The sequence below is a fragment of the Streptomyces sp. NPDC059166 genome (assembly GCF_042755185.1).
Lineage (GTDB): Bacteria > Actinomycetota > Actinomycetes > Streptomycetales > Streptomycetaceae > Streptomyces.
In genome coordinates, this window is sequence record NZ_JBHZCI010000009.1 from 1 (window position 1) to 57,671 (window position 57,671).

Sequence of the window (57,671 nt, forward strand, 5' to 3'; positions counted from 1 at the left end):
ACCATGAAGAGGCTGGCGCCGGAGTGGCGGGCGAGTTCGGCCAGGGCTGTGTGGGTGGGTGCGTCGAGGTTCCAGGTGGTGCGTCCGCCGCGGTGTGTGGCGACGGGGGGCCTGGGCCGGTCGGTGGGGAGTTCCAGGACTTCGGGCAGGTTTTTGAGGGTTTCCTGCCAGTGGGTGAGTTGTCGTGTGATGAGGCTGGTGGGGTCGTCCTCGGATCCGAGGGTTTCGCGCTGCCAGAGGGCGTAGTCGGCGTACTGCACGGGCAGGGGTGGCAGTTCGCGTCCGGTGTAGGCGGCTTCGAGGTCGCGCATCAGCGGGGCCAGCGACCATCCGTCACCCGCGATGTGATGCACCACCAGCAACAGCACGTGGATGTCGTCCGAGAGTGTGAACAGAACCGCGCGCAGCGGAAGTCCGCAGGACAGGTCGAAGGCGCGGCCTGCCTCTTCGGCGAGCAGGGGGCCCAGGGCGTCCGGCGTGGTCTCGCGGACCTGGAAGTCGATCTTCGCGGACGGCAGGACGACCTGCCGGGGCTCGCCGTCCACGGCCGGGAAGACGGTGCGCAGCGACTCGTGCCGGGCCACCACCGAATCCAGCGCCGCATGCAGCCGGACCGCGTCCAGCGCGCCCTCCAGACGCACCGCGAGCGGGATGTTGTAGGTGCCGCCGCCCGTGTCGAGACGGTCCAGGAACCACAGCCGCTGCTGGGCGAACGACAGCGGGAGCACCTGGGGACGTTCTCGCCCGGTGAGCGCCGGGATGGCCGCGGCGGACGGGGTGGCTGAGGCCCCGAGCCGGGTCAGGAGACGGGCCGCGGTGGGGGCCTCGAAGATGTCGCGGACCGAGACCTCGGCCCCGAGGGCCGCGCGGGCGCGTCCGGCGAGACGGGTGGCGAGCAGGGAGTGGCCGCCGAGCTCGAAGAAGTCGTCGTCGAGGGCGACCTGCTCCAGACCGAGCACCTCGGCGAAGAGGGAGCACAGGGTCTGCTCGGGCAGGGTGCGCGGGGCGCGGCCCTCACCGGCAGTCGACCCGGGAGCGGGAAGCGCCTTGCGGTCCAGCTTGCCGTTGGGCGTGAGCGGTAGGGCGTCGAGGGGCACGAAGGCGGCCGGCACCATGTACTCGGGAAGCCGGGACGCGGCATGTTCCCTCAGCTCATGGGCGGTCAGCTCCCAGGTGTCCGCGTCAGGCGTCCCGTCCGAGTCGCCCGGGGAGTTTGCGGCGACGACGTACGCGACGATCTGCTGCCGGCCCGGGCTGTCCTCACGTACCGTCACGACAGCCTGTGCCACCCGCCGGTGGGTGGTGAGCGCGGACTCGATCTCGCCGAGCTCGATCCGGTAGCCGCGGATCTTGACCTGGTGGTCCCTGCGCTCCAGGAAGACGAGGAGGCCCTCGCTGTCGTGCCGGACGTAGTCGCCCGTGCGGTACATGCGCGCCCCCGGTTCGCCGGAGAACGGGTCGGCGACGAACGCTGCCGCCGTGCGCGCGGGGTCGGCGAGGTAGCCGCGGCCGACACCGGTGCCGGCCGCGTACAGCTCGCCGGGGGTGCCCGCGGGCACCGGGTGCAGCCGGTCGTCCAGCACGTAGAGGCGGGTGTTGCGGACGGGCCGGCCGATCGGGACGGGCGCGGCCTCGTCGATGGACGCCAGGGCGGTGGTGTCTATGACCGCGTGGGTGACGTCGTCGGAGCACTCGGTCGGACCGAACGCGTTGACCAGAGGGATCGCCGGGTACGACCGGAGCCAGTGCGCGGCCGTGTCGCGGGGCAGCGCCTCGCCGGTGACCATCAGCAGCCGCAGGTCGGGCAGGGCCGGCGGTTCGGTGCCGGCGGCGGACCAGCCGTCGAGGGCGGCGCGCAGCAGGGAGGGGACGACCTCCAGGACGGGGATCCGCTCGGCGGCGGTGAGGGCGAACAGCTTCCACGGGTCGACGGCGGTCTCCCGGTCGACGAACCGCACGGTGCCGCCCACGGTGAGTGGGGCGAGCATCTGCCAGACGGAGATGTCGAAGGTGAGGGGCGCGTTCTCGACGACGGTGTCGTCGGCGGTCAGCGAGCAGTCCGTCACCTTGGCCAGGAGGTGGTTGTTCATGCCGCGGTGGTGGACCATCGCGCCCTTCGGCTCACCGGTGGAGCCGGAGGTGAAGATGACGTACGCCAGGTCGTCGCCACTGCCGACCGGGGCCTCCCAGGGACAGCCCTCGCCGCGCTCCGCCACCACGCGCACGTCCGTCCCGGCGGTCAGTTCGTCCGCGAGGTCCGTGAGGTGGACGGGGGCGATGAGCGCGGTGGCGGCGCAGCGCTCCAGGAGGGAGGCGTTGCGCGCCGCGGGGGCGTCCGGGTCGAGGGGGACGTACGCGGCGCCCGCGCCCATCACGCCGAGGACGGACGCGACGAATCCCACGCCCGGCACGCCCGGTACGCCCACCACGTCGCCCCGCCCGGTGCCCGCCGCCACCAGGTCACGGGTGAGCGCGGCGGCCCGGGCCGCGAGCGCCGTGTAGGTGACGGGGGTTCCGTCCGTGTCGACCACCGCGACCGCGCCGGGGCGGGCCTGTGCGTGTGCCTGGACGCGGGCGACGATGTGGTGGAGGCCGGTGTCGTCCGGGGCCGCGGTGTCGTTCCAGTCGTCCAGCAGCAGCGTCCGCTCGGCGTCGTCGAGCACGTCGATACGGCCGAGAGGCAGATCGGGACGGGCGAGGACGCCGGTGAGGAAGCGGAGCAGGCGGGCGTGGTGGGTGGCGATCTCCGCTTCCGTGTAGAGGTCGCCGTTGCCGTCGAAGTTGAGCAGGACCTCGCGGCCGTCGTTGCGGTCGTAGGCGCTGATCTCGATGTCGTCGATGACCCCGTTCGACATGTTGTGGGCGGTGACCGGGTGGCCCCCGTAGGTGATGTCGTAGTCGAAGGGCATGACGTTGACGACGACGCCGGCCGTCCGGTTGCCGCCGCCCGCCGCCTGGAGGTCGCGGGCGATGTCCTCCTGCCGGTACCGCTGGTGCCGGACGACGGAGCGCGCCTCGATCGCGCACTGGCGCACCAGGTCGGCGAAGGTCGTCGAGGGGGTGATGTCGAGGACCAGCGGAAGCACGTTCGCGGTCAGGCCGGGGGTCGCCCTGAGCACCGGGGTGGTGCGGGCCTGGAGGGGGAAGCCCAGGGGCAGGGTGCGCACACCGGTCACGGTGTGCAGGTAACCGCCCACGGCCGCCAGCAGACCGATGGCCCAGGGAGCGCGGCTGTCCCGCGAGACCCGCTTGAGGTCCTCCATGATCTGCGGGGGGATGTGAGCGGAACTGCGCCGGAAGGCGACCGTGGCGGGGGCGGTGCGGGCGGTGAGGGAGACCGCCTCGGGGCGACGCGCCATCCGCGAACGCCAGAACTCCTGGTCTCCGAGGAACTTCTCGGAGGTGCGGTAGCCGGTGTCCTGGGCGATGAACTCGTCCAGGGTGGCGAAGGTCCGCGGACTGTACTCGGTGCCGGAGACGAGGGCCGTGTAGATCTCGGCGAGGCGCTGGGAGTACATCCGGCCGCCCATGCCGTCACCGATGATGTGGTGGTTGCGCTGGTAGTAGAAGAAGCAGTCGTCGGCGATCCGGAAGAGGATGTCGAGGAAGTGCGGTCCGACCGTGATGTCGAAGGGCTCGGTGAGCCGGCCCTTCATGATGCGCACGGCTTCCTCGCGGGCGTCCGGGCGGTCGCCCAGGTCGATGTACTCCAGACGGATCTCGGTCGAGTCGGGGCACTGCCACAGGCCGTCCTCGTCCTCGACGAACCTGACGCGCGCGGTGTCGAGCTCGACGAGGGCGAGACTGAGGGCCCGGTCGAAGAGCGCCACGTCGATCGGCCCGTGGATCTCCAGGTACTCGCTCACCAGGAACGCGTTGTCCGGGTTCAGCTGCTGCGCGTACCAGACTCCCTGCTGGGCGGCAGTGAGCGGCCTGCGCGCATCCACGGGCGCGGTGGGTACCGGTTCCATGGGCGTGGACGCGGACGTCGTCATGTCGAATCTCCCCGAGGACTGCATGCGTGCGTGAGATCTGTCGGTGGTGCGGCGCGTCGGGCGCCGTACCGGGGCTGTGCGGCCGCCGCTCCCGGGCCGGGACGGCAGAACGGTCCCGGCCCGGGACAGTGCGCCGGGCCGGGACCGATGGGGTCAGGCGGCCCAGCGGCGGAGCACGACGACCGCGTTGTGGCCGCCGAAGCCGAAGGAGTTGCTCATCACCACGTCGACGTCGTGCGCCTGCGCGGTGTGTGCGACGAAGTTGACCTTCTCGTCGATGGGACGGTGGCAGTTGATGGTGGGTGGCACCCTGCCTTCGTTGATGACCAGGCAGCCGACGATGGCTTCGACGGCGCCCGCGGCGCCGATCATGTGCCCGGTCATGGACTTGGTGGAGCTGACCGGGATCTGCTCGATGCGTTCCCCGAACACGGCTCTCAGGGAGGTGAGTTCGGACTGGTCGTTCAGCTGGGTGCCGGTGCCGTGGGCGTTGACGTAGTCGACGTCCGCAGGTGCGAGGTCCGCGTCCCGCAGTGCCTCCCGCATGGCCCGGCGTGCCGCGACCCCCTCGGGGTGCGGGGCCGTCCAGTGGTAGGCGTCGGAGGTCGCCCCGTACCCGGCGACCTCGGCCAGGATGTGCGCGCCCCGCGCCAAAGCGTGCTCGGCGGACTCCATGACGACCACACCGGCACCGGCGGCCATCACGAAGCCGCCGCGGTCCTCGTCGAACGGGCGGGAGGCCTCGGCCGGGTCGCCCTGACGGGTCGACAGGGCACGGGCATTGCCGCTGCCCGCGATGTCGACCCGGGTGATGATGTCGTCCGCACCGCCCGCTACGACCACGTCGCACGCCCCGCTGCGGATCCAGCGGGCCGCCTCGCCGAGGGCGTCCGTGCCGGACGCGCAGGCGCTGCTGAGTGCGCGGGACGGGCCACGAGCCCCGGTGGCCATGGTGATCTCGCCGGGGGCGTTGTCGATGGCGCCGGTGACGGCCGACATCGGTGAGACGGAGCGGGGACCCTTGGCGTCCAGGTTGCGGGTGTGGTCGGCGACGGACTTCATGGGGCCGTAGCCGCTGCCGATGAGGACTCCCACCCGGTCCGCCTCGGATTCGTCGACCGTCAGCTTGGCGTGCCGCAGGGCCTCCAGGGCGGCGACGAGCGCGTAACGGGCGTAGGGGTCGGTACGGCGGACGACCTTGTACGACAGGAGCTGGGTGGCGTCGAAGCCCTTGACCTCGCCGGCGATCTGGACGGGCAGGTCGTGGGCCTCGATCTGGGTGATGGGCCCGATGCCGCTCCGCCCGGCGAGCAGTGCGTCCCAGGTGGCGGCGGTGTCCAGGCCGAGAGGGGTGACCATGCCCCAACCGGTGATGACGACCCTGGTACGGGCGGTACTTGCGCGTGTCGTGTCCGTCGCCATCACAGGCTCCCCTCGGTCGGGACGTTCATCTCGGGTGGTGCGGAGGCGCCCGGTGCGGGCGGCGCTTCCGCGGCGCCGGGTGCGGCGGTCCGGCCGGCTGCCGCGGGTTCCTGCCCGCCGTCCGCCCGCCCGCCGGCGTCGTCCGGGGCCGGCAGGAGCGGGAAGTCGCCGCCGCCCGCCACCGCCCCGAACAGGGAGTCGGCCATGGTGACCGGTACGCGCAGGACCACCGGGCGGCCCGATCGGCAGAACTTCCACGCCTGCTCGACCTCGGCCCGCAGCGCGGCCTTGTCGGTGACCAGGCGACGTTCCACGCCCCGCACCTCCCGCCCGTGGACGGAAGGCGAGTCCTGGTCGGCGAACCGGTATCGGGGGAGTGGTCGTTCACGCTGGTCGAGCTGGCTCTGGAGCCAGCCGTAGCCACCGTTGTCCAGGACGACGTACAGCACCCCGAGCTGCTGTTCGGCGACCGTGACCAGGTCGGACTCGAAGAGCCCGAAGGCCCCGTCCCCGACGAAGGCGACCACGGGCCGCCCGGGTGCCGCCGCCTTCACACCGGCGGCGGCAGCCGCGCCGAAGCCCAGACTCGTCTGCTCGGAGGGGACGACGGAGCCGCCGGCCCGGGCGACACTGTGCACCGGGTAGCGGTAGGACCACATGTCCTGGAGGCCGTTCTCCTGCACCAGGACGAGGTCGTCGGGCAGAACCTCGCGGAGCGTGGCCAGCACCTCCGCGATGTGCAGCTCCGGCTTCTCCGCGAGGCCGGTGAGGTGGTCGCGGTGCGCGGCGTGCAGGCCCGCGTGGACCGCGGCGGCGCGGCGGGTCCAGCCGGCGTCCGGCTCACAGACCGACTCCCGGGCCAGTTGGCCCGCGACCAGGGCGGCGGCGTCGGCGAGCACCTTCGGCCCTGCGTAGTCGGTGTGGAACTCGGCGGCGTCCACGTTGACCTGGACCACCGGCACCTCGGTGCCGATGCGGCCTGGCCAGCCGAAGGTCGCAGTCTCCTCCAGTCGGCTGCCCAGGCTGATCACGCAGTCCGTCTCCTGCCACAGCTCCGCCGCCGCCTCCGGCAGGTAGAGCCCGGCGAGGCCGCAGAACCGTGGGTGGCTCTCGTCGAACGCGCCCCTCCCGCTGGCCGTGCAGAACACGGCCGCGCCCATGTGGTCGGCGAGCCGCTCCAGCTTCCGTGCCCCGTTGTTGTGCCGCATCCCGCCGCCGATCAGCAGGACCGGCAGCCGGGCGGACTTCAGCAGCCCGATGGCATCCGAGTCCTCGGAGAGCTGCACCGTCCGGGGCCGCACCGCTTCGTAGGCGGCGGGGCCGGCACCGGTGGCGGGGGCGTCACACGGGATCTCGGCGGTCAGCAGGTGATCGGGCAGCTCCAGGTAGACCGGCCCGGGGACGCCCTCGCGTGCGACCAGAAGGGCCCGTCGCAGCATCGGCACCAGGCGTGCCGGGTCGTCGACCCGCGCCGCCCACTTCACCAGCGGCGCGACCAGGGAGAGCTGGTCGAGCTCCTGGAAGGCGCCGGCGCCGCGCCTGTCCGCGGAGGTGCCCGCGGACAGCAGGACCACCGGTGCCGCCGAGGACCTGGCCTCCAGGAGCCCGGTGAGGGCGTTGGTGACGGCCGGGCCCTTACCGGTGAAGGCGATACCGGTACGCCCTGACTGGAGCGCGTACCCGGTCGCCATGAACAGGGCGTTGCGCTGGTCGCGGCAGAGCACCAGCCGGATTCCCGACGGGTCCAGTGCGGCGAGGAGATCGAGGTCGTCGGCGGGCAGCCCGAACGCGTCACCGACGCCGGCCCGCGCGAGGACCCCGGCGACAGCCTGCCAGCAGCCCGTGACGGTGTTCCGTACCACCGTGTCCGCGGCCTGCCCGTCCTGAGCGGAGGACTGCGCCTCGGCGGCGGTCACCGCTGGCCACCTGCTGGTATCGCGTGGTCCGCCGCCGCCTTGGAGATCAGCAACGGCTCGCTGTAGCGCTCGCCGCCGATGGCCGCGTAGTTGGCGCGCACGCCGGTACCGCCGAAGGGGGCGTTGCCGTTCTCGACGTCGACGAGCGTCTGGTTGACGCTCACGGTGTGGCGGCGGCCGAGAACCTCCACCAGTTCCGGGTCGTCGCCGTAGACGGTGGCGGCCATCGCCCGCTCCTCGAAGTACTGGTGGGTGAGGATCGACCGCAGCCACTCACGGCTGGTGTACGGCACCACGTTGAAGATCGGGGCGAACAGCTCCGGCGGCCGGACCGACGACTCGACGGGACGCACCAGCATCGTCGGACTGAGATGCCCCTCGCTCAGATCCGCCTGCCCGCCCGCCGCGATGAACGCGCGGTTGTCGACGAGGTGACTGAGAGCGGTCTCGAAGGCGTCCAGGTAGTACATCGATCCGTAGTCGGCGCCAGGATCCTCGTTACGCCCGTGCCTGAGGGAACTGACCCTGCGGGAGAGCAGGTTGCAGAACTGCGAGCTGATCGACGTGTGCACGAAGTAGACGTCAGGACCGAAGCAGTCCTGGCCGGAGTTCATCATGCGCGCGTGCAGCGCTCCGTCGACGGCGCTCCTGAGGTCGGAGTCCGGACCGACCACGAACGGGTTGACGCCCTGCCCGAAGTACAGGAAGAGCTGGTCCTTGCGGAGCCGCCCGCGGATCTTCTCCGCGTTCTCGAACGTGCCGGTGAAGACCAGCACCTCGGACCGGGAGGCCTCGGTGTCGAGGAATTCGCGCTGTCCCGTCAGGCACTGCTCGATGGGCAGGTCGTGCACGCTGCCGAGCAGTTTGTGGATCTTCTCGGTCTGGCCGCTGATACGCCCCGAGGGGCGGAACGCCACCCGCTCGCTGTAAAGGCTGGGGATGAGCAGGTAGAGGATGTAGCTGTAGAGCGGGATGTTCGACGGCATCAGCACGCCGATCTGCCCCAGTCGCGGCGGCCGGAACCGGGTCACCTCGTCACAGGCACCCTCCAGCGTCTCGAGGGCGACGTCGATCTCACCGCACGCGGTGCGGTAGTTGCACGTCTCGAAGAGCAACTGGAGGACTTCCTCGCGACGGGTGCGGAGCAGTTCCGCCACGTCGCGCAGGGCCGTGAGCCGTTCCCCGAAGGGAATGTCGTACGCCTCCGGGGGCTCGGTCTCTTCCCGGGCCAGCACCTGAATCATTGCAGTACGCCTCTCATGGATTCACGCGGCATCGTTTCTCCCGGTACCGTCTTTTCCCGCGGTGTCGTCTCTCGCAGCGGCACTTCGTCCGGAACGCTTTCCCGCATCGTTTCGTCCGGCGACCGGGTTGGCTGCTGCGGGATCTTCGGCTGCACGGATTCCCGCTCTTCCTGTGCCTTTCGGTACTCCCGCACACCCCGCTGTTCGCCCGGATCGTGCGGTCCTTTCCGCTCTCGCTGCGCGATTTCGCTCCGCGCGCATTTCAGCAGTGCCTGGCGGTCGACCTTTCCGGTGCTGTTCAGTGGGAATTCCGGTAGGACCACCACTCGGTTGGGGAGTTCGTGTTCCGCCACGCACCCCGCGAGGCTCCGGCGCCATTCGGGGGCCGGCCGGTCCGACGGGTCGGCGACGAAGAAGACCAGGTGGACCCGGGAGTCCCGGTCACCCTGCACCGGCACGACCTGTACGGGAGCGCCGCAGGCGGCGGCCCGGTCGGCGATCGAGTCGGGATAGAGGGTGTGCCCGTTGCGGTGCACGGCGTTCTTGCGGCCGAGGACCGTGAGGTTGCCCTCCGCGTCCAGGCGGCCGATGTCGTCCGTGTGGTACGCCTCCCGCCCGACCGGCAGCACCGAGCCGCCGGGCCCGAGCAGGCCGGTCATGAAGTCCGGGGTGCGAACGACCACCTCGCCGGTCCCGCCCGCGGGGAGAGGACGTCCGGCCTCGTCCAGGACGACCACCTCGATGCCGTCCAGGGGGCGTCCGCAGCCCCGCGGGTCGGGGTGCACGGCGAGCGCGATGTTTCCGGCCTCACTGCTGCCGTATCCGTCGAGCAGGGGGCTGCCGACCGTCCGGGCGAACCGTTCCCCCAGCTCACGGCCCAGCGGTTCCCCGCCCACGCACCACATCCGCACCGAGCCGAGCGCGTCGACGCGGGTCCGGGCGCCGTCCACCAGGTTGAGCAGGGTGAGGTAGGTGGCGGGGACCGCGTCGACGACGGTGACGCCGTGCGCGGCGATCGCCTCCACCGCCCGGTCCACGCGCCGGCTGCTGGTCTGGAGGACCAGGGTCGAGCCGGTCCGCCGCCACAGCAGCAGCATGGACAGCCCGTACTGGTGCGTGAAGGGCAGCAGCGGCAGCAGGACATCGTGCGCGCTGTACGCCATGCGGTCCGCGGACCGCGCGATGTTGGCGCGCACGGAGGCCCCGGAACGGACGATGCCCTTGGGGGTGCCCGTGCTGCCGGAACTCCACACGATCAGCGCGTCGTCACGGGCGAACCAGCGCCCGAAGTCGAGTGGCGCGGTCCCCGCCCGCGCACCGTACCCGGCATCCCCGACCGCGCCGCTCCCCGCGTCCTCGCACGCCTCGGCGCCGTTGGCCGTCCGGGCCTCCGCGGCGGCATGGGATCCGGATCGGGCCGCGGCGACCAGTTCCGCCAGGATCTCCTGACGTGTTCCGGCCGGCAGGACGGCGGCGGGCAGGGCGTTGTCGGTGAGGACGCGGTCCACGCCGGCGCCGGCGGCCAGCGCCGCCTGCTGGGCGGCGGGAGTGTTCCGGTCGACCAGGGCGACGGAGACGCCGCATTCCATCAGGGCGAACAGGGTGAGAATCAGTTCCTGAGTATTCTCCCCGGTCAGCAGAACCCTGCTGTGCTCGTTTATCCCCCGTTTCCTCAATTCGTGTGCGACGGCACGGCTTACGTCGTCCACACCGGCCGACGACAACCGTCCGCCTCCTGTATCGATGAGCATCCGCCCAGCACACCCCCCGGCCCGAACTTCGATTACTTCGAACGTGATAGTACGAACCGGGCTACAGGTGATCTATATTTGCCACGAGCCGCCGAAGAGTGGTCATTCTTGGTCTACCGTCGAGGGGATCCGCACCGTCGAGGGGGAGACCATGACACCCACCAGGACCGCAGACGAGGCCCCGGCGGCCCAGTCCCGAACGCCCGATCCGAAGCGGGAGCTTGTGCTGCTGCACGAGCTGGAGCCGGTCGTCGCCCAGAACATCGACCGCCACCTCAAGGTCGTACGGGACTGGAACCCGCACGACTACGTGCCTTGGAGCCGGGGCCGCGACTACGCCTTCCTCGGTGGCGAGGACTGGTCACCGGGGGACACCACGCTGGACCCGGCCGTGCGGGCCTCGCTCGTCGTCAACCTGCTGACCGAGGACAACCTGCCCGGCTATCACGGCGACTTCGCCGGCACGTTGGGCCGGGACGCGGCCTGGGGGGAGTGGACCAACCGCTGGACCGCCGAGGAGGCGCGGCACGGCATCGCGCTGCGTGACTACCTGGTGGTGACCCGGGCTGTCGATCCCGTCGACCTGGAGCGCCGCCGCCTCCAGCACATGTCGGCGGGCAGCGGTGGAGCGCCGGGCGGCATCCTGGAGACCCTGGCCTACGTCGCCTTCCAGGAGCTGGCCACCCGCGTGTCGCACCGCAACACCGGGGTCGCCACCGGCTGTCCCGTCGCCGAGCAGCTCCTCGCCCGGATCGCGGCGGACGAGAACCTGCACATGCTCTTCTACCGGAACCTGCTCGAAGCCGCTCTGGAACTGGCGCCCGACGATGTGATGCTCGCCATCCGCGGCGTGCTGCTGGACTTCCGGATGCCGGGCGAGAACCAGCCCGACTTCGCTCGCTTCTCCATGATGATCGCGATGGCCGGCATCTACGACCTCCAACTCCACCACGACAAGGTGGTGATGCCGATCCTGCGCCATCTGAGCATCTTCGAACGCGCGGACTTCGGACCGGTCGGCGAGCAGGCCCGGGAAGAACTGGCCGCGTTCCTGGGCGCCCTGGAGCGGCGTGCCTCCCGCTTCACCGCGCGCCGGGAGGAGCGCCTGGCCCGGGAGGCCGGGCGGGCGGCGGTCTGAACGATCCATGTCCGGTGGTCTCAGCAGGCGGCAGGGCTGCAAGGCGGCTGGGCTGCAAGGCAACGAGGCGGCAACGCGACAAGGCGGCAACGTGGCTGGGCCGTCACCGCCCATGCCTGTGCGGGCGGGCGAAATCGCCCGCATAGGGACGGTATAGGTGCCCAGGTGAGACTGCCCGTGACCTCACCTCACCTCATCGACAGCGAAGGCACTTCCATGTCCCTGACGCGGACTTCAGAGGGGGCCACCGCGGCCCCCGCCGCCGAGCATCCCGCCGCCGTGGTGCTCACCGAATCCGAGCACGCGCAGGTAGGCGCGCTCGCCGACCGGCTCGTGGGCGCCGCGCCCGCCGCCACCGACGACCTCCAGTGGATACGGGAGGTCCGCGACGCCTCGGCCGGGCTGCCGCTCCGCCTCCTCGCCGAGCTGCGGGCCTTCCGTCACGACGCGGGCCCCGACGGTGTGCTCCTGGTGCGCAACCTGCCCGTCGTCGCGGCCGACCGCACCTTGCCGCCGACGCCCATGCTCGCAGGCTCCGTCGAGCGCACCGCGACGGTGGCGGCGGCGGTCGTCACCGCGGCGATGCTCCAGCTCGGTGAGGTGATCGCTTTCCGCAACGAGAAGACCGGCGCCCTGGTGCAGAACGTGGTGCCTGTGCCCGGTCAGGAGAGTCAGCAGTCGAACGCCGGTTCCGAAGTGCTGGAGATGCACGTCGAGAACGCCTTCCACGACAACCGGCCCGACTACATCGGCCTGATGTGCGTCAGGGAGGATCCCTCGGGCGAGGCCCGGCTGCGCACCGCGTCCGTGCGGCGCGCCCTGCCGTTGCTGTCCGAGCAGACCCGTGGCGTTCTCGCGGAGGCCCGGTTCCTCACCGAGGCGCCGCCGTCCTTCGACGGCCGCGAGGGGGCGGCGCCCGCGCACCCGATCCTTCCGGGCGCGCCGGAGGACCCGGACATCCTGGTGGACTTCCACGCCACCCACCCGCTCGACGGGGAGGCCCGAGAGGCCATGGCCGAGCTGCGGGAGGTGTTCCTGAGGGTGAACACCGCCGTGGCACTTCTTCCGGGTGACCTCGCGGTGGTCGACAACCGCCTGGCCGTACACGGCCGTTCGCCGTTCGTGCCGCGCTACGACGGAACGGATCGCTGGCTGCACCGGGTGTACGCCTCGCTGGACAGCCGCCGTAACCGGCCGCAGCGCCACGCGGCCGGTGCCGTGCTCGACTGAACGTGAGCCGGGCCGGTCCGCGCGCGGTCGACAGATGCGCCGCTCGGGTGACCGGAGGGACGGACGACGAAGGGGCTCCGGGAGTACGACTCCCGGAGCCCCTTCGTGCGCCTGGCGCTCCAGGCAGACGCCGCACGAGACGTCGGCCACCCGTCTCCGGGCCGATCGGGCGAGTGCCGGACCGAGCACCCCGGGCCCGGGTCAGGACGGAGCCGCCTCTCCCCGCTCCGTCCACCCCGATTCGGGGAAGTCGGTGTGACCGGGGGAGCAAGGTGAGCCGGCCTGGTGCTTCCAGAGGTGGGACACCTCGCCGAACTGGCGGCGCACCCAGGCGTCGTCGTAGATGGTGTCCAGGTAGCGGTCGCCGCCGTCCGGGAGAACCAGGACACAGGTCGAGTTCGCCGGTATCTCCGGGGCCATCAGCTCCAGTGCGGAGACCACCGCCCCGGACGACCCGCCCGCCAGCACCGCCTCACGCTCCATCAGCCGGCGGCAGCCCACCACACACTCCAGGTCGCCGACGTGCACGACCTGGTGGGCGTCCTGCCTGTTCAACACGGCCGGCCGTACGGACGCCCCGTGACCGGGGACCATCCGGCGGCAGCTGGTGGGGGAGTCGAACAGAGCGCTTCCGACGGCGTCCACCGCGACGATCCTCGTCTTCAGCCCGTGGTCACGGATGTACTCGGCGCAGCCGCCGAGCGTGCCCGAGGTGCCGACGGACAGCACCAGGTAGTCGATGTCGCCGTCGAGGGCCTCGTCGATCTCGGCCATGGTGGCCAGGTGGGCCTTCGGGTTGAGAGGGTTGGAGTACTGGTCGGGGCAGTACGCGTCGGGAATCTCCTCCAGCAGCTCGGCGACCAGCTTCAGCCGCTGGGGCAGCAGCTCCCCGGTCACCGGGTCGGGCTCGGTGACGGTGCGCACGTCCGCCCCGTATGCGCGCAGGATCGCGACGTTCTGGGCGGTCGTGCGGGTGTCCACGACGCAGACGAAGCGCAGCCGGTAGTACCGGCAGATCTGCGCGAGCCCGATGGCGAGGTTGCCGGAACTCGACTCGACCACCGTGGAGCGGCCGGGTACCAGGCGGCCCGACCTGAGCGGCCCGAGCAGCATACTCAGCGCGGAGCGGTCCTTGATGCTTCCGCCCGGGTTGAAGCGTTCCGCCTTGGCGTACACACGGGAGGAGAAGCCGGGGACCAGCCGCTCCAGTTCGATGAGCGGGGTACCGCCCACCGCCGAGAGAATGCCTTTGAGCCCTGCGGACACGGCTCTCCCTTCGTAGACGGCGATGCTGGGAGTGCCGAGCGTGCGCGGGCGCGCTATGGGCGATCTATAAGGCCGCGGAACACCGTCCGGGGTGGCCCATAGGGTGGGACGCTCTGCTGTTCGTTCAGCAAATCCGCATCCCCACACGCGAATTGGAATCATCATGCCTCTCGACTCCGCGTTCGCCGGACGCGTCTACCCCCCCACCGAGCCGTATGAGGTCGGCCGCGAGAAGATACGGGAGTTCGCGAGGGCTGTCGGGGCGGACCACCCGGCCCACCACGATCCCGGGGCGGCCCGTGAACTGGGCCACCGGGACGTGCTGGCACCGCCGACCTTCCTCGCCGTCCTGATGCAGCGGGCCACCGACCCCGTGGTGTACGACCCGGAACTGGGTCTGGACTACTACCGGGTGGTCCACCGCGACCAGCGGTTCTCCTTCACCCGGCCCGTGTACGCCGGGGATGTGCTGCGGCTGGTGGTGCACATCGACTCCGTGAGGTCCCTCGCCGGCAACGACGTGATCGAACTGCGGGCGGAGGCCCAGGACGCGGAGGACCTTCCGGTGGCAACGATCCGGATGGCGCTCGTCTCGCGTGCCTGACCACCTTCCCCCGGTGGCCCTCCGCCCGCTCACCGGTACGGGCGCGCCCGTACCGGTGAGCGGGGGACGCCCTCATTCCGCGTGGATCGGCCCGCGTGTGCCGTGCAGGCGGGCCAGGTAGGCGCTCGCCGTCGGCAGTGTCTCACCGAGGATGCGCTGCTGCCGCGCGATCCTCGCGAAGTGCTCGTCCGCCTCCCGCCGTTCCGCGCGCAGATGCGCGAGCGCGGGCGGTACGGCCGGGAGCGCGCTGTCCAGGGCGGCGAGCAGGGCGTACTGCCGCACCTCCCGAGCGCCGCACAGCGGGTGACCCTCCCGGTGGGCCGCCATCCTGTCCTCCACCGCGGCGGACACCGGCAGGGATGACTGGGCGCGCAGGAACGGCGAGTCCCGGCGGGGGCCGGCCGCGTGGTGAAGCTGGACGAAGTCCCGTTCGGCCTCGTGGCGCAGCTCGGCTTCCCGGTTGAAGCGGGCGGCCGGGGCCTCACGGGCGTCCGCGGACGGGAAGTGCCGTACGAGACCCCGCAGCGCCGCGAGTACACCGCGTACCTCCGCGGCGCTGTCGAGCGGCTCCACGGTGTGCGCCGAACCGCCCACCGCGAGGACGTTCTTCACCCAGGTACGGCGGCTGCGGCCCTGCGGCAGAGGGTGGACGGACACGTCGGCCGTGGACGGATCGAGCCCGCACAGCTCGGCCAGCTCCCGTGCGGCGGACTCCGGGCGGGTGAAGGCGCTCGCGTACACCCGCCCGACCCCGGTACGGCCCGGCAGCGGCATCCGCCACAGCCAGCCGTCGGGCGTGGCCAGCAGACTCGTGTAGGGGGCGATGCCCGCCCGGCCGGCGGGGGCGGTGAGCGTGACCACCTCGTCGCAGAGCGACCGGTCGCCGTCTCCGGCCCGGGGTTCGCCGAGTGCGCCGGCGAGCAGCGTGGCCCGTGCCCCCGTGCAGTCGAGGAAGAAGTCACCCGTGATCCGGAGCCCGCCGGTCGTGACGAGCGCGAAGACGTGGCCCTGCGCGTCGCGTTCCACGCCCTGCGGGGTTCCCCTCACCGTCCGCACCCCGGCGCCCCGGAGCGACAGACGGCGCAGGTACGCCACGAACAGCCGGCCGTCGACGTGCCAGCCGTAGGGCAGGGCCGCCCGGCCGTCCAGCCAGCGGGGAGCCTTGCGTGCGTCCAGCAGCGGTGGTTCGCGGAAACAGGCCCGGTCCAGCGGCTCCAGGGTCCGCGCCGAGCTCCGCCGCCGGGCCCAGAAGTACGGAAGCGGGAAGCCCGAGATCCTGGTCCGGCTGTCCCCGACCGGGTCGTAGAAGCGATCGAGCCCGCCGGAGGGCAGCTGCCTGTCGGCCCACCGCGTGGGGCCCTGGGTGCGCCAGTGGGAATAGCGTGTCGCGACCCGGAAGGACGCGTCGCAGGCCCGCATCCAATCGGACTCCGGAATTCCGATCCGGTCGAACAGCATGGACTGCGTCTCGGGGGGCAGTGCCTGCACGCCTCCGTGTGCCGCCGCGTCCTGCCCGGTCTCCAGGACGGTGACCTCCACGGTCCTTCCCAGGACGGCTGCGAGGTAGGCGGCGCTGAGCCAGCCGGCCGTGGTGTCTCCCACGACGACGACGCTTCTTATGAGGCTTCCCATATGCCGATGCGATCCCCGAGGTCTGCAGAAAACCTCTACAACTTCTCTTTCCTCACAGGTCGGGAGAGAGAAACTGTTTCGAAAGAATCAAGAAAGCGGCTCTGACTAGTGTTCCGGACATACCGCGGGACGATCCGGCGGGGACACGCACACACCCACATACTCAGGGGGAAACCATGCAGAGCTCCTCTCTCCACCCGCAGCGGGTCGCTCCGGTCGCGGGTCTTCTGTCCGGCGCGGCTCTGCTCCTGGCGGCGGCCGGAGCCCTCGGCGGTCTCCCGGCGGCCTACGCCGACGACTCGTCCACGGGCGTGCGGGCGGCAGCCGCGAACGTCGCCCGGGCCCACGCGGGGACCGGTCACACGCCCACCGGCGACGACCCCTGGATCGCCCCCGAGATGGCGTGACGCCCCCGTCACAACCCCGGCCCGCGCCCGGCCGGACCCGCCCCTGGCCGGGCCGCGCACCTCTGCAACCACCGCGACGTGGGCAGCGTCCCCCCGGGCACCTGCTGCGCCGGATCGGGCACCGCCGGTGCCCGTCAGAGTTTGGGCCTCTTCCAGTCGGAGACCGGCGGAAGCCTCGTCAGGGCCAGCAGCTCGTCCGTCGCCAGCCGCGTCACGGTCGCGGCGCCGTCCGCGTCCCGCTCACCCTGGTCCACGACATCCAGCAGACGCTGCGCACGTTCACGCCAACGGCGCCCCGCCCCCGCCTCGGTGAAGAGCCGCGCCGCGTCCCGGACCCGCTCCACGGCGCCCGCCCGGTCACCGCGCAACACCAGCAGACAGCCCAGCACGGCTGCCGCCTGCCCCTCGAGGAACCGGTCCGGCACCTCCCGGGCCACCACAAGTCCCTCCCGCAGGGCCGCCTCCGCGTCCGCCGTGCGATCCTGCCGCCACAGCGCCTCACCGAGCGCCCGCAGCGCGTGCGCCTCACCGCGCAGATCGCCGGTCTGCCGTACGAGGTCCAGGGCCCGGCGGCACGCCTTCTCCGCGCGGCGCCCCTCGCCCAGCCAGGTCAGGGCCTCCGCGTACCGCACCGAACTCTGCGCCTCACCGCGCGCGGTGCCCAGCGCACGGCAGCGGGCGACGGCCTCCGCCGCGAGTTCCAGGCTGGCCGTCGCCGCACCGCGTTCCAGCGCGATCTTGGCGAGCAGACCCAGTACGTACGCCTCCCCGTACTGGTCGCCGACCGCCCGGAACGCCTCCAGCGATTCCTGGCCGTGCTCCGCCGCCAGACGCAGGGCACCCCAGTGGCGTTCGCAGAGCGCCATGTTGCGCAGGGTGAGCGCCCGGCCCCGCTGCTCGTCCAGTTCCTCGAAGCGCCGCAGTGCCAGGCCGAGCCGCTGGTGGGCGCTTTCGTACTCCCAGCGGACGATCTCCAGGGTGCCGAGGGAGTGCAGCATCGTCGCCTCACCCAGCGGGTCGCCCACCCGCCTGGCCACCGCGAGCGACACCTCGGCACAGCGCCGCCAGTCCTCGAGGAAGTTGCGGCTCTGGAAGAGTCCTACGCTCGCCGTCGTCAGCCCCCACGCGTACGACGCGTTGTCGCGGTGTCCTTCCCCGGTCGTCACCGCATGCGCGATCTGCTCGACCAGACCGGTGATCGCCGCGCGCTCCGCCTCGAACCAGTCCATCGGACCGTCGAGCAGGGCGTTCACCAGATGCCTGGGCAGTGGATGCCCGGGCGCCTTCGCCCGGACCACGGTGAAGTCGCCCCCGTAGAGCCGGCGGTGGGCCTCCTCGGCCAGCCCCAGCCACGCCGCGTAGGCGCGCCGCGCCGCCTCCCCGCGGTCCTCCTCGCCCTCCTCCGCGTACGCGCACTCGCGGGCGAACAGCCGCACCAGCTCCTGGAAGCGGTAGCGCACCTGTCCGTCCGCGCCCGGCCGGCGAGGCTCCAGGAGCTGCGCGTCGACGAGCTCCTCGATCAGGTCCTCGGCGTCCACCGGGTCGATGTCCAGCAGGGCGGCGCCCGCCCAGGCGGCGAAGTCCGGGACTGCCAGCAGGCCGAGCCTCCGGAACATCCGGGCGGCGCCCGGGGCCAGATCCCGGTGGCTGAGCCGTAGTCCCGCGCGCACACCGCGCTCGTCCGGGCTCAGTTCGTCGAGTCTTCGGCGCTGGTCCTCCAGGCGCGTCACCAGGGTCCGTACCGACCAGTGCGGCTTGGCGGCGAGCCGGGCCGCCGCTATCCGCAGGGCGAGCGGCAGCCGGTCGCACAGCTCGACCAGCCGTGCCGTGCCTACCGGGTCGGTGGCGAGCCAGTCGTCGCCCGCGACCTTCACCAGCAGGTCGACCGCTTCGCCGTCGTCGAGCGGGCCGAGGTTCAGCGACCGCAGGGAGTAGTCCCCGGCGAGCGCCGCGTCCATCGCGTCGCGCCCGGTGACGAGGACGCAGCACTGACCTGTGCCGGGAAGCAGGGGCCGGATCTGTGCGGAGGAGCGGGCGTTGTCCAGGACGATCAGGACCCTCCGGCCGTCCAGCACACTGCGGAACAGGTCGGCGCGCTCGTCCCGGCCCTCCGGTATCTGGGACACCGGCACCCCGAGGGCGCGCAGGAAGCCGTCCAGCACGGTGTCGGGGCGGCGCGGGGCCTCCTCGCCGTCGTACCCGCGGAGGTCGGCGAAGAGCTGGCCGTCCGGGAACCGGGCCGCGACCTGATGCGCCCAGTGCACGGCCAGCGCGGTCTTGCCCACGCCCCCGGTCCCGGTGACCGTACCCACCGTCAGAGCGCCGCTCCCGACCCGCTCCAGCAGGCGGTCAAGGGACCTGAGTTCGGCATCCCGGCCGGTGAAAGATGCTATGTCCGAGGGGAGTTGTGCGGGGACCGGGGCCTGAGGCGCCACGGTGACGGTCGCCCGGGGGGCGCCGAGGTCGGGCGCGTCGGCGAGGATCGAGTCGTGGAGTTCCTGGAGGGCCGGCCCGGGATCGATCCCCAGCTCGTCCGCGAGCCGGCGGTGCCCCCTGCGGTACGCCTCCAGCGCGTCCGCCCGCCGGCCTGACCGGTACTGGGCCAGCATCAGATGGGCGAGTGCCTGCTCGCGCAGCGGGTGCTCACGGGTGAAGGCGGTCAGCTCGCCCAGCAGTTCGCGGTGGCGGCCGAGCCTGATGCGTAACCCGGTGTACTCCTCGTACACGTCGAGCCTCAACGACTCAAGCCGCGCGCTCTCCGTCTCGACGCGCTCCGCGCCGATCCCGTCCAGAGCCGGCCCCCGCCACATCGCGAGAGCCTCTTCGAAATGGGTGCACGCCTCCTGGATCCGGCCGCTTCGGCAGGCCTCTCGGCCGAGCGCCGCGGCGCGGTCGAACTCGACCGCGTCGATGCGGTGTTCACCCGACAGGAGCATGTAGCCGGGGTGGCTGGTGGCGAGGATGTCATCGATGCCGGCCGCCGTCTTGAAGGTCTTGCGGACGGCGGACACACAGATGGCGATCTGGTTGCGGGCGGTGGCCGGCGGCTTCCCGTGCCACACCGCCTCGGCCAGGGAGTCGACGGAGACGACACGGTCCGGGGAGAGCAGCAGCATCGCCATCAGGCTGCGCTGCCTCGCTCCCTGCAGTGGCACGGTGCGGCCACCCGCGTGGATCTCCAGCGGTCCCAGAATCCGGAAGACCACCTGAAGCACCGTTGCCCCCACTTCCTTGCGGCAGCGACGTCGTTGTCGCGCCTTCTCCACCAATGGCCGATCTTCACCTGGTATCCATGGCCCGTCACCGTACCCGATCAAGATGTTGCCACTGCGATCACAACGTGAATCACTTGGTGCAAGTTCCGTTATAGAAGCGGCAATTAGCGTGAGCCGCCGACTCACGCGACCTGATTCCCGGGCACGACACACGGACCTTCTTCCTGATCGGACGAGGGGCGGGATCGGGAAACGAACGAAGGAGCCCCCCACCATGTTCGGATGGACCGGACGTCTCGCCGTCCGCCGCCCCTGGATCACGGTCGTGGTCTGGCTGCTGGCCGCGGTGGCACTGGCCACACTGGCACCCCAGTTGAAGGCCACCAGCGATCAGGCTGAATTTCTCCCCTCCCACTACGAGTCCGTCCAGGTCGCCGATCTGGAGAAGCGGGCGTTCCCGCAGCACGAACAGCCGGCCGCCATCGCCGTGTTCCAGCGCGCGGACGGCACGGAACTCACCGAGAAGGACCTCGCGGACGTGGCGAAGGTGGCCGCCGGGCTGACCGACCGGGAACTGCCACGCGTCAAGGCCGTACAGACCGGTCCGCAGTCCGTCTCCCCCAACGGGAAGATAGCCCTCGCGTCCGTCATCGCCACCGTCGAGGACCCGGCCGATCTCGAGCTGATCGATTCCATGCGCGAACTGCGCGCCGAGACAAAGACGCTGCTCTCCGGAACCGACCTGCGGGCCGGCCTCACCGGATCCGCCGCGGTCGCACTGGACTCGATGGAGTCCGCCGGTGACACCGACGCGATGATCATGCTGGCCACGCTCGCACTCATCGTCGTCCTGCTGCTCGCCATCTTCCGCAGCCCCCTCATCGCCGTCCTGCCGGTCCTGCTGATCGCCGTGGCCTACGTGGTGGCCACCGGACTGATCTCCTTCGCGGCGGACCTCGGCGGCCTCCAGGCCGACGCGTCGATCTCCACGATCCTGATCGTCGTCCTCTTCGGCGTCGGCACCGACTACATCCTCTTCCTGCTCTTCCGCTTCCGCGAGCAGCTCCGCGAGGGCACCGCCCCCAAGGAAGCCATGCTGAGGTCCGTGTCCGTGGTCGGCGAGACCATCGCCTCGGCGGCGGGAGCGGTGATCGTGGCCTTCCTGGCGCTGCTGATGTCCAGCATGGGCATGCTCCGCGCGATGGGACCGGCCCTCGCCATCGCCGTCGCCGTGACACTCGCGGCCGGCCTCACCCTGGTGCCGGCCGTCTTCTCGATGCTGGGCGCCAAGGCGTTCTGGCCGTCCAAGTCGTGGCAGAGGCCCGCGAGGAACAGGCTGTCCACCAGGGCGGGCACGCTCGTCGCGAAGCGCCCGGCACTGCTCGCCGCCCTCTCGGCCGGACTGCTGGCGGTACTCGCGGTGGGCACCCTCGGCTTCAAGGCCGAGTTCGACGGGGCGGCGTCGATGCCGCAGGACCTGGAGTCGGTGACCGCCGCCAAGGACCTCGAGAAGGGCTTCTCGGCCGGCCAGACCGACCCCACCGTGGTTCTCGTCCGTTCCGGGAACGGCAGCAGGCTCGACGAGAACGCCCTCACCGGGTTCCGTGCCGCCTTCGAGGGCGCCGAGGGTGTCGGCACCATGTCCCCGGAGGCGACCCTCTCGGCTGACGGCTCGGTCGCCCAGTACGCCGTGGTCCTCACCCACGGGCCCTCCGAGGAGCGGGCGATCAGCCTGGTCGACGGCCCACTGCGCGACCTGGCCCACCGCTCCGCGCCCGAGGGCACGACCGTGCTCGTCGGCGGTACGACAGCCCTCCTGGCGGACGTGCGCACGGCGGTCAACCACGACTACCGCCTCGTCTTCCCGGTGGCCGGCGCGGCCATCATGCTCATCCTGGGCCTGCTGCTGCGCAGCGCCGTCGCCCCGCTGTATCTGATGCTCTCGGTCGGCCTCGGCTTCGGCGCCACCCTCGGCGCGACGGTCTGGCTGTTCCAGGGCCTCAAGGGCGAGAACGGCCTGCTCTTCACCCTGCCGGTGATCGTCTACCTCTTCGTGGTGGCGATCGGGACGGACTACAACATCCTCATGGTGGCCCGGCTGCGCGAGGAGATCCGCGCGGGCGGCACTCCCAGGGAGGCCGTCGTCCGCGCCGTCACGCACTCCGCCCCGACCATCGGCGCGGCCGCGGTGATCCTCGCGGGCACCTTCGGCGTGCTGGTCCTCGCCCCCAACTCCATGCTCCAGCAGATGGGATTCGCGGTGGCCTTCGGGATCCTGCTGACCGCGTTCGTGATGGCGATCATGCTGGTCCCGACGCTCACTGCCCTCCTCGGCCGCCTCGCCTGGTGGCCCGGGCACCGGCCGGCCCCCGAGCCCGGCGGCGCCCCCACCACCGCCGGCCCGCCGGCCGCCGCGCACGACCGGGACGGAACGCGCGTCTGAACCCGGCGGGCCCGGACCCCACCGGGCCCGCCGTCCGGCCTCCCGAGCGGCCGTGAGCTGGGTGGGCCGGGTGGGCCGGGACCGGAGCCACGTGCGGGAGTGGTCCGTGCCGGCCGTAAGGGGGAGGTGCTGGGCATGGAGCCGTTGCGGGACGACTCGACGAGGCCCAGGACCTCGGCGCCGCCCACCGGAAGATGCTGCGCGCCATGGCACCGTCGGGCCCCGACGACATGTTCCTCGTCGGGGACACAGACCAGCGGATCTACGACAACCAGGTCACCCTCGGAAGTCTCGGCATCCACATAAGGGGCCGTTCCTCCAGACTCACCCTCAGCTACCGCACGACCAGGGAGATCCTCCACGACGCGATCCGGGTCCTGGACGGCGCGGCTTACGACGACCTCGACGGCGGCGCCGACACCCTCGCCGGATACCACTCGGTGCTGCACGGCCCGAGCCCCACCCTGCGTGGCGCTCGGAACTGGGACGAGGAGATGGACCTCGTGGTGGAGCAGCTGCTTGCCTGGCCCGACGTACCGCGGGAGACCACGGCCGTCTGCGTCCCCACGAACGACCTCGCCACCCAGCTCGCGGACCGGCTCGCGAGGCGCGGTATCACCGCGACCGAGATCACGGCGGACGGGCCCCGCGGCGAACAGGGAGTACCTATCGGCACCATGTACCGGTTCAAGCGCCTGGAGCACCGCTGCCTCGTCATCGCCGGAGTGACCGAGGGACTCGTCCCCCGTACGTCCGTCGACGCGTGGGAACGGACGGACCCGGCACGGCACCGGCGCGAGCTGGACCGGGCCCGCTCACTGCTCTTCGTCGCGGCCATCCGGGCCAGGGACGCCCTCGCACTCACCTTCCACGGTGAGCCGAGCAGCTTCCTCCGGCCGCTGCTGCCGAACCGGCGGAAATCGTCCGCCGGGTACCGGGGTGTGGGCACTTCGGGACGGTTGCCCCACCTGGATACGGGCCTGCGGGTGTCCTGTTGTGCCGGGGGCTGAGCCAAGGGCTCTCGCCCGCGTCCGGCTGGACCCACAAGCGAGAGGACCCCGGTTCCAGCGACTTCGCTGGAACCGGGGTCCTCTTCGGCACTTCTTGAGAAGTGCCCCCGGCAGGATTCGAACCTGCGCACCCGGCTCCGGAGGCCGATGCTCTATCCCCTGAGCTACGGGGGCGTTGCCGCTGCGCTCGGCGGCGACGAGTGAAACCCTACCAGCTCCGAAAGGGTGCCCTGGTACCGGTTTTACGCGTCGCCCGAGTCGGTGCCACCGTTCGGCCCGGGCGAGCCCCGGTGACCCCGGCGGGGACGGAAGTGGGCAAAAGCCGGACGCGACGCCTCCGCCCGCCCTACGCTCGGAGGGTGTCAGGGGCGTCCGGCCGCGTGCTCGTTGTCGACGACAACAAGGTCATCCGGCAGTTGATCAGGGTCAACCTCGAGCTGGAGGGCTTCGAGGTCGTGACCGCGGCCGACGGCGTCGAGTGCCTGGACCTGGTGCACGAGGTCCGCCCGGACGTGATCACCCTCGACGTGGTGATGCCCCGCCTCGACGGCATGCAGACGGCCGCCAGGCTGCGCGCGGACCCCCGTACCGGCCACCTTCCCGTCGCCGTGATCAGTGCCTGCACACCCCCGGACACCGAGTCGGGGACGGCCGCGGCCATCGACGCCTTTCTCGCGAAGCCCTTCGAGCCGAGCGAGCTGGTGCGCATGGTGCGCAGGCTCGCCCGCGGGGAGGGGGACCAGGAGGCCGAGGGCGGCTGCGAGTTCGAGGACCGGTGGGGGGCAGGCGCCACCGAACGGAGCACGGCAGGCTGACCACCACCGGCCATCCGGCCGCTCCGGTAGGTCCGTCGCCCGTGCCCCCGGCCCCGGCTTCCCGTACCTCCGCGGCCGGGGCATCCTCTGCTGCCTGCTGCCTGCTGCCTGCTGCCTGCTGCCTGCTGCCTGCTGCCTGCTGCCTGCTGCCTCCGGCAGGCGCCCCGACCCCGCCCTCGTACGTCCGCCGGCCCGCTTGCCTTCGGCCGGAGGCCGTCCGTGCGGCCTCTCCGTACCTCCGCTGCGGCCTCCCCGCAGGGCGATCGCCGCCCGGATCGCGAAGCCGGTTGGCGGGACGCACCCCCTCCTCCCATACGCTTGTCCCGTGACCCCCGCAGATCTCTCCCGAACCGTGCTGCACGCTGTGCGCCGCGCGGTCGACGAGGACGCACTGCGCGCGGCCGTACCCGCGCATGTGCGGGTCGAGCGGACGCGGCCCGGCGGCAGTGGCGACTACGCCTGCGCCGTGGCGCTCCAGCTGGCCCGCCCCGCCGGGCTGCCCGCCAAGGAGGTCGCCGCACTGCTGAGGGACCGGATCCTCGGCGCCCCAGGGATCCGAGGGGTGGAGATCACAGGCCCGGGCTTCCTGAACTTCACGCTCCACGCCTCCGTCGGCGCGGACGCGCGCGCGGCCCGGGTCCACGAGATCCGGGAACGGGGCCTGCGTTACGGCCGCACCGACGCCGGAGCGGATACGCTCCACCGCCTCCACCACCCCGGAGAGATCAGGGCCGCGGTCGTCGCCCAAGGTGTGGCGCGCCTCCTGCGGACCCAGGGCGGGCAGGCGACCGTCGGCTGCGAAGCCGATCCCGGCGCGCGCTGGGAGGAACTCGGGGTACCAGCCGGCCTGCGGCCAGGAGACGGCGGAGGCACCGAGACCCGCCCCGTCCCCGCCCGGGCCACCGAGATCCCCACCACCCCCGCCCGGGCCGTGGAGATCCGTCCCGTCCCCGCCCGGGCCACCGCCTCCGCGCTCCTTGCCCGACTCGGGCGTGACGCCGCGCTCTGGGGGCTGCAGCGGCCCGCCACCCACGACCCCGCCCCCCTCGGCGACGACCTCATCGTCCAGGGGGAGGCCAACCCGCTGTTCCTGGTGCGTTACGCGCACGCCAGGGCCCGGGCGATCGTCCGTGAGGGGGAGCGGCTGGGCATCACCCCCGTGTACGAAGAGGACGTCGAGGCGCCCGCGCTGCACCGGGCGCTCGCCGATCACCCGCCGGTACTCGCCGCCGCCGCACACCACCACGCCCCCGACCGGGTCGCCCGTCACCTGGAGACCGTGGCCGACGCCTTCTTCGACTTCCACGACGCCACCCCGCCCCTCCCCGCCGGTGACGAGAAACCCTCGGCCGCCCACCGGTCCCGGCTGGCCCTTGCCGAAGCCGCCGGGACGGTGCTGGCAGGCGGCCTGTCCCTGCTCGGCATCAGCGCGCCCGAACACCTCTGAGAACCGAGAGAGCAGAGCAGAACGATGAGCCGATCCGCCCACCCCGCCGGCCCCCGCCACGCCGACGTCCTGCCCGAGGGCCACTACACAGCCCCGGCCACCGACCTGAACGAACTCGACCCGAAGGTCTGGTCCCGCACCGTCGCCCGTGACGCCGACGGCGCACTCACCGTCGGCGGGATCGGCGTCGCCCGGCTCGCCGAGGAGTTCGGGACCCCGGCCTACTTCCTCGACGAGTCCGACTTCCGGGCCCGCTGCCGCGCCTGGGCCGACGCCTTCGGCCCGGACGCCGACGTCTTCTACGCGGGGAAGGCCTTCCTCTCTCGCGCGGTGGTGCGCTGGCTCGAGGAGGAGGGGCTGAACCTCGACGTGTGCTCCGGGGGCGAGCTGGCGACCGCGCTGGACGCCGGGATGCCCGCCGAGCGCATCGCCTTCCACGGCAACAACAAGACCGTCGCCGAGATCGAGCGGGCGATCGAGGCGGGTGTCGGGCGGATCGTGCTCGACTCCTTCCAGGAGATCGCCCGGGTCGCGCACACCGCCCAGCGGCTCGGCACCCGCCAGCGCGTGCAGATCCGCGTCACCGTCGGCGTCGAGGCCCACACCCACGAGTTCATCGCCACCGCGCACGAGGACCAGAAGTTCGGCATCGCGCTCGCCGACGGCCAGGCGGCGGAGGCGGTCCGCAGGGCGCTCACCCTCGACGGCCTGGAACTCGTCGGCATCCACTCGCACATCGGCTCGCAGATCTTCGACATGGCGGGCTTCGAGGTCTCCGCCCGGCGCGTGGTGCAGCTGCTCGCCCAGATCCGCGACGAGCACGGCGTCGAGCTCCCCGAGATCGACCTCGGCGGCGGTCTCGGCATCGCCTACACCTCCGCGGACGACCCCCGCGAGCCGCACGAGATCGCCAAGGCGCTCGGCGACATCGTGACCCGCGAGTGCGGTGCCGCGGGGCTGCGCACGCCCCGTGTCTCCGTCGAGCCGGGCCGCGCGATCGCCGGCCCCACCGCGTTCACGCTCTACGAGGTCGGCACGATCAAGCCGCTCGAAGGGCTGCGCACCTATGTCAGCGTCGACGGCGGCATGTCCGACAACATCCGCACCGCCCTGTACGACGCCGAGTACAGCGTCTCCCTCGTCTCCCGGACCTCCGACGCCGAGCCCATGCTGGTACGGGTCGTCGGCAAGCACTGCGAGAGCGGTGACATCGTGGTCAAGGACGCGTTCTTGCCGTCCGACCTGGCCCCGGGCGACCTGATCGCGGTGCCGGCCACCGGTGCCTACTGCCGGTCCATGGCGAGCAACTACAACCACGCCCTGCGCCCCCCGGTCGTCGCCGTGCGCGACGGTCAGGCACGGATCATCGTCCGGCGCGAGACCGAGGAAGATCTCCTGCGTCTCGATGTCGGCTGATGAAAATTACATCTCAGAATCCGGACGGGTGGCAGAAACGCCCGTCCGGTGAGTGAGACTGGTCCACACATCAGAAGTATGAGAAACGAGGTCGGATGATGCGTACGCGTCCGCTGAAGGTGGCGCTGCTGGGCTGTGGAGTGGTCGGCTCAGAGGTGGCGCGCATCATGACGACGCACGCCGACGACCTCGCCGCGCGCATCGGCGCACCGGTGGAGCTCGCCGGTGTCGCCGTCCGCCGGCCCTCCAGGGTGCGGGAGGGCATCGACCCCGCGCTGATCACCACGGACGCGACCGCCCTGGTCAAACGCGGTGACATCGACGTCGTCATCGAGGTCATCGGCGGCATCGAGCCCGCCCGTACGCTCATCACGACCGCCTTCGAGCACGGCGCGGGCGTCGTCTCCGCCAACAAGGCGCTGCTCGCCGAGGACGGCTCCGCGCTGCACGCCGCGGCCGAGCGGCACGGCCGCGACCTCTACTACGAGGCGGCCGTCGCCGGTGCCATCCCGCTCGTACGGCCGCTGCGCGAGTCCCTCGCCGGCGACAAGGTCAACCGGGTGCTCGGCATCGTCAACGGCACGACCAACTTCATCCTCGACAAGATGGACACCAGCGGCGCCGGATACTCCGAGGCGCTCGACGAGGCCACCGCGCTCGGATACGCGGAGGCCGACCCGACCGCCGACGTCGAGGGCTTCGACGCCGCCGCGAAGGCCGCCATCCTCGCCGGTATCGCCTTCCACACCCGGGTGAAGATCGGTGAGGTGCACCGCGAGGGCATCACCGAGGTCACCGCCGCGGACATCGCCTCCGCCCGCCGCATGGGATGCACGGTCAAGCTGCTGGCCATCTGCGAGCGCGCGGCCGACGGCAACTCCGTCACCGCCCGCGTGCACCCCGCGATGATCCCCCTCAGCCACCCGCTGGCATCCGTCCGCGAGGCGTACAACGCGGTCTTCGTCGAGGCGGAGGCGGCCGGGCAGCTCATGTTCTACGGCCCCGGCGCCGGTGGCTCCCCGACCGCGTCGGCGGTCCTCGGCGACCTGGTCGCCGTCTGCCGCAACATCATCGGCGGGACCACCGGTCCGGGTGAGTCCGCGTACACGCGTCTGCCGGTCAGCCCCATGGGCGACGTGGTGACGCGCTACCACATCAGTCTCGACGTGGCCGACAAGCCTGGCGTACTCGCCCAGGTCGCGACGGTCTTCGCCGAACAGGGCGTATCGATCGATACGGTCCGACAGCAGAGCCGACATTCGAGCAGCGACGAAACCGCCATCGAGCAGGGCGGCGCCGGGCGGCGGGCGGGCGGGGACGGCGAGGCATCACTCGTCGTCGTCACCCACCGTGCTCCCGACGCGGCCCTCTCCGGGACCGTCGAAGCGCTGCGCAAGCTGGACACCGTGCGTGGTGTCGCCAGCATCATGCGTGTTGAAGGGGAGTAAAGGACCCATGACCAGCAAGGGCACCCACCAGTGGCGCGGCATCATCGAGGAGTACCGGGACCGCCTTCCGGTCACGAGCACGACGCCGGTCGTCACACTCCGTGAGGGCGGCACGCCGCTCGTCCCGGCGCAGGTCCTCTCCGAGCGCACGGGCTGCGAGGTGCACCTCAAGGTCGAGGGCGCCAACCCCACCGGTTCGTTCAAGGACCGCGGCATGACCATGGCGATCACCCGGGCCAAGGAGGAGGGCGCGCAGGCCGTCATCTGCGCGTCCACCGGCAACACCTCGGCCTCCGCCGCCGCGTACGCGGTGCGCGCCGGGATGGTCTGCGCCGTCCTCGTGCCGCGGGGCAAGATCGCGCTCGGCAAGATGGGGCAGGCGCTCGTCCACGGCGCCAAGATCCTCCAGGTCGACGGCAACTTCGACGACTGCCTGACCCTGGCCCGCAGTCTCTCGGACAACTACCCGGTGGCGCTGGTCAATTCGGTCAACCCGGTCCGTATCGAGGGGCAGAAGACCGCCGCATTCGAGATCGTCGACGCCCTCGGCGACGCCCCCGACATCCACGTGCTGCCGGTGGGCAACGCGGGCAACATCACGGCCTACTGGAAGGGTTACAAGGAGTACGCGAAGGACGGCCTGTCCACGCACTCCCCCCGCATGTGGGGCTTCCAGGCGTCCGGCTCCGCGCCGATCGTCCGCGGCGAGATCGTCAAGGACCCGGCCACCATCGCCACCGCCATCCGCATCGGCAACCCGGCGTCCTGGCAGTTCGCCCTGGACGCGAGGGACGAGTCGGGCGGCGCCATCGACGATGTGACCGACCGTCAGATCCTGTCGGCCTACCGCCTGCTGGCCTCCCAGGAGGGTGTCTTCGTCGAGCCCGCCTCGGCGGCGTCCGTGGCCGGTCTGCTCAAGGCGGCCGAGGAGGGCAAGGTCGACCCGGGCCAGAAGATCGTCTGCACCGTCACGGGCAACGGCCTCAAGGACCCCGACTGGGCCGTCGCCGGTGCGCCGCAGCCCGTCACCGTGCCGGTCGACGCGGTCGCCGCAGCCGAGAAGCTGGGCCTCGCCTGACCGGTTCCACCCCAGCTCAGTCGCCGTTTCACGGCGGAGAGCGCATGGGAGGTGTGCGACACGCATCGTGCGCCTCCTGTGCGCCCTATGTCGCCGCAGAACCTTCCTTGGATAAGCTGTGAGCGACTCGCCCGCCGCCACCGCCGCGGCGCCGCAGCCGTCGTGACTGCCGGGTCCCCCATATCCCCGCACAACGGCACCCCACGCACGTCGAAGTACCCTGCACCACATCCCCGCCGCCGTACAGGAAGAGTCGTCCAACCGATGGCCGGTCCCGCGTTCCGAGCCGCCGCCGTCCGGGTGCGCGTCCCCGCTACCAGCGCCAATCTGGGCCCGGGCTTCGACGCCCTCGGGCTCTCGCTGGGTCTCTACGACGACGTCGTCGTCCGGGTCGCCGACTCCGGTCTGAACATCGACATCGCGGGTGAGGGCGCCGAGACGCTGCCCCGCGACGAGAGCCACCTGCTCGTACGCTCCCTGCGCACGGCCTTCGACCTGCTCGGGGGCCAGCCCCGCGGCCTCGAGATCGTCTGTGCCAACCGCATCCCGCACGGACGGGGCCTCGGTTCCTCGTCCGGCGCCATCTGCGCCGGGATCGTCGCCGCCCGCGCCGTGACGACGGGCGGCGAGGCCCGCCTCGACGACGCCGCGCTGCTGGAGCTCGCCACCGAGATCGAGGGTCACCCGGACAACGTCGCCGCCTGCCTCCTCGGCGGCTTCACCCTCGCGTGGATGGACGGCGGAGCGGCCAGGGCGATCCGCATGGACCCCGCCGAGTCCGTCGTGCCGGTGGTGTTCGTCCCCGCCACGCCCGTGCTCACGGAGACCGCCCGGGGCCTGCTGCCGCGCACCGTCCCCCATGTGGACGCCGCCGCCAACGCCGGCCGCGCCGCGCTGCTCGTCGAGGCCCTGACCAGGCGCCCCGAGTTGCTGCTGGCCGCCACCGAGGACCGGATCCACCAGGAGTACCGCGGCCCCGCGATGCCGCAGAGCGTGGAGCTGGTCAACCGGCTGCGCGCCGACGGCGTGCCCGCGGTCATCTCCGGCGCGGGGCCCACGGTCCTCGCGCTGACGGAGGACGGTTCGGCCGACAAGGTGGCCCGGCTGGCGGGGGAGGGCTGGGCCGCGAACCGGCTCGCCCTCGACGGTCCGGGTGCGAGCGTGCTGCCGCTCGCCGCGTAGGCCCACGTGATTGCCGGTGCTCGAGAGGGGGAATGTTTGATGGAGCCGGTAGTGTTAATCTCAAGTCAGCAATCGACGTCTTCGTGGCGGGTTGCTTCGTGTCCCTTTCCGGGACCACCACTCTTCCGGGAGCCTCCCCGACTGCCTGAGCAGCCTGCCTGAGCTTTCGAGCACGCTCCGGAACCGGCACGACACCCTCTTGCTCGTCCAGGAGTGGGCCGAGCAGGGGGATCTCGCGCCGGACCCCGCACATTCGTCTCTCCGCCGTACCCGGCGGACCACCGCCCCGGCAAGGTCCGCGATCGACACGATCAACAGACCGCAGTCGGACAGCACAACCGGTCGCCGAGCCAGAAGGCCGACGTCCGCTCCAGGGAAGGACCCTTCGTGAGCGACACCACCGATCTGATGGGCGTGACTGCCGACAAGAGCGTCGACAGCGCCGCGCCCGCCGAAGGTGCTGCCACTGGCACCACCGCACGGCGCCGCCGCTCCGGCACCGGCCTCGAGGGCATGGTCCTGGCCGAGCTGCAGCAGGTCGCGTCCGGCCTCGGCATCAGGGGGACTGCGCGGATGCGCAAGAGCCAGCTGATCGAGGTCATCAAGGAGGCGCAGGCCGGAGGATCCTCCGCGCCCGCCCCCAAGGCCGCCGCGTCCGCCGGCACGGACACCGAGAGCAAGCCGAAGCGGCGCGCCACCTCCAAGGCACGTACGGGTGACGAGACCGCCGCCGCTCCGGCCGCCGACAAGGCCGCCGCGCAGCAGCAGATCGACATCCCGGGCCAGCCGGCCAGCGACGACCAGCCCTCGGGCGAGCGCCGCCGCCGTCGCGCCACCGCACAGGCGGGCAGCCCCGACACCAAGGCCGAGCCCAAGGCGGAGTCCCGCACGGAGCAGAAGGCCGAGCCGAAGTCCGAGCCGAAGGGTGAGGGCCGCCAGGACCGCGCCGACGAGCGCGGCGAGGCCAAGGGCGAAGCCAGGGCCGAGGCCGCCACCGACACGGCCGAGGGCCGCCGTGGCGACCGCCAGGAGGGCGGCCGTCGTGACCGCCAGGACCGTGGCGACCGCGGTGACCGCCGTGACCGTCAGCGCGGCCGGGGCAAGGGCGACGACCAGGGCCAGCAGGGCGGCGGACGCCGTCAGGGCCAGGGCGGCGGCCAGAACCAGGGCCAGCAGCAGGGCGGCGGCCAGCAGGACGACGGTTACGACGACGAGGGCGGCCGGCGCGGGCGCCGCGGCCGTTACCGCGACCGCCGCGGCCGTCGTGGACGTGACGACTTCGCGACCGATGTCCAGGTCGCCGACGACGACGTGCTGATCCCCGTCGCGGGCATCCTCGACATCCTCGACAACTACGCGTTCATCCGGACCTCCGGCTACCTGCCCGGCCCGAACGACGTGTACGTCTCGCTGGCCCAGGTCCGCAAGAACGGCCTGCGCAAGGGTGACCACGTCACCGGCGCGGTCCGCCAGCCCAAGGACGGCGAGCGCCGCGAGAAGTTCAACGCGCTGGTCCGCCTCGACTCCGTCAACGGCATGGCGCCGGAGACCGGCCGCGGCCGTCCCGAGTTCCAGAAGCTGACCCCGCTCTACCCGCAGGACAGGCTCCGCCTGGAGACCGACTCCAACGTCCTGACCACCCGGATCATCGACCTGGTCGCGCCGATCGGCAAGGGCCAGCGAGGCCTGATCGTGGCCCCGCCGAAGACCGGTAAGACCATGATCCTCCAGGCCATCGCCAACGCGATCACGGTCAACAGCCCCGAGTGCCACCTGATGGTCGTCCTCGTCGACGAGCGTCCGGAAGAGGTCACCGACATGCAGCGGTCGGTGAAGGGCGAGGTCATCTCCTCGACCTTCGACCGCCCGGCCGAGGACCACACCACGGTCGCCGAGCTGGCCATCGAGCGTGCGAAGCGCCTCGTGGAGCTGGGACACGACGTGGTCGTCCTGCTGGACTCGATCACCCGTCTGGGCCGCGCCTACAACCTGGCGGCGCCCGCCTCCGGCCGCATCCTGTCCGGTGGTGTCGACTCGACCGCGCTGTACCCGCCGAAGCGCTTCTTCGGCGCCGCGCGCAACATCGAGGACGGCGGTTCGCTGACCATCCTGGCGACCGCGCTCGTCGAGACCGGGTCCCGCATGGACGAGGTCATCTTCGAGGAGTTCAAGGGCACCGGCAACATGGAGCTCAAGCTCGACCGGAAGCTCTCGGACAAGCGCATCTTCCCGGCGGTGGACGTCGACGCGTCCAGCACCCGCAAGGAAGAAATCCTGCTCGGCACCGACGAGTTGGCCGTGGTCTGGAAGCTGCGCCGGGTGCTGCACGCACTCGACCAGCAGCAGGCGATCGAGCTCCTCCTGGACCGCATGAAGAAGACGCAGTCCAACGCGGAGTTCCTGCTGCAGATCCAGAAGACCACGCCGGGCAACGGCAACGGGAACGACTGACCTCGCATCAGCAGCCCCACTGAACTGCCCCCGTCACACTGGTGACGGGGGCAGTTCTACGTTGTACTATCAGCGAGCTGTATGTGGGGGGGAACGTATTTTCTATACGCCCACTGTGTTGTGTTCCAGTGGGAGTTTCTCTCCCTTCGACATCAAACACCCGGTGCCGCATCCGCGTCGCGCCGTGTCGATCGAAGGGATTTCTTGAGTGACATCCGGTAGACGGAGGGGTTCCATCCCCTTCTCCGCGGCAGTCGCCGCACTCGCTCTCGGGGCCGCGGCCCTGTCCGTCGTTCCCGCGCAGGCCGAAACGCCCCAGCCGGCCGGCAAGCAGAGCGTTCAGCATCGCCCCGCAGCACCCCAGGGGGAGCTCCTCAGCACCGTGAAGCGGTCCTCCGCCGAACTGCTGAGCGGTGAGACCGCCGCCCCCGCGGAGAAGCCGGACGCCCGCACGGACGCCGAAGCGGGCGCCGAGCCCGCGCCGGACGCGACGGGGCCGTCCACCGACCCGAAGATCGTCGGAGGGGTCCCGGCCGCGCTCGGCGAGGCCCCGTGGATGGTGCAGCTGCACTACTACGACGACAAGGGCACCGCCGACGAGTCCGACGACGAGGGCTACTTCTGCGGTGGCACGCTCGTCGCCCCCGCGAAGGTCCTGACCGCAGCGCACTGCGTGGCGGGGCTCGACTGGGAGACCAACGGCGCCGTCGTCGGCGGCACCACCCAGCTGCCCGAGGGCGGCGACCTCCACGGCGGCACGGTGACGAGCGTCTGGCGTCAGTGGGTCCACCCCGACTACGACGACGTCCGCTACGACCACGACGTCGCGGTGCTGACGCTCGGCTCGGCCCTGCCGTACGCGACGCTGCAGCCCGCTGCGTCCGGTGACACGGCGCGCTACAAGACCGGAACCCCGGCCACCGTCTACGGCTGGGGCCGCACCAGCTCCACCAGTGACGACATCTCACCGGTGCTGCTCAAGGCCTCCGTTCCGATCGCGGGCGACTCCTCGTGCTCCGGATACTTCGGCGACGACTTCGTCGCGGGCAAGATGGTCTGCGCCGGACAGCCGGCCAGCGGACAGGACGCCGGCACGGTCTCGCCCTGCAACGGGGACTCGGGCGGACCGCTCGTGGTCAACGGCCGGATCGCCGGTGTCGTCTCCTGGGGCGTCACGGACTGCGTCGAATCCGGTGCGTACGGGGTGTACGCCAAGACCGCCGCGTTCGCGGGCGAGGTGAACCCCCGGATCGACGACGCCAACCTCAACTTCGACGACAAGGCGGACCTGTTCGCCCGGCTGTCGACCGGTGAGGGCTTCGACTACTACTCGCGCGGCACCTCGCTGGGCAACCGCGAGTCGGTGGGCGACTGGTCGGGCATCGACCTGGTCCGCCAGGCCGACGTCAACCGCGACTACTACCAGGACTACGTCTACCGCACCACGACGGGCGAGCTGTACTGGTGGGGCTACGACAGCGCGGCCGAGGCGTACACCGACCACAGGATCGGCACCGGCTGGGGGAGCCTGCGCAACATCACGCTCGCCGGCGACGTCACCGGCGACGGCCTCGTGGACGTCACGGCCAACGACTCCGCGGGTGTGCTGTGGATGTGGCCGGGCCGCGGCAACGGGACCGTCGGTTCCAAGGTCAAGATCGGCTCCGGGTGGAGCAGCTTCCAGGTCTGGGGCAAGGGCGACTTCAGCGGCGACGGCAAGCCCGACCTGATCGCCCGGGACAGCAGCGCCGTGCTCTGGATGTACAAGGGCACGGGCTCGGCCACCACGCCGTTCTCCGCACGGGTCAAGGTGGGCACCGGCTGGAACTTCACCGCCTACGTCACCACCGGCGACGTGACGGGTGACGGACACGCCGACTTCATCGTGCGTGACTCCGCCGGGAAGCTGTGGGCGTACACGGGCTCGGGTTCGGAGACGGCTCCGTTCCGGACCGGCGGACGTGTGCAGCTCGGTACGGGATGGCAGTCGATCGGGCTGCTCGGCTGACCCGAAGGCGTTTCCCACCGGACCGGCTCCGGACCACCGCACAGGTGGTCCGGAGCCGGTCCGCTGTGCGTGTGCGGACGGGCGGGAGCGAGACCTTGCCCACAGCGAACCCTCCGCCGCAGCCACGTCGGCCGACCGCGGGCACCGCGGCGAATCCGCAGGTGAACCCCTTGATCCGCGGTTCGAGGGGGGAGCCTCGGCGGAGACGTCGGGCCCTCGGCGGGCGTCCGGCCCCCGCAGCGGGCTGTGCCAGTCTTTTCTGCTTGGGCTCCGGCGCCGAGCCGGTCAGCCACGACGGAATCTCCTGGCAGGGGGACCACCAGGAAGCAACGCCGAACGAGGGAACCGCATGAGCGAGCAGAGCAGGAGCACCGGCCGAATACGTGGCACCGGCACCCGCCGGAAGAAGCCGTCCACGGGCCGCCGGGTCAAGAGGATCGCCCTGTGGGGCGCGGCCGCTCTGGTGGTCGTCGGGGGCTCCGGCCTCGGTTACGCCTACTACACGCTCAACGGGAACCTGAAGGGCGTCGACATCGACGCCGCCCTGGGCACGGACCGTCCCGCCGACGCCGACGACGGCTCTCAGGACATCCTGGTGCTCGGATCGGACTCCCGCTCCGGCGACAACGCGAAGTACGGCGAGGACCAGGGGTCGGCCCGCTCGGACACCGCGATGATCGTCCATGTCGACGAGGGGCACAGGTCCGCGAGCGTGGTCTCGGTGCCCCGCGACACCCTCGTCGAGCGCCCCGCCTGCACGAGCGACACCAGCGGCCGGGAGGTCGCGGGCGAGAAGCAGACGATGTTCAACTCGGCGTACTCGGTGGGCGGCCCCGCCTGCGCCGTGAAGACCGTGGAGCAGATGTCGGGCATCCGCATGGACCACTACGTCGAGGTCGACTTCACCGGTTTCAAGAAGCTCATCGACGAGCTGGGCGGGGTCGGCATCACCACCTCGAAGGCCATCGACGACCCCAACAGCCATCTCGCGCTGAAGCCCGGCCACCACACGCTGAGCGGGGAGCAGTCCCTGGGCCTCGTCCGTACCCGGGAGAGCGTCGGCGACGGCAGCGACCTCGGACGGATCCAGCTCCAGCAGGCCTTCGTCAAGGCGCTGATGAACCAGGCGAAGAGCGTCGGGGTGTTCTCCGACCCGAAGACCCTCTTCGGGCTGGCCGACACCGCGACCAAGGCGGTCACCACCGACTCCGAGCTGGCATCCGTCCAGAAGCTGACCGGCTTCGCGAACGGGCTCAAGGGGCTGGACGCCTCCGACGTCGACATGGTCACGCTGCCCGTGGAGTACGACCCCCAGGCCCCCAACCGGGTCCTGCCGCAGAAGAAGGCCGACGCACAGGTGTGGGACGCGCTCAAGCAGGACAAGCCCATCCCGGCGTCCGCCACCGCGAAGTCGGCCGGTGACAAGAGCGACGCCGGGAAGATCGTGCGGTAGCGGGACGTTCCGTCACCGGACGGGCGCGGAGTGTTCCCCGCGGAGTCGGGGAATATGCGCGACCGGGTCCTCGTTTTGGGAGATACGGCCGGTCCTGGCAGACTGGTACGTCGGCCCCGGTTCACGGACGCGCAATCCGCGCGAACGACCCGGAGCCCTCCCGAACCTAGGAGACACCTTGAAGCGCGACATCCACCCCCAGTACGTCGAGACCCAGGTCAGCTGCACCTGCGGTGCGTCGTTCACCACCCGCAGCACCCTCGAGGGCGGCGCCATCCGCGCCGACGTCTGCTCCGAGTGCCACCCGTTCTACACGGGCAAGCAGAAGATCCTCGACACCGGCGGCCGCGTGGCCCGCTTCGAGGCCCGCTTCGGCAAGGCGGCCGGCTCCGCCGGCAAGTAGCGAGCCCCAGCGCCGGTTCCCGACGCCCCTCACAGGGCGCCGGGACCGGCGTTTTCCGGCTGTGCGGCCGGTGGCGCCCCTCCAGGGCGTGCCGGCGGCGCACACCGTCCAGCAGGCCCGCAGACGTATGACGCAGAAACCAGGAGCCCGAAGATGTTCGAGGCGGTCGAGGAACTGATCGGCGAGCACGCCGATCTCGAGAAGAAGCTCGCCGACCCGTCGGTCCACGCCGACCAGGCCAACGCGCGCAAGCTCAACAAGCGCTACGCGGAGCTCACTCCGATCGTCTCCACGTACCGGTCCTGGAGGCAGACGGGCGACGACATCGAGACCGCCCGCGAGTTCGCCGCCGACGACCCGGACTTCGCAGCCGAGGTCAAGGTCCTTGAGAAGCAGCGCGAGGAGATCACCGAGAAGCTCCGGCTCCTCCTGGTGCCGCGCGACCCCAGCGACGACAAGGACGTGCTGCTCGAGATCAAGGCGGGTGCGGGCGGCGACGAGTCGGCCCTCTTCGCCGGGGACCTCCTGCGCATGTACCTGCGCTACGCCGAGCGCGTCGGCTGGAAGACCGAGATCATCGACTCCACCGAGTCCGAGCTCGGCGGCTACAAGGACGTCCAGGTCGCCGTGAAGACCAAGGGCGGCAACGGCGCCACCGAGCCCGGCCAGGGAGTCTGGGCGCGGATGAAGTACGAGGGCGGGGTGCACCGTGTGCAGCGCGTGCCCTCCACCGAGTCGCAGGGCCGCATCCACACCTCCGCCGCCGGTGTGCTCGTCACGCCCGAGGCCGAGGAGGTCGACGTCGAGATCCACGCCAACGACCTGCGCATCGACGTCTACCGCTCCTCCGGCCCCGGCGGCCAGTCCGTCAACACCACGGACTCCGCCGTCCGCATCACGCACCTGCCGACCGGTGTCGTCGCCTCCTGCCAGAACGAGAAGTCCCAGCTCCAGAACAAGGAGCAGGCCATGCGCATCCTGCGGTCCAGGCTGCTCGCCGCCGCCCAGGAGGCCGCCGAGCAGGAGGCCTCCGACGTGCGCCGCAGCCAGGTGCGCACCGTGGACCGGTCCGAGAAGATCCGCACGTACAACTTCCCGGAAAACCGGATCTCGGACCACCGCGTCGGCTTCAAGGCGTACAACTTGGACCAGGTGCTCGACGGCGACCTCGAAGCCGTCATCCAGGCCTGCGTCGACGCCGACTCCGCCGCGAAGCTCGCCAACGCGTAAGCCCCACCCGCCCCGCTCGTGAACCCGTACGGAGAACCGCGATGAACCTGCTGCTCGCCGAGGTGGCCCAGGCCACCCAGCGGCTGGCCGACGCCGGTGTCCCCTCACCGCGATTCGACGCCGAGGAACTCGCCGCGTTCGTGCACGGGGTCAAGCGGGGCGAGCTGCACAACGTGCCGGACGCCGACTTCGACGCCCGCTACTGGGAGACGATCGCCCGCCGGGAGGCCCGCGAACCGCTCCAGCACATCACCGGCCGCGCCTTCTTCCGCTACCTGGAACTCCAGGTCGGCCCCGGTGTCTTCGTGCCCCGCCCGGAGACCGAGTCCGTCGTCGGGTGGGCGATAGACGCAGTCCGCGCGATGGACGTCGTCGAACCCCTGATCGTCGACCTCTGCACCGGATCGGGCGCGATCGCGCTCGCCATGGCGCAGGAGGTGCCCCGCTCGCGCGTGCACGCCGTGGAGCTGTCCGAGGACGCCCTCAGGTGGACCAGGAAGAACGCCGAGGGGTCCAGGGTCACCGTCCACCGGGGAGACGCCCTGAGCGCTCTTCCCGAGCTCGACGGCCAAGTCGACCTGGTGATCTCCAACCCGCCCTACATCCCGCTGACCGAGTGGGAGTACGTGGCGCCCGAGGCCCGGGACCACGACCCGCAGATGGCGCTGTTCTCCGGCGAGGACGGCCTCGACACCATCCGCGGCATCGAACGCACCGCGCACCGGCTGCTCCGTCCCGGCGGGCTCGTCGTCATCGAGCACGCCGACACCCAGGGCGGCCAGGTGCCGTGGATCTTCACCGAGGAGCGGGGCTGGGCCGACGCGGCCGACCACCCCGACCTCAACAGGCGTCCCCGGTTCGCGACGGCCCGCAAGGCCATGCCGTGACCACCGGGACATCCGCACAGCACGATTCCCACCCGCCCCACATGTACATGTCCGAGGAGGCCGGCTGATGGCACGGCGATACGACTGCAACGACGCGACCGACCGTACGACCGGCCTGCGTGAAGCCGCGTCCGCAGTCCGCCGCGGCGAACTCGTCGTGCTCCCCACCGACACCGTCTACGGGATCGGCGCCGACGCCTTCAGCTCGGAGGCCGTCGGTGACCTGCTCGACGCGAAGGGACGCGGCCGCAACATGCCGTCCCCCGTCCTGATCGGCTCCCCGAACACCCTGCACGGACTCGTCACCGACTTCTCCGAGCAGGCGTGGGAGCTCGTCGACGCGTTCTGGCCCGGCGGGCTCACCCTCGTCGCCCGCCACCAGCCGTCGCTGCAGTGGGACCTCGGCGACACCCGGGGCACCGTCGCCGTACGGATGCCCCTGCACCCGGTGGCCATCGAACTGCTCACCGAGGTCGGCCCGATGGCCGTCTCCAGCGCCAACCTCACCGGACACCCCTCACCCGAGGACTGCGACGCCGCGCAGGGGATGCTCGGCGACAGCGTCTCCGTCTACCTCGACGGCGGACCCACCCCCGGGATCGTGCCGTCCTCGATCGTCGACGTCACCGGGAAGACCCCGGTGCTGCTCCGTGCCGGTTCCCTCTCGGTCGAGGAGCTCCGCAAGGTGGTACCCGACCTCGAGGTGGCCAATTGACCGCCCCTGAGGGGCGTGGCATAGCGGGGCAGTACGACACCTTCCGCATCCTCCACGTCAGCACCGGCAACGTCTGCCGCTCGCCCATCACCGAGCGGCTGACCCGCCATGCCCTCGTGGACCGCCTCGGCGACCCGCTGAGCGGCGGCCTCATCGTGGAGAGCGCGGGGACCTGGGGACACGAGGGCGCCCCCATGGAGGCGAACGCCGAGGTCGTCCTCGCCGACTTCGGGGCCGACGCCACCGGGTTCGTCGGCCGTGAACTCCTCGACGAGCACGTCATCCGCGCCGACCTGGTGCTCACCGCGACCCGCGACCACCGTGCCCAGGTGATCTCCATGGGCCACTCGGCGGGACTGCGTACCTTCACGCTCAAGGAGTTCACCCGGCTGGTGCGGGCCATAGACCCCGCGACCCTGCCCGACGCCCGCGAGGAGGGCGTCGTCGAGCGTGCCCGCGCACTGGTGCGCGCGGCGGCCGCGCTGCGCGGATGGCTCCTGGCACCCACCGCGGAGGCGGACGAGGTCTACGACCCGTACGGCGCCCCGATCACGTTCTTCCGCTCCGTCGGCGACGAGATCAGCCAGGCGCTCGATCCGGTCGTGACGGCGCTGACCGGGGTGAGCGCCCCGCACTGAACGGCCCCTCACGGGCGTCCCGCGCCCCCGGGTGCGCCGACCGGCGTAGAGGGCCGTCCGGCAGCGGGCAGGCCGTCCTGGGCGGGCCTACATTGGATCTGACGCCACGCAGCACCCCCTTCTCCAGGCCCGGAGCCGTCAGATGCCGGTCACCATTCCAGCCGCACCCGTACCCGCGCCGTCGCACCCCGCACCCGGCCGGGGCACGCCGCAGGACTTCGACAGCCTGCTCCGCCAGGATCCGGAGGTCGGCGGCATCCTGCTGGCCGAGGCGGACCGGCAGGGGGACACCCTGCAGCTCGTCGCCGCCGAGAACTTCACCTCACCCGCGGTCCTGGCCGCGCTCGGCTCCCCGCTCGCCAACAAGTACGCCGAGGGCTATCCCGGAGCCCGCCACCACGGCGGCTGCGAACAGGCCGACGCCGTGGAGCGGCTCGCGGTCGACCGGGCCACCACGCTCTTCGGCGCCGAGCACGCCAACGTCCAGCCGCACTCGGGATCCTCAGCCGTCCTCGCCGCCTACGCCGCGCTGCTGCGGCCCGGAGACACGGTGCTGGCGATGGGGCTGCCGTACGGCGGGCATCTCACCCACGGCGCCCCGGGGAACTTCTCCGGACGCTGGTTCGAGTTCGCCGGCTACGGCGTGGACCCGGACAGCGGGCTCATCGACTACGCGCAGGTGCGCGCCCTGGCCAGGGCCAGGCGGCCCAAGGCGATCGTCTGCGGCTCCATCTCGTACCCGCGCCACCCCGACTACGAGCGTTTCCGGGACATCGCCGACGAGGCGGGCGCCTATCTGATCGTGGACGCGGCGCATCCGATGGGGCTGATCGCCGGGGGAGCGGCGCCCAGCCCGGTTCCGTACGCCGACGTGGTGTGCGCCACCACGCACAAGGTCCTGCGCGGGCCGCGCGGCGGGATGATCCTCTGCGGCGCCGGGCTGGCGGAGCGGATCGACCGCGCGGTGTTCCCGTTCACCCAGGGCGGCGCCCAGATGCACACGGTGGCCGCGAAGGCTGTGGCGTTCGGAGAGGCGGCGACGCCCCCGTTCGCGCTCTACGCCCACCGGGTCGTCGCCCACGCCCGCGTCCTGGCGGCCGCCCTGGAGTCCGAGGGCTTCGAGATCACCACGGGTGGCACCGACACCCACATCATCGTCGCCGACCCCGCCCCCCTGGGCGTCGAGGCGCGCACCGCCAGGGAACGGCTGGCGGCCGCCGGAGTGGTCCTCGACACGTGCGCCCTGCCGTACGGGGACGCGCGCGGCCTCAGGCTCGGCACCGCGGCGGTCACCACCCAGGGGATGGACGAGGACGACATGGCGCGCATCGCGTCGCTGATCGGAGCGGCCGTCCGCGAGGACGGCGACCCGGGCCGGCTGCGGGCCGAGGTGCGGGAGACGGCGCGGCGAAATCCGCCGTATCCGGGGTAGGCGAACCCCGTGGAACCATCACCCGTGGCTCGGTGTCCTTGCTCATGAGACTAGGGTGTGGGGCTGAGATGGCCGGCGAGATCTGTGGGGCAGCCCGTGCGTGATTACCTGCTGACGCTCTGTGTCACGGCCGCAGTGACCTATCTGCTGACCGGACCGGTGCGGAAGTTCGCCATCGCGGTAGGGGCGATGCCCGCGATCCGCGCGCGTGACGTGCACCGGGAACCGACTCCGCGGCTCGGTGGCATCGCCATGTTCGGCGGACTGTGCGCGGGACTCGTCGTCGCGGACCACCTGTTCAACCTGAACAGCGTGTTCGAACTCTCCAACGAACCGAGGGCGCTGCTCTCCGGCGCCGCGCTGATCTGGCTGATCGGCGTCCTCGACGACAAGTTCGAGATCGACGCCCTGATCAAGCTCGGCGGGCAGATGATCGCCGCCGCCGTGATGGTCATCCAGGGTCTGACGATCCTGTGGCTGCCCATCCCCGGTGTCGGTACCGTCGCGCTCACCCAGTGGCAGGGCACGCTGCTCACGGTCGCGCTGGTCGTGATCACCATCAACGCGGTCAACTTCGTCGACGGACTCGACGGCCTCGCGGCCGGCATGGTCTGCATCGCGTCCGCCGCGTTCTTCCTGTACACCTACCGCCTCTGGTACGGGTACGGCATCGAGGCGGCCGCCCCCGCGACCCTGTTCGCGGCGATCCTGATGGGCATGTGTCTCGGCTTCCTGCCGCACAACATGCATCCCGCGCGGATCTTCATGGGCGACTCCGGGTCGATGCTGATCGGGCTGGTGCTGGCGGCGGGCGCGATCTCGGTGACCGGCCAGGTGGACCCCGACAACATGAAGCTCTTCGAGGGCGGTGAGCGCGGGGCGACCCACGCGATGCTCCCGGTCTTCATCCCGCTGCTGCTGCCGCTGACGATCATCGCGATCCCCGCCGCCGACCTGGTGCTCGCCATCGTGCGACGTACCTGGAACGGCCAGTCGCCCTTCGCCGCCGACCGGGGCCACCTGCACCACCGGCTACTGGAGATCGGGCACTCGCACAGCAGATCCGTGCTGATCATGTACTTCTGGTCCGCGCTGATCGCGTTCGGTGCCGTGGGGTACTCCGTGCACTCCGCGTCGCTGTGGATCGTGCTCGTGATCGTCGGACTCAGCGCCGTCGGGCTGGTCCTGCTGCTCATGCCGCGCTTCACCCCACGCGCCCCGCACTGGGCCGAGGCGTTCGTGCCGCCTCGCTACCGCCGGCGGCCCCGGGCGGAGCACGAGGAGGAGTCCGCCCCGGACGGCGCGTCCTCCCCGGCAGGCCAACAGGGCCCCGCGGAACCGCAGATGGTCCCGCCCACGGCCGACCGGGCCCCGGTGTCCGTCGGCGTCTCCGGCGTCAACGGAGCGACAGCGATCGGCCCCCGTTCGCGTTTCGGCGGCCGGGACCGTGCCGACTCGACGCGCTGACCAGCGGGAGCAGACATCCCCATAGCAGACAATGTGCCGTGATGTTCTGCACACACGCGCGGGTTAGCCCTCATGTGTGACAGCTGGCACACTTTCTGAGTAAAGACCTCATCAAATAGTTTGTGATACCGTTCACGAAGCCCGGTGAGGGAGCCGAAGGATCTGAGTAGCGCGGTCCTCCGGCCTGAAGCATCGGCTCGGACCGGGCCTACGCTCGTCCCTGACGACCACTGACCACCCCCTGCCACGCGGAGCAACCGCCATGCCGTCCAACGACGCCCGGACTCTCCTCCACACCGCCGTGCCCACTGCCGCCGTCGGTGTCATCGCCGTCGCCGTCAGCGCCGCACTCGCGGGCGGCAAGGGAGCGATCGGCGCTGCGGTCGGGACCCTGGTGGTGATCCTCTTCATGGGGATCGGGCTCGGCGTCCTGCAGCGCACGGCGAAGTCGTTGCCGCACCTGTTCCAGGCCATGGGGCTGGTGCTCTACACGGTCGAACTGCTGCTGCTCTTCGTCTTCGTCGCCGCGTTCCAGCACACGACGCTGTTCAACCCGAGGGCCTTCGCCGCCTCGCTGATCGCGGCGACGCTCGCCTGGGTCGCGGCCCAGATCCGCGTGCACATGAAGACCAAGATCCTCTACGTCGAGCCGGACTCGTCCGCGGGCAAGACGCCCGAGAACACGGGGTCTTCGACGTGAGGGGTAGGGCCGGGATAAGCGAGCGTTCGAGACCCTGCTATCGTCCGGTGCCAACTGCGGCACTGCGGGCGCGGGCATCAAAATCGGCGCCTGCTTCATCGCGAGGCGTAATGCCTGAGCCGCCCCCCATCCGTAACACCAGTCCAGTGCCGACCAGCGGCTGCTTGCCGCGCCGACACAACGAGGTTGCCGTACCTATGCGCCACGCTGAAGGAGCCCGCGGTGAGTGCTGACCCGACGACGGTGCTCGCCTTCGAGACCGACTGCCACATCTTCGACGGATGCGGCTTCCCGGCTCCTGGCCTGCACTCCTTTGTTTTCGAGCCGATGTTCACCGTCGGCGGCATCGAGTTCAACAAGCCGATGCTGCTGGCGGTCCTGAGCACCGTTGTCGTCGTCGGCTTCTTCTGGGCCGCCTTCAACAAGCCGAAGGTGGTGCCCGGGAAGCTCCAGATGGTCGCCGAGGCGGGCTACGACTTCATCCGCACCGGTGTGGTGTACGAGACCCTCGGCAAGCGCGAGGGCAAGAAGTACGTGCCCCTCATGGTCTCGCTGTTCTTCTTCATCTGGATCATGAACCTCTGGGCGATCATCCCGTTCGCCCAGTTCCCGGTGGTCTCGGTCATCGGGTTCCCGGTGGCGCTGGCCGCGATCGTGTACATCCTCTGGGTCAGCCTGACCTTCAAGCGCCACGGCTTCGTCGGCGGCTGGAAGAACATCTCCGGCTACGACCCGTCGATCGGCCCGGCTCTTCCCTTCGTCATGCTCATCGAGATCATGTCGAACCTGCTGATCCGGCCGTTCACGCACGCCGTGCGACTCTTCGCCAACATGTTCGCGGGCCACGTGCTGCTGCTGATCTTCACGATCGCCAGCTGGTACCTGCTGAACGGCATCGGCATCGCCTACGCCGGTGTCTCGTTCGTGATGACCATCCTGATGACCGCTTTCGAGCTGTTCATCCAGGCGCTGCAGGCCTACGTCTTCGTACTGCTGGCCTGCAACTACATTCAGGGCGCTCTCGCCGAGCACCACTGATCCGGCTCAGCTCCACCCCCGATAGTCGTCCGGTGGCCAACCCCCACCGGTTCTGAAAGAGAAGGAAGAAACGGCATGTCCGCTCTTGAGACCCTCGCCGCCGTCAACATCACGGGCAACCTCGGTTCCATCGGCTACGGCCTCGCCGCGATCGGCCCCGGCGTCGGCGTCGGCATCATCTTCGGTAACGGCACCCAGGCCCTGGCCCGCCAGCCCGAGGCCGCCGGCCTGATCCGCTCGAACCAGATCCTCGGCTTCGTTCTCTGTGAGGCGCTCGCCCTGATCGGTCTCGTCATGCCCTTCGTCTACCCGGTCGACTAATTCGCGGCACCCAGACTGCCCGAAGCGACGAAAGGCATTGATGTGAACGCCCTTTTGCTGGCGTCCGAGGAAGAGATTCAGAACCCGCTGCTCCCGGCGGTGCCTGAGATCATCATCGGCCTCATCGCCTTCGCCATCGTCTTCGGTTTCCTCGCCAAGAAGCTCCTCCCGAACATCAACAAGGTTCTGGAAGAGCGCCGCGAGGCCATCGAAGGCGGTATCGAGAAGGCCGATGCGGCCCAGACCGAGGCCCAGAGCGTGCTTGAGCAGTACAAGGCTCAGCTCGCCGAGGCCCGCCACGAGGCCGCCCGTCTGCGCCAGGAGGCGCAGGAGCAGGGCGCCGTCATCATCCAGGAGATGAGGGCGGAAGGTCAGCGGCAGCGCGAGGAGATCATCGCTGCCGGCCACGCGCAGATCGAGGCCGACCGCAAGGCCGCGGCGTCCGCGCTGCGTCAGGACGTGGGCTCCCTCGCCACCGCCCTGGCCGGCAAGCTCGTCGGCGAGTCCCTCGAGGACCACGCCCGGCAGAGCGGCACCGTCGACCGTTTCCTCGACGAGCTCGAGGCGAAGGCCGAGGCCGTCCGATGAATGGAGCGAGCCGCGAGGCGCTGGCCGCCGCACGCGAGCGCCTCGACGCACTGACCGACTCCACGTCGGTCGACGCGGCGAAGCTCGCCGACGAGCTGGCAGCCGTCACCGCGCTGCTCCACCGCGAGGTATCGCTGCGCCGGGTCCTCACCGACCCGTCGCAGGGCGGCGAGGCCAAGGCCGAGCTGGCGGGACGGCTGCTGCGCGGCCAGGTGGGCGGCGAAGCCGTGGACCTGGTCTCCGGCATGGTCCGCTCCCGTTGGTCGCAGTCGCGTGACCTGGTGGACTCGGTCGAGGAGCTGGCGAACATCGCCGACCTCACCGCGGCCCAGCGCGCCGGTGCGCTCGACGACGTCGAGGACGAGCTGTTCCGGTTCAGCCGGATCCTCGGCTCCGACGTCGCGCTGCGCTCCGCGCTGACCGACCGCAGGGCCACCGCCTCCGCCAAGGGCGAGCTGCTCCGCAGCCTGCTCGCCGGCAAGGCGCAGCCCGTCACGGAGCGTGTGATCACGCGCCTCGTGACGCACCCCCGAGGACGTAGCCTGGAAGCGGGACTCGAGTCCCTGTCCGGGCTCGCCGCGGAGCGCCGGGACCGCACGGTCGCCGTCGTCACCTCGGCGGTTCCGCTGTCCGATCGCCAGAAGCAGCGCCTCGGTGCCGCCCTGGCGAAGATCTACGGCCGGCAGATGCACCTGAACCTGGACGTGGACCCCGAGGTCCTCGGCGGGATCTCGGTGCGCGTCGGTGACGAGGTCATCAACGGCACGATCGCGGAGCGCCTCGAAGAGGTCACCCGCAGGATGGCCGGCTGACAGCGCGCAGCGCCACAGCACCAACTGAACGAGCAAGAACAGCGGCCCGGTTGGGCCGTGCAGAAATTGCAGAAGATTCCTGGGGGTCGCCCCCAGACCCCTTTGAGAAACTTCGGGCCCAACAAGGAGAGCAGGGAACCCCAGATGGCGGAGCTTACGATCCGGCCGGAGGAGATCCGGGACGCACTGGATAACTTTGTCCAGTCGTACCAGCCGGACGCGGCCTCGCGCGAGGAGGTCGGGACGGTCAGCGTTGCCGGCGACGGCATCGCGAAGGTGGAGGGCCTGCCCTCCGCCCAGGCGAACGAGCTGCTGAAGTTCGAGGACGGCACCCTCGGTCTCGCCCTCAACCTCGAGGAGCGCGAGATCGGTGCGATCGTCCTCGGCGAGTTCAGCGGAATCGAGGAGGGCCAGCCGGTGCAGCGCACCGGTGAGGTGCTCTCCGTCGGCGTCGGCGAGGGTTACCTCGGCCGTGTCGTCGACCCGCTCGGCAACCCGATCGACGGTCTCGGCGAGATCGCGACCGAAGGCCGTCGCGCCCTCGAGCTGCAGGCACCCGGCGTCATGGTCCGCAAGTCGGTCCACGAGCCGATGCAGACCGGCTACAAGGCAGTCGACGCGATGGTGCCGATCGGCCGTGGCCAGCGTCAGCTGATCATCGGCGACCGTCAGACGGGTAAGACCGCTCTGGCCGTCGACACGATCATCAACCAGCGCGACAACTGGCGCTCGGGCGACGTGAACAAGCAGGTGCGCTGCATCTACGTCGCCATCGGTCAGAAGGGCTCCACCATCGCCTCCGTGCGCGGTGCCCTCGAAGAGGCCGGCGCGCTCGAGTACACGACCATCGTCGCCGCCCCGGCGTCCGACCCGGCCGGCTTCAAGTACCTGGCGCCGTACACCGGTTCGGCCATCGGCCAGCACTGGATGTACGACGGCAAGCACGTCCTCATCATCTTCGACGACCTCTCGAAGCAGGCCGACGCCTACCGCGCCGTGTCGCTTCTGCTGCGCCGCCCGCCGGGCCGTGAGGCCTACCCGGGCGACGTCTTCTACCTGCACTCGCGTCTGCTGGAGCGCTGCGCCAAGCTCTCCGACGACATGGGCGCCGGTTCGATGACGGGCCTCCCGATCGTCGAGACCAAGGCGAACGACGTGTCGGCGTTCATCCCGACCAACGTCATCTCCATCACCGACGGCCAGTGCTTCCTGGAGTCCGACCTGTTCAACGCGGGTCAGCGTCCGGCGCTCAACGTCGGTATCTCGGTCTCCCGAGTCGGTGGCTCCGCCCAGCACAAGGCCATGAAGCAGGTCTCCGGCCGGCTCCGTGTGGACCTCGCCCAGTACCGCGAGCTGGAGGCGTTCGCCGCCTTCGGTTCCGACCTGGACGCGGCCTCCAAGGCCTCGCTGGAGCGCGGTAAGCGCATGGTCGAGCTGCTCAAGCAGTCCCAGTACGCCCCGTTCCCGATGGAGGAGCAGGTCGTCTCCGTCTGGGCCGGCACCACGGGCAAGATGGACGACGTCCCGGTCGAGGACATCCGCCGCTTCGAGACCGAGCTGCTGGAGTACCTGCGCCGCGAGCGCAAGGACCTCCTGACCAGCATCGCCGAGGGCGGCAAGATGTCCGACGACACGCTGCAGTCGGTCGCCGACGCGATCGCCGCCTTCAAGCAGCAGTTCGAGACCTCGGACGGCAAGCTCCTGGGCGAGGGCTGATCGATGGGCGCTCAGCTTCGCGTTTACAAGCGCCGCATCCAAGCCGTCACCGCGACCAAGAAGATCACCAAGGCGATGGAGATGATCGCCGCCTCGCGCATCGTCAAGGCGCAGCGCAAGGTGGCGGCGTCGATGCCGTACGCGACCGAGCTCACCCGTGCGGTGACCGCGGTCGCGACCGGCTCGAACACCAACCATCCGCTCACCACCGAGGCCGAGTCCCCGGCCCGGGCGGCGGTCCTGCTCCTCACGAGCGACCGCGGTCTGGCCGGCGGCTACTCCTCCAACGCCATCAAGGCGGCGGAGCGGCTGAGGGAGCGGCTGGCGGCCGAGGGCAAGGAGGTCGACACGTACATCGTCGGCCGCAAGGGTGTCGCGTACTACGGCTTCCGCGAGCGCAAGGTCTCGGGGTCGTGGACCGGCTTCACCGACAGCCCCGAGTACTCGGATGCCAAGAAGATCGCCGAGCCCCTCATCGAGTCCATCCAGAAGGACACGGCCGAGGGCGGCGTCGACGAACTGCACATCGTCTTCACGGAATTCGTGTCGATGATGACGCAGAACGCGGTCGACGGCCGGATGCTTCCGCTGTCGCTCGACAAGGCTGAGGAGACGAGCACCGAGAAGGGCGAGATCCTTCCGCTGTTCGAGTTCGAGCCGTCGGCGGAGGACGTCCTCGACGCCCTTCTGCCGCGCTACGTCGAGAGCCGTATCTACAACGCACTGCTGCAGGCAGCCGCTTCCGAGCACGCTGCCCGCCGCCGCGCGATGAAGTCGGCGACCGACAACGCCGGGGACCTGATCAAGAGCCTCTCCCGGCTTGCCAACGCGGCCCGCCAGGCCGAAATCACCCAGGAAATCAGCGAGATCGTCGGCGGTGCAGGTGCGCTGGCCGACGCGTCCGCGGGGAGTGACAAGTAATGACGACGACAGTTGAGACGGCCGCTGCCACGGGCCGCGTCGCCCGGGTCATCGGCCCGGTCGTCGACGTGGAGTTCCCCGTCGACGCGATGCCGGAGATCTACAACGCCCTGCACGTCGAGGTCGACGACCCGGCCGAGGCCGGCGCTCGCAAGACGCTGACCCTCGAGGTCGCCCAGCACCTGGGTGACGGCGTGGTCCGCGCGATCTCGATGCAGCCCACCGACGGCCTGGTCCGCCAGGCCCCGGTGACCGACACGGGCGCGGGCATCACCGTCCCCGTCGGTGACGTCACCAAGGGCAAGGTGTTCAACACCCTCGGTCAGATCCTGAACGAGCCCGAGGCCGAGTCGCAGATCACCGAGCGCTGGCCGATCCACCGCAAGGCCCCGTCCTTCGACCAGCTCGAGTCCAAGACCGAGATGTTCGAGACCGGCCTGAAGGTCGTCGACCTGCTGACCCCGTACGTCAAGGGCGGCAAGATCGGTCTGTTCGGTGGTGCGGGCGTCGGCAAGACGGTCCTCATCCAGGAAATGATCATGCGTGTGGCGAAGCTGCACGACGGTGTGTCGGTGTTCGCCGGCGTCGGTGAGCGCACCCGTGAGGGCAACGACCTCATCGACGAGATGACGGACTCGGGCGTTCTGGACAAGACCGCGCTGGTCTTCGGCCAGATGGACGAGCCGCCGGGGACCCGTCTCCGCGTCGCGCTGTCCGCCCTGACCATGGCGGAGTACTTCCGCGATGTGCAGAAGCAGGACGTGCTGCTCTTCATCGACAACATCTTCCGCTTCACGCAGGCCGGTTCCGAGGTCTCCACGCTGCTCGGCCGCATGCCGTCCGCGGTGGGTTACCAGCCGACCCTGGCCGACGAGATGGGTGTGCTCCAGGAGCGCATCACCTCGACGCGTGGTCACTCGATCACCTCGATGCAGGCGATCTACGTCCCCGCGGACGACCTGACCGACCCGGCCCCGGCCACCACGTTCGCCCACCTCGACGCGACGACGGTTCTCTCCCGTCCGATCTCGGAGAAGGGCATCTACCCGGCCGTGGACCCGCTGGACTCCACGTCCCGCATCCTGGACCCGCGTTACATCGCGCAGGACCACTACGACGCGGCCAGCCGCGTCAAGGGGATCCTGCAGAAGTACAAGGACCTCCAGGACATCATCGCGATCCTCGGTATCGACGAGCTGGGCGAGGAGGACAAGCTCGTCGTCCACCGTGCCCGTCGCGTCGAGCGCTTCCTGTCGCAGAACACCCACGCCGCCAAGCAGTTCACCGGCCTGGACGGTTCGGACGTCCCGCTCGACGAGTCGATCGCCGCGTTCAACGCGATCTGTGACGGGGAGTACGACCACTTCCCCGAGCAGGCGTTCTTCATGTGCGGTGGCATCGAGGACCTGAAGGCCAACGCCAAGGAGCTCGGCGTCTCCTGAGCCTCCGGCTCACCGAGGGGGGTGGGTGTGTCCCGCCCCCCTCACCACGCCCCGTAGAATTGACCCAACACCCGGCACGACCGCCGGGTGGTGACCCGAGGAGCCACCCTTGGCTGCTGAGCTGCATGTCGAGCTGGTCGCCGCGGACCGCAGTGTCTGGTCCGGCGAGGCCACCCTCGTTGTCGCGCGTACCACGTCCGGCGACATCGGCGTCATGCCCGGTCACCAGCCGCTTCTGGGTGTGCTGGAATCGGGCCCCGTGACGATCCGTACGAGCGACGGCGGGACCGTTGTCGCCGCCGTGCACGGCGGTTTCATCTCGTTCGCGGACAACAAGCTGTCGCTGCTCGCGGAGATCGCCGAGCTTGCCGACGAGATCGACGTCCAGCGCGCCGAGCGTGCGCTGGAGCGCGCGAAGTCGGAGACGGACGCGGGCGCCGAGCGCCGCGCGGACGTACGACTGCGTGCGGTGGCGGCGCACTGAGCGTCCCCACGAGCAGTTTTTGACTCAGCCGCGGCCCGAGCTGGAGAGATCCAGACCGTGTCGCGGCTGAGGCGATGCAGGTGCAGTCCGGTTCGGTCCGTTACTCGACGATGCGAGGAGGTCGGTGAAGATGGTCCTCGCTCTGTGGGTGGGCGGCCTGGTCGTCGTGCTGGTCGCGGTGGGGCTTTTCGTCTTCGGCCTCCGCAGGCGGCTCATCCAGCGTTCCGGCGGTACGTTCGACTGCAGCCTGCGCTGGGACATCCCCCAGGAGCCGGACCCCTCCGGCAAGGGCTGGGTGTACGGGGTCGCCCGGTACAGCGGTGACCGTGTCGACTGGTTCCGGGTGTTCTCGTACTCTCCCCGCCCGCGCCGCGGGCTTGAGCGCTCCGCCATCGAGGTGGTCGGCCGCCGGCTGCCCGAGGGCGAGGAGGAGCTGGCGCTCCTGTCCGACTCCGTCGTGCTCGGCTGTCTCCACCGGGGGACGCGCCTGGAGCTGGCGATGAGCGAGGACGCCCTGACCGGCTTCCTCGCCTGGCTGGAGGCGGCCCCGCCCGGCCAGCGAGTCAATGTGGCTTGAGTAGAGGTCTCTCCCCCGGACGGAGTCTGAGGGAGCAAGGCACTTTCCCGCCGACGCCTGCAACGTTCCTCAGGCGCCCGCGAAGGTGGCGACCACGCCCCGTACGGCCGTTCCGTCCGGCCAGGTCCAGCCCGTGACGACTCTCCGGGCCGGACTGTCGACGGCGTCCTCCTGACGGAGAACCCTGGTGATCCGCGCCTCGCCCGTCACCTCCCCGGGGCCCGCCCCGTGCACGGTGACGGTGGGGTCAGGGGTGTTGCTCTCGCTCTGCTTCTGGGGCTCCGCCTCCCCGCGCAGCAGCGCCTCCAACTGGGACCGGACCACGGGGTCGCGGTCGCCGTCGTAGATCCACCGGGTGCCGAGCACCCCGTGCTCGGAGGTGCCGATCAGCGCGTCGGCGGGGATGTCCTTCGCCTCCGAGCCCCGATAGCTCAGCGGCGTCAGATAGGCCACGGGCCGCTGCCCGCCGGTGTCCACCACGATCATGAACTCGATCCCGACCTCGCCCTCGGGGTCGTCCAGGCGGAACCCGCCGGCCCGGACCAGTGCGGGTGACTGCCCGCCGCCCTCGTACCAGCTCTGCTCCGGCAGCCACCCGGTGAGCAGCTCGAGCTTGGTCGGTTCCAGGGTGGTGCGGTGGATGGTCGCCATCTGCGTGCTCCTTCTGCATGGGCCCTGGTCCGTCCCCCGACGGGACCCCGACCGAACCTATAGGAAGCCCGAGGGCATCCGGGCGAGGGCAGACGAAAACCGGGGAGACAGGGGGCGGACCTGTCTCCCCGGCGTTCTCGGGGTGCTGTCGCTCGGTGGGGGTGGGGCGTCCTAGTTGAGGCCGCTGTCCATCGCGCTCACGAGCTCACCGTTGGCGGTGTCACCGCTGAACTCCCAGAAGAAGGCGCCGCCGAGGCCCTGGCTGTTCGCCCAGGCCATCTTGGAGCCGATGGTGGCCGGGGTGTCGTAGCTCCACCAGTTGGTGCCGCAGTGGGCGTAGGCGGTGCCGGCGACGGTGCCGGTGGCGGGGCAGCTGTTCTTGAGGACCTTGTAGTCCTCGATGCCCGCCTCGTACGTGCCCGGGGCCGCTCCGGTGGCGGTGCCGCCCGGCGCCGCCTGGGTGACGCCGGTCCAGCCGCGGCCGTAGAAGCCGATGCCGAGCAGCAGCTTCTTGGCGGGGACGCCCTTCGCCTTCAGCTTGGCGATGGCGGCCGCGGAGTTGAAGCCCTCCTGCGGGATGCCGGTGTAGGAGGTCAGCGGGGAGTGCGGGGCGGTCGGGCCCTTGGCCTCCCAGGCGCCGAAGAAGTCGTACGTCATCACGTTGTACCAGTCGAAGCTGGTCGCGGCGCCGGCGTAGTCGGCGGCGTCGATCTTGCCGCCGTTCGAGCCGTCCGCGGTGATCGCGGCGGTGACCAGGTTGCCGGCGCCGAACTTGGTGCGCAGCGCCGAGGCGAGGTTCTTCAGTGCGGCGGGGCCGCTGGTGTCACAGGTCAGGCCGCAGGCGTTGGGGTACTCCCAGTCGATGTCGATGCCGTCGAAGACATCGGCCCAGCGGGGGTCCTCCACCAGCTTGTAGCAGGAGTCGGCGAACGCGGCCGGGTTCTGCGCGGCGGCACCGAAGCCACCGGACCAGGTCCAGCCGCCGAACGACCAGATCACCTTGATGTGGGGGTACTTGGCCTTCAGCTTGCGCAGCTGGTTGAAGTTGCCGCGCAGCGGCTGGTCCCACGTGTCCGCCACGCCGTCGACCGACTGGTCGGCGGTGTAGGCCTTGTCGTAGTCGGCGTAGGAGTCACCGATGGTGCACTTGCCGCCCTGGACGTTGCCGAAGGCGTAGTTGATGTGCGTGATCTTCGAGGCGGAGCCCGAGGTGACCAGGTTCTTCACGTGGTAGTTGCGCCCGTAGACGCCCCAGTTGGTGAAGTACCCGAGGTTGACCTTGTCACCCGTGCCGGGACCGGGGTCGGTGGTGCCGGTGGTGCGCACGGCGACCGAGGCGCTGACCGGGCCGGTCTGGTCGGCGGTGTCGCGGGCCTGCACCGTGTAGGAGTAGTCCGTGCCCTTGGCGAGGCCGGTGTCGGTGTACGTCAGCGTGGTGACGGTCGCGACCTTGGCACCGTCCCGCAGGACGTCGTAGTTCTTGATGCCCTTGTCGTCCGTGGCGGCGCTCCAGCTGATCTTCGCGGAGGTGTCCGTCACGTTGCTCGCGGTCGGGGTGCCGGGCTTGGACGGCGCGCTGTCACCGGGGACGGTGGGGCCGCCGTCACAGGAGGCGCCGTTCAGCTTGCATCCGGTGGGGGAACCCGAGCCGGTGCCGTTGAAGCCGAAGCTGATGCTGGCGCCGGGGGCCACCGTGCCGTTCCAGCCGAGGTTCTTGGCCGTCCAGTGGGTGCCCGAGCTGGTGACGGAGGCGTCCCAGGCGGAGCCGACCGCGGTACCGGAGGGGAAGTCCCACTCGATCGTCCAGGAGGAGAGCGAGGTGGTGCCGGTGTTCTTGACCGTCCACTGGCCCTCGAAGCCGCTGCCCCAGTCGGACTTCTTCACGTACGTGGCGGTGGCGGAGGTGGCTGCCTCGGCGGGGGAGGCCAGGCCGACCATCGCGGCGAGGGGAAGCAGGAGGGCGGTGAGACCCGCGACCGTCCTGGACCTGGTGGCTGCGCCTGCTCCGCGTCTCCATCTGAGTCGGGTGAGGCGTACGGGGTTGTCAGTGCTCAACGGTGCTCCTCGGGTGAGGTCCGGCAAACGGGGATCTGACCCTGCGTCGCCCTGAGCCCGCTTTGTCATGGCGTACTCACCGCAGCGTGTTCGGTGAGATTAGGAAGGTCTGGACCAATCGTCAAGAGGTCCAGACCAAAGAATCGAGCTCCCCGGTCAGAGGTCCAACTCCTGTGCCAGCACCGCCGCTTGCACCCTGCTGCGCAGCCCGAGCTTCCCCAGCACCCTGCTGACGTGCGTCTTCACCGTCGCCTCGGCCATCGAGAGCCGGACCGCGATCTCCGCGTCGGACAGCCCCAGCCCCAGGCAGCCCAGCACCTCGCGCTCCCTGCGCGTCAGTTCGTCCAGCGCTGGAACCTGGCGGCGGTGATCGCCATCGCCCTGCTCCGGGCGGCGGCCTGGTACGTCGGTGAGGACGGCGCCACCGAATCGCTGGAGATGTGGCAGCAGAAGATGCTCTGGGTGATCGGGATCAACCTGGTCATCGCCGGCAGCCACACGCTCTTCCCCAAGCGGGATCCTCAGGAGCCCGTGGGTTCCTGAGGACCGTCCAGGGGCGTCCGGTGGATCAGCGCTCGCCGCCCGGCACCCACAGCACGTCCCCGACCTCCTTGTTCGCGGTCCTGGCCAGGATGAACAGGAGGTCGGAGAGCCGGTTGAGGTAGGTCGCGGTCAACGCGTTCATGATCTCGCCGTGCGCCTCCAGCGCCGCCCAGGTCGACCGCTCGGCACGCCGTACCACCGTGCACGCCTGGTGGAGCAGTGCCGCGCCCGGGGTTCCGCCCGGAAGGATGAAGCTCCGCAGCTTCTCCAACTCCTCCAGGAAGGTGTCGCAGTCCGCCTCCAGCTTGTCGACGTAACCCTGCTCCACCCGTAGCGGCGGGTACTCCGGGTTCTCCACCACCGGGGTGGCCAGGTCCGCGCCGACGTCGAACAGGTCGTTCTGCACCCGGACGAGGACCTTCACCACGTCCTCGGAGAGGTTGCCGAGGGCGATAGCCGTACCGATCACGGCATTGGCCTCGTTGGTGTCGGCGTAGGCCGCGATCCGGAGATCGGTCTTGGCGGTGCGGCTCATGTCGCCGAGGGCGGTCGTGCCCTTGTCGCCGGTGCGTGTGTAGATGCGCGTCAGATTGACCATGGGGTCAGCGTAGTTACGCCCCGGCCCGGCGCACGACCCGCGTGCCGGTCGTCAACGGGGGAGCGGCTCGCCGCGTCCGCCGGCGGCCGGGGACGGCGGCGGGCCGCGCCCGGACCAGGTGTGCCCGGGGCGCGCTCGTGCTGCTCGACGGGACCTCGACGGGACGGCGGACCTCCTCGGCGAGCGGGTCCTCAACTACGCCCGGCGCGCCGTCGCGTGACACCGGCCGGTGTGATGTCCGTCATGTGAGACGTGACGCGTATCTCTTCACGGCCTCACGGCCCCTCACGGGTACTAATCTCCGCCGGAGAGCATGCAACGTACAAGACTGCATAGGGGTGCGAATCGTGGCCAGGAAGCTCGCCGTCATCGGCGCCGGACTCATGGGGTCCGGGATCGCGCAGGTCTCCGCCCAGGCCGGCTGGGACGTCGTGCTGCGCGACGTCACCGACGAGGCTCTGGCGCGTGGGCGCGGCGGCATCGAGGCCAGTTACGGGAAGTTCGTCGCCAAGGGCAAGCTGGAGGCGGCCGAGGCCGAGGCCGCGCTCGCCCGGATCACCACCACCACCGACCTGGACGCCGTCGCCGACGCCGACGTGGTCGTGGAGGCGGTCTTCGAGAAGCTCGAGGTCAAGCACGAGATCTTCCGGACGCTCGACAAGGTCGTGCGGGAGGACACCGTCCTGGCCTCCAACACCTCGGCGATCCCGATCACCAAGATCGCGGCGGTCACGGAGCGCCCCGAGCGGGTCGTCGGCGTGCACTTCTTCTCGCCGGTCCCGATGATGCAGCTCTGCGAGCTGGTCCGCGGCTACAAGACCAGCGACGAAACCCTCGCCACCGCCCGGGAGTTCGCGGAGTCCGTCGGCAAGACCTGCATCGTCGTCAACCGGGACGTCGCGGGCTTCGTCACCACCCGGCTGATCTCCGCGCTGGTCGTCGAGGCCGCCAAGCTGTACGAGTCCGGCGTAGCCTCCGCCGAGGACATCGACACCGCGTGCAAGCTGGGCTTCGGGCACGCGATGGGCCCGCTCGCCACGGCCGACATGACCGGGGTGGACATCCTGCTGCACGCCACGGGCAACATCTACACCGAGTCCCAGGACGAGAAGTTCGCCGCTCCCGAGCTGATGCGCCGGATGGTCGACGCCGGTGACATCGGCCGCAAGAGCGGGCAGGGCTTCTACACCTACTGATCACGAGCTCCGGCGCCCGTTGATCACGACCGGCGTCCGCCAGGCGCCCGGATCCGGTGGACACCGCTTCACCGGCTTCACCCCTCGGGGTGAATTCGGTATCGGTTCGTCCACAGACGGCAACTTCCCCGTCGCCCACACAGTCAGTGGTGGCAAAGGTGGAAGAGCAACACGACAGACCGACCGACCGCTACGGGGTACTTCCGGGGAGCGCATATGCACATCAGGGGCGACCACGCCGAGCTGGTCGTCGGGGGCCGCCTCGACGTCCGAAGCGCGGCGGACGCCCGTACGGTTCTGCACTCGGCCGTCGACGACGGAGTCGGCGATCTCGTGCTGAACCTGACCGAGCTCGACTCCTGGGACGCCACCGGACTCGGGGTCATCATGGGCGCGCACCGCAGAGCCGGCCGGGCAGGCCGGCGCCTCGTGCTGCGCGGGGTGCCACCGCAGATGCAGCGGCTGCTCGTCGCGACCAGACTGCACCGCATCCTGGCCATCGAGGGCGGGATCGCGGCGGACTCCCTGCCGCGCGTCTGAGGGCCGCCGCCGCAACATCCGCACAATCCTCACGAGAACGTGATGTCGGGGGCGGCGCGGCCCCCCGCCGGTTCGTAGATACTGTGCGAAGGTTTAGGGTTCGGCCGTCCGCTGATCGACGAGGACCCACTGGCGGACACCGACCG

The 57,671-nt window shown here is 70.7% G+C and carries 45 protein-coding genes, 1 tRNA gene and 2 pseudogenes; 35 read left to right on the forward strand and 13 right to left on the reverse strand.

Annotated features, from left to right (window positions below; translation table 11 throughout):
* From ACFXOA_RS09010 to ACFXOA_RS09030, 5 genes are all read right to left on the reverse strand, one after another.
* A partial coding sequence (locus ACFXOA_RS09010; RefSeq protein WP_385024192.1) for an amino acid adenylation domain-containing protein occupies positions 1-3,995 on the reverse strand: 3,995 nt, incomplete at its 3' end.
* A 153-nt stretch (positions 3,996-4,148) separates the two neighbouring features.
* The gene (gene fabF, locus ACFXOA_RS09015) at positions 4,149-5,417 is read right to left on the reverse strand and encodes a beta-ketoacyl-ACP synthase II (RefSeq protein ID WP_385024194.1); all 1,269 of its coding nucleotides are present in this window, start codon (positions 5,415-5,417) and stop codon (positions 4,149-4,151) included.
* Entirely contained in the window at positions 5,417-7,333 is a 1,917-nt protein-coding gene (locus tag ACFXOA_RS09020; protein WP_385024196.1) for a thiamine pyrophosphate-binding protein, read from the reverse strand. The genes fabF and ACFXOA_RS09020 overlap by 1 nt, the downstream gene beginning before the upstream one ends.
* A complete protein-coding gene (locus ACFXOA_RS09025) occupies positions 7,330-8,577 on the reverse strand; it encodes an aldehyde dehydrogenase family protein (RefSeq protein ID WP_385024198.1) in 1,248 nt (415 codons plus the stop codon). Before ACFXOA_RS09025 ends, ACFXOA_RS09020 begins: the two co-directional genes overlap by 4 nt.
* Positions 8,574-10,328, reverse strand: coding sequence for a class I adenylate-forming enzyme family protein (locus tag ACFXOA_RS09030; RefSeq protein ID WP_385024200.1), 1,755 nt, complete (start codon positions 10,326-10,328; stop codon positions 8,574-8,576). The genes ACFXOA_RS09025 and ACFXOA_RS09030 overlap by 4 nt, the downstream gene beginning before the upstream one ends.
* 151 nt (positions 10,329-10,479) lie before the next feature.
* Here ACFXOA_RS09030 and ACFXOA_RS09035 point away from each other — a divergent pair, with 151 nt between their 5' ends.
* Together ACFXOA_RS09035 and ACFXOA_RS09040 are read left to right on the forward strand one after the other, a co-directional pair.
* Positions 10,480-11,466, forward strand: coding sequence for an acyl-ACP desaturase (locus ACFXOA_RS09035; protein ID WP_385024202.1), 987 nt, complete (start codon positions 10,480-10,482; stop codon positions 11,464-11,466).
* Between the two features lie 177 nt (positions 11,467-11,643).
* Positions 11,644-12,696, forward strand: a complete 1,053-nt coding sequence (locus ACFXOA_RS09040; RefSeq protein WP_385024204.1) for a TauD/TfdA family dioxygenase — start codon at positions 11,644-11,646, stop codon at positions 12,694-12,696.
* 201 nt (positions 12,697-12,897) lie between these two features.
* Here the strand turns inward: ACFXOA_RS09040 and sbnA are convergent, their stop codons facing one another.
* Positions 12,898-13,929 carry a 2,3-diaminopropionate biosynthesis protein SbnA gene (sbnA, locus tag ACFXOA_RS09045; RefSeq protein ID WP_385024206.1) on the reverse strand — a complete coding sequence of 344 codons (1,032 nt, stop codon included), beginning with the start codon at positions 13,927-13,929 and terminating at the stop codon, positions 12,898-12,900.
* Positions 13,930-14,125: 196 nt separating this feature from the next.
* Between sbnA and ACFXOA_RS09050 the strand changes: the two genes are divergently transcribed.
* On the forward strand, positions 14,126-14,566 hold the full coding sequence (locus tag ACFXOA_RS09050; protein ID WP_385024208.1) for a MaoC family dehydratase N-terminal domain-containing protein: 441 nt from the start codon (positions 14,126-14,128) through the stop codon (positions 14,564-14,566).
* A gap of 72 nt (positions 14,567-14,638) precedes the next feature.
* On the opposite strand, the gene ACFXOA_RS09055 is transcribed toward ACFXOA_RS09050, so the two are convergent.
* Positions 14,639-16,168 carry a tryptophan 7-halogenase gene (locus ACFXOA_RS09055; RefSeq protein ID WP_385024210.1) on the reverse strand — a complete coding sequence of 510 codons (1,530 nt, stop codon included), beginning with the start codon at positions 16,166-16,168 and terminating at the stop codon, positions 14,639-14,641.
* 206 nt (positions 16,169-16,374) lie between these two features.
* Here ACFXOA_RS09055 and ACFXOA_RS09060 point away from each other — a divergent pair, with 206 nt between their 5' ends.
* On the forward strand, positions 16,375-16,605 hold the full coding sequence (locus ACFXOA_RS09060; RefSeq protein WP_385024212.1) for a hypothetical protein: 231 nt from the start codon (positions 16,375-16,377) through the stop codon (positions 16,603-16,605).
* A gap of 134 nt (positions 16,606-16,739) precedes the next feature.
* Here the strand turns inward: ACFXOA_RS09060 and ACFXOA_RS09065 are convergent, their stop codons facing one another.
* Positions 16,740-19,811 carry a BTAD domain-containing putative transcriptional regulator gene (locus ACFXOA_RS09065; RefSeq protein WP_385024214.1) on the reverse strand — a complete coding sequence of 1,024 codons (3,072 nt, stop codon included), beginning with the start codon at positions 19,809-19,811 and terminating at the stop codon, positions 16,740-16,742.
* A 283-nt stretch (positions 19,812-20,094) separates the two neighbouring features.
* Between ACFXOA_RS09065 and ACFXOA_RS09070 the strand changes: the two genes are divergently transcribed.
* Positions 20,095-22,263 (forward strand): MMPL family transporter, encoded by a 2,169-nt coding sequence (locus ACFXOA_RS09070; protein WP_385024216.1) that lies wholly within the window; start codon positions 20,095-20,097, stop codon positions 22,261-22,263.
* A 206-nt stretch (positions 22,264-22,469) separates the two neighbouring features.
* Complete coding sequence (locus ACFXOA_RS09075; protein ID WP_385024218.1) at positions 22,470-23,273, forward strand: hypothetical protein; 804 nt, start codon at positions 22,470-22,472, stop codon at positions 23,271-23,273.
* 102 nt (positions 23,274-23,375) lie between these two features.
* Here the strand turns inward: ACFXOA_RS09075 and ACFXOA_RS09080 are convergent.
* Positions 23,376-23,447 (reverse strand) — tRNA-Arg (locus ACFXOA_RS09080).
* A 137-nt stretch (positions 23,448-23,584) separates the two neighbouring features.
* Here ACFXOA_RS09080 and ACFXOA_RS09085 point away from each other — a divergent pair.
* The 26 genes from ACFXOA_RS09085 to ACFXOA_RS09210 all read left to right on the forward strand — a co-directional run bounded on the left by ACFXOA_RS09085 (position 23,585) and on the right by ACFXOA_RS09210 (position 51,942).
* On the forward strand, positions 23,585-24,088 hold the full coding sequence (locus ACFXOA_RS09085) for a response regulator (protein ID WP_385024220.1): 504 nt from the start codon (positions 23,585-23,587) through the stop codon (positions 24,086-24,088).
* A 325-nt stretch (positions 24,089-24,413) separates the two neighbouring features.
* A complete protein-coding gene (nrtL, locus tag ACFXOA_RS09090; RefSeq protein WP_385024222.1) occupies positions 24,414-25,535 on the forward strand; it encodes an ArgS-related anticodon-binding protein NrtL in 1,122 nt (373 codons plus the stop codon).
* Between the two features lie 24 nt (positions 25,536-25,559).
* Entirely contained in the window at positions 25,560-26,951 is a 1,392-nt protein-coding gene (lysA, locus tag ACFXOA_RS09095) for a diaminopimelate decarboxylase (protein ID WP_385024224.1), read from the forward strand.
* A gap of 95 nt (positions 26,952-27,046) precedes the next feature.
* Positions 27,047-28,399 (forward strand): homoserine dehydrogenase, encoded by a 1,353-nt coding sequence (locus tag ACFXOA_RS09100; RefSeq protein ID WP_385024226.1) that lies wholly within the window; start codon positions 27,047-27,049, stop codon positions 28,397-28,399.
* Positions 28,400-28,406: 7 nt separating this feature from the next.
* On the forward strand, positions 28,407-29,477 hold the full coding sequence (gene thrC, locus ACFXOA_RS09105) for a threonine synthase (protein ID WP_385024228.1): 1,071 nt from the start codon (positions 28,407-28,409) through the stop codon (positions 29,475-29,477).
* A gap of 264 nt (positions 29,478-29,741) precedes the next feature.
* On the forward strand, positions 29,742-30,659 hold the full coding sequence (gene thrB, locus ACFXOA_RS09110) for a homoserine kinase (RefSeq protein ID WP_385024230.1): 918 nt from the start codon (positions 29,742-29,744) through the stop codon (positions 30,657-30,659).
* 387 nt (positions 30,660-31,046) lie between these two features.
* Complete coding sequence (gene rho / locus ACFXOA_RS09115; protein ID WP_385024232.1) at positions 31,047-33,110, forward strand: transcription termination factor Rho; 2,064 nt, start codon at positions 31,047-31,049, stop codon at positions 33,108-33,110.
* A gap of 208 nt (positions 33,111-33,318) precedes the next feature.
* Positions 33,319-35,118: a trypsin-like serine protease gene (locus tag ACFXOA_RS09120; RefSeq protein ID WP_385024234.1), complete on the forward strand. Its 1,800-nt coding sequence runs from the start codon at positions 33,319-33,321 to the stop codon at positions 35,116-35,118.
* Between the two features lie 349 nt (positions 35,119-35,467).
* Entirely contained in the window at positions 35,468-36,571 is a 1,104-nt protein-coding gene (locus ACFXOA_RS09125; protein ID WP_385024236.1) for an LCP family protein, read from the forward strand.
* Positions 36,572-36,749: 178 nt separating this feature from the next.
* Entirely contained in the window at positions 36,750-36,974 is a 225-nt protein-coding gene (rpmE, locus tag ACFXOA_RS09130; RefSeq protein ID WP_385024238.1) for a 50S ribosomal protein L31, read from the forward strand.
* Between the two features lie 153 nt (positions 36,975-37,127).
* Positions 37,128-38,204 carry a peptide chain release factor 1 gene (gene prfA / locus ACFXOA_RS09135; RefSeq protein WP_362542322.1) on the forward strand — a complete coding sequence of 359 codons (1,077 nt, stop codon included), beginning with the start codon at positions 37,128-37,130 and terminating at the stop codon, positions 38,202-38,204.
* A gap of 41 nt (positions 38,205-38,245) precedes the next feature.
* A complete protein-coding gene (prmC, locus tag ACFXOA_RS09140; RefSeq protein WP_385024240.1) occupies positions 38,246-39,091 on the forward strand; it encodes a peptide chain release factor N(5)-glutamine methyltransferase in 846 nt (281 codons plus the stop codon).
* 67 nt (positions 39,092-39,158) lie between these two features.
* On the forward strand, positions 39,159-39,806 hold the full coding sequence (locus ACFXOA_RS09145) for an L-threonylcarbamoyladenylate synthase (RefSeq protein WP_385024242.1): 648 nt from the start codon (positions 39,159-39,161) through the stop codon (positions 39,804-39,806).
* The gene (locus ACFXOA_RS09150; RefSeq protein ID WP_385024244.1) at positions 39,803-40,444 is read left to right on the forward strand and encodes a protein-tyrosine-phosphatase; all 642 of its coding nucleotides are present in this window, start codon (positions 39,803-39,805) and stop codon (positions 40,442-40,444) included. Before ACFXOA_RS09145 ends, ACFXOA_RS09150 begins: the two co-directional genes overlap by 4 nt.
* A gap of 142 nt (positions 40,445-40,586) precedes the next feature.
* Positions 40,587-41,876 carry a serine hydroxymethyltransferase gene (glyA, locus tag ACFXOA_RS09155; RefSeq protein ID WP_385024246.1) on the forward strand — a complete coding sequence of 430 codons (1,290 nt, stop codon included), beginning with the start codon at positions 40,587-40,589 and terminating at the stop codon, positions 41,874-41,876.
* Positions 41,877-41,972: 96 nt separating this feature from the next.
* The gene (locus ACFXOA_RS09160) at positions 41,973-43,343 is read left to right on the forward strand and encodes an MraY family glycosyltransferase (RefSeq protein WP_385024248.1); all 1,371 of its coding nucleotides are present in this window, start codon (positions 41,973-41,975) and stop codon (positions 43,341-43,343) included.
* A 262-nt stretch (positions 43,344-43,605) separates the two neighbouring features.
* The gene (locus tag ACFXOA_RS09165; protein ID WP_385024250.1) at positions 43,606-44,043 is read left to right on the forward strand and encodes a hypothetical protein; all 438 of its coding nucleotides are present in this window, start codon (positions 43,606-43,608) and stop codon (positions 44,041-44,043) included.
* A gap of 222 nt (positions 44,044-44,265) precedes the next feature.
* Complete coding sequence (gene atpB, locus ACFXOA_RS09170; RefSeq protein ID WP_362542292.1) at positions 44,266-45,081, forward strand: F0F1 ATP synthase subunit A; 816 nt, start codon at positions 44,266-44,268, stop codon at positions 45,079-45,081.
* Positions 45,082-45,156: 75 nt separating this feature from the next.
* Positions 45,157-45,402, forward strand: a complete 246-nt coding sequence (gene atpE, locus ACFXOA_RS09175) for an ATP synthase F0 subunit C (protein WP_014048348.1) — start codon at positions 45,157-45,159, stop codon at positions 45,400-45,402.
* Positions 45,403-45,444: 42 nt separating this feature from the next.
* Positions 45,445-45,990, forward strand: coding sequence for a F0F1 ATP synthase subunit B (locus ACFXOA_RS09180; protein ID WP_329232901.1), 546 nt, complete (start codon positions 45,445-45,447; stop codon positions 45,988-45,990).
* The gene (locus ACFXOA_RS09185; RefSeq protein WP_385024252.1) at positions 45,987-46,802 is read left to right on the forward strand and encodes a F0F1 ATP synthase subunit delta; all 816 of its coding nucleotides are present in this window, start codon (positions 45,987-45,989) and stop codon (positions 46,800-46,802) included. Before ACFXOA_RS09180 ends, ACFXOA_RS09185 begins: the two co-directional genes overlap by 4 nt.
* 144 nt (positions 46,803-46,946) lie before the next feature.
* Positions 46,947-48,518 carry a F0F1 ATP synthase subunit alpha gene (gene atpA, locus ACFXOA_RS09190; RefSeq protein WP_385024254.1) on the forward strand — a complete coding sequence of 524 codons (1,572 nt, stop codon included), beginning with the start codon at positions 46,947-46,949 and terminating at the stop codon, positions 48,516-48,518.
* A gap of 3 nt (positions 48,519-48,521) precedes the next feature.
* Entirely contained in the window at positions 48,522-49,439 is a 918-nt protein-coding gene (locus ACFXOA_RS09195; RefSeq protein WP_385024256.1) for a F0F1 ATP synthase subunit gamma, read from the forward strand.
* On the forward strand, positions 49,439-50,881 hold the full coding sequence (gene atpD, locus ACFXOA_RS09200) for a F0F1 ATP synthase subunit beta (protein ID WP_385024258.1): 1,443 nt from the start codon (positions 49,439-49,441) through the stop codon (positions 50,879-50,881). The genes ACFXOA_RS09195 and atpD overlap by 1 nt, the downstream gene beginning before the upstream one ends.
* A 109-nt stretch (positions 50,882-50,990) precedes the next feature.
* Positions 50,991-51,365 carry a F0F1 ATP synthase subunit epsilon gene (locus ACFXOA_RS09205; protein WP_325747706.1) on the forward strand — a complete coding sequence of 125 codons (375 nt, stop codon included), beginning with the start codon at positions 50,991-50,993 and terminating at the stop codon, positions 51,363-51,365.
* Between the two features lie 130 nt (positions 51,366-51,495).
* Positions 51,496-51,942: a DUF2550 domain-containing protein gene (locus ACFXOA_RS09210; RefSeq protein ID WP_385024260.1), complete on the forward strand. Its 447-nt coding sequence runs from the start codon at positions 51,496-51,498 to the stop codon at positions 51,940-51,942.
* Between the two features lie 69 nt (positions 51,943-52,011).
* Here the strand turns inward: ACFXOA_RS09210 and ACFXOA_RS09215 are convergent, their stop codons facing one another.
* The 3 genes and pseudogenes from ACFXOA_RS09215 to ACFXOA_RS09225 all read right to left on the reverse strand — a co-directional run.
* Entirely contained in the window at positions 52,012-52,593 is a 582-nt protein-coding gene (locus ACFXOA_RS09215) for a 1,4-alpha-glucan branching protein (RefSeq protein ID WP_385024262.1), read from the reverse strand.
* Positions 52,594-52,764: 171 nt separating this feature from the next.
* Positions 52,765-54,648, reverse strand: coding sequence for a glycosyl hydrolase family 18 protein (locus ACFXOA_RS09220; RefSeq protein ID WP_385024264.1), 1,884 nt, complete (start codon positions 54,646-54,648; stop codon positions 52,765-52,767).
* 156 nt (positions 54,649-54,804) lie between these two features.
* A pseudogene (locus ACFXOA_RS09225) lies at positions 54,805-54,999 on the reverse strand (helix-turn-helix transcriptional regulator); the annotation flags it as partial.
* Between ACFXOA_RS09225 and ACFXOA_RS09230 the strand changes: the two are divergent.
* Positions 54,997-55,191: pseudogene (locus ACFXOA_RS09230) on the forward strand (hypothetical protein); the annotation flags it as partial. The pseudogenes ACFXOA_RS09225 and ACFXOA_RS09230 sit on opposite strands and share 3 nt — an antisense overlap.
* Positions 55,192-55,216: 25 nt before the next feature.
* Here the strand turns inward: ACFXOA_RS09230 and ACFXOA_RS09235 are convergent.
* Positions 55,217-55,789, reverse strand: a complete 573-nt coding sequence (locus ACFXOA_RS09235; protein ID WP_362542258.1) for a cob(I)yrinic acid a,c-diamide adenosyltransferase — start codon at positions 55,787-55,789, stop codon at positions 55,217-55,219.
* Between the two features lie 347 nt (positions 55,790-56,136).
* Here ACFXOA_RS09235 and ACFXOA_RS09240 point away from each other — a divergent pair, with 347 nt between their 5' ends.
* Both ACFXOA_RS09240 and ACFXOA_RS09245 read left to right on the forward strand, forming a co-directional pair.
* Positions 56,137-56,985 (forward strand): 3-hydroxyacyl-CoA dehydrogenase family protein, encoded by an 849-nt coding sequence (locus ACFXOA_RS09240; RefSeq protein ID WP_362665404.1) that lies wholly within the window; start codon positions 56,137-56,139, stop codon positions 56,983-56,985.
* 216 nt (positions 56,986-57,201) lie between these two features.
* Positions 57,202-57,525 (forward strand): STAS domain-containing protein, encoded by a 324-nt coding sequence (locus tag ACFXOA_RS09245; protein ID WP_362542252.1) that lies wholly within the window; start codon positions 57,202-57,204, stop codon positions 57,523-57,525.
* The last annotated feature ends 146 nt before the right edge of the window (positions 57,526-57,671 follow it).

Excerpts from the sequence above, each read along its gene's own strand:
- fabF (WP_385024194.1), bottom strand. The coding sequence starts at position 5,417 with ATGGCGACGGACACGACACGCGCAAGTACCGCCCGTACCAGGGTCGTC.
- ACFXOA_RS09025 (WP_385024198.1), bottom strand. The coding sequence starts at position 8,577 with ATGATTCAGGTGCTGGCCCGGGAAGAGACCGAGCCCCCGGAGGCGTAC.
- ACFXOA_RS09030 (WP_385024200.1), bottom strand. The coding sequence starts at position 10,328 with ATGCTCATCGATACAGGAGGCGGACGGTTGTCGTCGGCCGGTGTGGAC.
- ACFXOA_RS09035 (WP_385024202.1), top strand. The coding sequence starts at position 10,480 with ATGACACCCACCAGGACCGCAGACGAGGCCCCGGCGGCCCAGTCCCGA.
- ACFXOA_RS09050 (WP_385024208.1), top strand. The coding sequence starts at position 14,126 with ATGCCTCTCGACTCCGCGTTCGCCGGACGCGTCTACCCCCCCACCGAG.
- ACFXOA_RS09060 (WP_385024212.1), top strand. The coding sequence starts at position 16,375 with ATGCAGAGCTCCTCTCTCCACCCGCAGCGGGTCGCTCCGGTCGCGGGT.
- ACFXOA_RS09070 (WP_385024216.1), top strand. The coding sequence starts at position 20,095 with ATGTTCGGATGGACCGGACGTCTCGCCGTCCGCCGCCCCTGGATCACG.
- ACFXOA_RS09075 (WP_385024218.1), top strand. The coding sequence starts at position 22,470 with ATGGCACCGTCGGGCCCCGACGACATGTTCCTCGTCGGGGACACAGAC.
- lysA (WP_385024224.1), top strand. The coding sequence starts at position 25,560 with ATGAGCCGATCCGCCCACCCCGCCGGCCCCCGCCACGCCGACGTCCTG.
- ACFXOA_RS09100 (WP_385024226.1), top strand. The coding sequence starts at position 27,047 with ATGATGCGTACGCGTCCGCTGAAGGTGGCGCTGCTGGGCTGTGGAGTG.
- thrC (WP_385024228.1), top strand. The coding sequence starts at position 28,407 with ATGACCAGCAAGGGCACCCACCAGTGGCGCGGCATCATCGAGGAGTAC.
- thrB (WP_385024230.1), top strand. The coding sequence starts at position 29,742 with ATGGCCGGTCCCGCGTTCCGAGCCGCCGCCGTCCGGGTGCGCGTCCCC.
- ACFXOA_RS09125 (WP_385024236.1), top strand. The coding sequence starts at position 35,468 with ATGAGCGAGCAGAGCAGGAGCACCGGCCGAATACGTGGCACCGGCACC.
- prfA (WP_362542322.1), top strand. The coding sequence starts at position 37,128 with ATGTTCGAGGCGGTCGAGGAACTGATCGGCGAGCACGCCGATCTCGAG.
- prmC (WP_385024240.1), top strand. The coding sequence starts at position 38,246 with ATGAACCTGCTGCTCGCCGAGGTGGCCCAGGCCACCCAGCGGCTGGCC.
- ACFXOA_RS09145 (WP_385024242.1), top strand. The coding sequence starts at position 39,159 with ATGGCACGGCGATACGACTGCAACGACGCGACCGACCGTACGACCGGC.
- glyA (WP_385024246.1), top strand. The coding sequence starts at position 40,587 with ATGCCGGTCACCATTCCAGCCGCACCCGTACCCGCGCCGTCGCACCCC.
- ACFXOA_RS09165 (WP_385024250.1), top strand. The coding sequence starts at position 43,606 with ATGCCGTCCAACGACGCCCGGACTCTCCTCCACACCGCCGTGCCCACT.
- atpE (WP_014048348.1), top strand. The coding sequence starts at position 45,157 with ATGTCCGCTCTTGAGACCCTCGCCGCCGTCAACATCACGGGCAACCTC.
- ACFXOA_RS09185 (WP_385024252.1), top strand. The coding sequence starts at position 45,987 with ATGAATGGAGCGAGCCGCGAGGCGCTGGCCGCCGCACGCGAGCGCCTC.
- atpA (WP_385024254.1), top strand. The coding sequence starts at position 46,947 with ATGGCGGAGCTTACGATCCGGCCGGAGGAGATCCGGGACGCACTGGAT.
- ACFXOA_RS09195 (WP_385024256.1), top strand. The coding sequence starts at position 48,522 with ATGGGCGCTCAGCTTCGCGTTTACAAGCGCCGCATCCAAGCCGTCACC.
- atpD (WP_385024258.1), top strand. The coding sequence starts at position 49,439 with ATGACGACGACAGTTGAGACGGCCGCTGCCACGGGCCGCGTCGCCCGG.
- ACFXOA_RS09210 (WP_385024260.1), top strand. The coding sequence starts at position 51,496 with ATGGTCCTCGCTCTGTGGGTGGGCGGCCTGGTCGTCGTGCTGGTCGCG.
- ACFXOA_RS09215 (WP_385024262.1), bottom strand. The coding sequence starts at position 52,593 with ATGGCGACCATCCACCGCACCACCCTGGAACCGACCAAGCTCGAGCTG.
- ACFXOA_RS09235 (WP_362542258.1), bottom strand. The coding sequence starts at position 55,789 with ATGGTCAATCTGACGCGCATCTACACACGCACCGGCGACAAGGGCACG.
- ACFXOA_RS09245 (WP_362542252.1), top strand. The coding sequence starts at position 57,202 with ATGCACATCAGGGGCGACCACGCCGAGCTGGTCGTCGGGGGCCGCCTC.